Genomic DNA, 56,073 nt, shown 5'->3' with positions numbered 1-56,073 from the left:
TGGCCACGGCAAAGGCAGTGCGCCAGCGTGTGGGTCTGGGGCTCGATGCGATGCTGGCCGATTTCGAGCGCGCAACGGGCCCGTGGCATCTCGAGTGGCTTGCCGTCCCGGAGGCGTTCATCCTCGCTGCCGGCTGCCTCGCCCAGGCGAAGGACATGCTGGCAGGGCTGGAGGTGCATCCCGACCGGATGCGCGCGAATCTCGACCTTTCGCGCGGGCTGATCGTCGCCGAGGCGGTGATGATGGCGGCAGCCCCCGCGCTCGGGCGGCAGCGCGCGCACGACGTGGTGTACGCGGCCTGCCGCGCCGCACTCGCGCGCGACATCCCGCTCGCCGAGGCGTTGGCGGCGGTTCCGGAGGTCGTCGAGGCGCTCGGCGGGGCGGATGCCGTGGCGGCGCGGTGCGACCCGGCGAACTATCTTGGCCTCGCCCCGGCGATGGTGGACCGGCTTCTGGCCGGGCGGTAGCCGGACTGGGCATGCGACGGGCTTTCGCGTAGGATTGAGTTTTGATCAGACCCATCAAGTGATGGCGGCCACGTGTGCCACGGCTGAGGCGCAGCTGAGGGAGAGGCAGTCCGTGCCAATCATAATGCCGCCCGATGTACTTCCGGAATCAAAACGAGCACTCGGTGGCGTTGTGCACACCGTTGTGGCCGGCGTCACCGACGCGCGCATTTCTGCGCATAGGGTTGCGGGCGCTGCGAGTGAAGGCAGGCGGGCGATCCTGACCGTAGGCAAGGGAGGGCGTCATGCGCGCGTTCGTTGGCCGACAAGCGTCGAGCAACCGGACGTCCGGGTGCGGTGACAACAGTTGGACGCCCCGTTCACTCGGCGTGTCGCATTGGCCGCTGAGAGTGACCCAGCCTGGCGATGTGTTGGAGCAGGAGGCTGACCGCATCGCAGCGCGGGTTCTCGGCATGACGGGCTCTTCAGCGATCCCGCCAACACGACGCGGCAATGCGTCCCTAGCCTCCCAATCGAATTCGGCATGCGCCGAATGCTCGCGGGTTGCGCCGGTCCAGCGCGCAACCGGGATGGCCGGCGTCGAGATCGACCCCGACGCCGCCGGCGTCACCGACGTCGTCCGCGATTCGGGCAAGCCGCTGGACTGGTGCGCGCGTGCCTGGTTCGAGCCCCGGTTCGGCCATGACTTCAGCGGCGTGCGGGTCCACTCGAATGGGCCGGCGGCTGCATCCGCTTACGCAATGAACGCGCTGGCGTACACGGTCGGCAGGCACGTGGTGCTCGGAAGCGATGCACCCTCATTGGAGAGCCCGTCGGGCAGGCGGCTTCTGGCGCACGAGTTGGTGCACGTCGTGCAGCAGCGTAGCGGCCCAGATCTGTCCACGTCGACGGTGGATCGGGCGGGCAGCGATATCGTGGCGCGTCAAAAGAAGGGCAAGACGCCGCCCGACCAGGCGGAAAGCTGGTCGACACCGCACGCTGACGCCGACGTCATCGGGCAGGTGTTCTTCGCCACCAACAAGACGGACCTCACCGAAGACGACAAACGGGCGCTGAAACGCATCGCGGATGCGATTAATGCCTGGGAAGGTTCCCTGCTGCCTGCCGTCAAGCTTCTCTTCGAGGGTTATGCGGATCCTCGCAACACGAGCTACAAGGGCGGGAACTGCCAGCTCGCCTATGACCGGGCCGAATCGGCCGAGACCTACTTCCGAAGCAAGCTCACCGCAAAGGGAAAGGAGAATGTGATCCCGACGTCGAAGTCGAAATGTGTGGACAAGACTTTGGCGCACTATCCCGACCGCTACCAGCGTATGGTGCTGATCAAGCCCGACGGGCGCATTCCGCCCAGGCAGATGCGGAAACCCGCGAAATCGTGCAAGAGTGCAAAAGAGCGGTGCCGGACGATCCTCGGCGCCAACAGCACCCGGTTCACGGCAGTGGAAAAGCGGCACCTCACGCAGATCTTGAAGGACACCACGACGAAGGACGGTTTCCTGAACAGCCTTGATCCCGAGCTGATTAAGATCGCCCATGGACTGGGCGGAAAGATGACCGACCAGGAGGCCGCAGAATTCGTGAACCGCTTCAAAGTGTGCACCGACCTCATACACCATTCCTTCGCGGGCCCGGACGCCACCGACGAGGATGTCATCCAGGCACTGAAGGGGCTCCACGAGCGCATCGATGGCGCGCTGGATCATCTCGCGAAGGGCACCGCGAAGGACATGATCAGTGGGGCCGGCAATCAGCGCCGGGTGAAATTGAACGCCTATGTCACCCGCTCGAGGGGCGAGTCGGACAATATCTACTTCAAGTGGTAGCAGCAGGACGAACGGCGGAGAGGACAAGTGACCGCGCGTTGCGATCCGGCGAACGATCCCGGCCTCGCGCCTGCGATGGTGGACGGGGGTGCTGCCGGGGCGCGGCTGACGGGCGCATGCGGGTCTGGAGTGCGGCCCGCGGCAATGGCAGATTCGGCCCATGAGCGGCAGCGAACGGATCGCGCGGCTCCGCATCGAGCTCGCGGACATCGCCCCCAGCATCTGGCGGCGGGTCGAGGTGCCGCTCGGCCTCACCCTCAAGGGGCTTCACGACGTCGTCCAGGCCGCGATGGGCTGGCAGGACTACCACCTCTACGCGTTCCACGTCGGCGAGACGATCTACGACGACTCCGCGTCGTTCGGGTTCGACGGCCGCAGGACCCTGCGTGCGCGCGTCGCGAAACTGGCCTCGCTCGTCGATCGCGGGGTCACGCGCTTCACCTATGTCTGCGATTTCGGCGATGACTGGGAGCACCTGATCACGGTCGAGGCGGTGGAGGAGGGCGCACCGGGCGTCGCCTATCCGCGCCTCGTCGACGGGGCACGGCGCGGCCCGCCCGAGGATGTCGGCGGCCCGCCCGGCTACCTGGAGTTCCTCAAGGCCGCCACCAACCCCCGCCACCGGCGGCACAAGGAGGTCATCGCCTGGTACGGCGGTGCCTACGATCCCGACGACATCGGCGACCTCGCCGTGCGGGTCCGGATCGGGCAGATCGCGAAGCGCCGGCGCGCCGGCAAGCGCGCTCGTGCCGCAGCGGGCGGCCCGACCGGTCCCTGACCGGGAGGTGAGACGCTCCGCACTGGCCTTCCGCCCGGCTGCGTGCTAGGCGGCGGCGCATTCCCGGAAAAGGACCGCCGCCGATGCCCGAGAGCCCGATGCCGCACGCCGATTACGTTGTCCGCGACCTCGCCCTGGCCGACTGGGGCCGCAAGGAGATCGCGATCGCCGAGACCGAGATGCCCGGGCTGATGGCGATCCGCGCGGAGTTCGGTCCGACGCAGCCGCTCAAGGGCGCGCGCATCGCCGGCTGCCTGCACATGACGATCCAGACCGCGGTCCTGATCGAGACCCTGAGGGCGCTGGGCGCGGATGTACGCTGGTCGTCCTGCAACATCTTCTCGACCCAGGACCACGCCGCGGCCGCGATCGCCGCCGGCGGCACGCCGGTGTTCGCGGTGAAGGGCGAGACGCTCGCCGAGTACTGGGACTATGTGCGCCGCACGCTCACCTGGGGCGATGGCGGCACGCCCACCCTGCTGCTCGACGACGGCGGCGACATGACGTTGCTGGTCCATTACGGCCTGCGCGCCGAGCAAGGCGACACCGGATTCCTGGACAAGCCCGGGAACGAGGAGGAGGAGGTCTTCTTCGCCCTGATCAAGGACACGCTGAAGACCCGGCCCGGCTGGTTCGCCAAGCTCGCCGAGGCGATCCGCGGCGTCTCCGAGGAGACCACGACTGGCGTGCACCGCCTCTACCAGATGGAGAAGGAGGGGCGCCTGCTGTTCCCCGCCATCAACGTCAATGACAGCGTGACGAAGTCGAAGTTCGACAACCTCTATGGCTGCCGCGAGAGCCTGGTGGACGGCATCCGCCGCGGCACCGACGTGATGATGGCCGGCAAGGTGGCGATGGTCGCGGGGTTCGGCGATGTCGGCAAGGGCTCGGCCGCGTCCCTGCGCAACGCCGGCTGCCGCGTGATGGTGAGCGAGGTCGATCCGATCTGCGCGCTGCAGGCGGCGATGGAGGGCTACGAGGTCGTCACGATGGAGGACGCCGCGCCGCGCGCCGACATCTTCGTCACCGCCACCGGCAATGTCGACGTGATCACCGTCGACCACATGCGCGCGATGAAGGACCGGGCGATCGTCTGCAACATCGGCCACTTCGATTCCGAGATCCAGGTCGCGGCGCTGAAGAACTTCCGCTGGCACAACGTCAAGCCGCAGGTGGACGAGATCGAGTTCCCCGACGGCAAGCGGATCATTCTTCTTTCGGAAGGGCGGCTGGTGAACCTCGGCAACGCCACCGGCCATCCGTCCTTCGTGATGTCGTCGTCGTTCTCGAACCAGACGCTGGCGCAGATCGAGCTCTGGACCAATCCGGACAAGTACCAGAAGAAGGTCTATGTGCTGCCCAAGGCGCTCGACGAGAAGGTTGCCGCGCTGCATCTCGCCAAGCTTGGCGCGAGGCTGACCACGCTGAACGCGAAGCAGTCCGCCTATATCGGCGTAGCGCAGGCGGGGCCGTTCAAGCCCGAGACCTACCGCTACTGACATGACGCGCGTCGCGATCGTCACCGCCGCCGGGCGCGGCATCGGTGCGGCGATCGCGCGCCGCCTCGCCGCCGACGGCTACGCGCTCGGGCTGCTCTCGCCCGGCGAGGGGGTTGCGGCGCTGGCGCAGGAGCTCGGCGGGGTTGCGGTGCGCGGGTCGGTGACCGAGCCCGCCGACCTCGCCTGGCTGGTCGAGACGACGGTCGCCCGCTTCGGCCGGCTCGACGCGGCGGTGGTGAATGTCGGCCATCCGCCGAAGGGCCGGCTGCTCGACCTGACCGACGCGGACTGGTCCACCGGCTTCGCCATGACCTTCCTGCCGCTGGTGCGGATCGCGCGGTTGGTGACGCCGCATCTGCGTGCCGCTGGCGGCGGATCGGTGGTGGCGATCAGCTCCTACGCCGCCTTCGAGCCCGAGCCCGATTTTCCCATGAGCACCTTGCGCGCCGCGCTCTCCGCCTACCTGAAGCTCTATGCCGACGAGCACGCGGCCGAGGGCATCCGAATGAACGCAGTGCTGCCGGGCTTTACCGACTCGCTGCCGGAGAAGGAGGCGCGCAAGGCGCGCGTCCCGATGGGACGCTACGCGCGCGTCGAGGAGATCGCCGCCGCGGTCGCCTTCCTGCTCTCGCCGGACGCCTCCTACATCACCGGCCAGAGCCTGCGCGTCGACGGCGGCATCACGCGCTCGGTCTGACGTCGATGCAGGGAATCGCCGCCGGCACCGCGCTGTTCGCGACCGCGCTGCTCCTGGGCGGCATGGTGTTCTTCGCCTTCGTGGTCGCGCCGACCGTGTTCCGCGCGCTGGAGGCGAAGGCCGCAGGGGCGTTCCTGCGCCGGCTGTTTCCCGTCTACTACGTCTGGGGCACCGGAATGGCCGGCGCGGCCGCGATCGCACTCGTCCCGGTTGCGTGGGAGGCGGCGATTGTGCTGGCGACGGTGACCGCGGGCTTCGTGTTCGCGCACCAGGCGCTGATGCCACGCATCAACGCCTACCGCGATGCGGAACTGGCAGGGGATGCGAGCGCGAAGCGGCCTTTCACGCGACTGCATGCGCTGTCGGTGGCGATCAACCTCGCGCAGATGCTGCTGGTTGCGCTGGTGCTCGTGGGGTTCGCCGGCCGCGCCTGGTAGCCGCTTCCGCCCGGTCGGGGCTTCGGCTAAGTCTTGGCCCCAGGCGGGCAGCAAGCCCGCATCCGTCCTCAGGGAGGCAGATTCTCATGAAGCGTCGTATCCTTTTTGCTGCCGGCGCCGGCGCGGCGGCGACCACGCTCGCGACACCCGCGATCGCCCAGGGCCGTGTGCAGTGGCGCATGGTCACCTCCTGGCCGCGCGGGTTTCCCGGCCTCGGCGTCGGTGCCGAACGGATCGCGCGGCGCGTCGGCGAGATGTCGGGCGGACGGTTCACCATCCAGGTCTTCGCCGCCGGCCAGCTCGTCCCGCCGCTCGGCGTGTTCGATGCGGTGACGCAAGGCGGTGCGGAGATGATGCACAGCGCCGCATACTACTGGCAGAACCGGAACCGCGGGCTGAACTTCTTCACCGGCGTGCCGATGGGTATGACCTCGAAGGAGCTGCGCGCCTGGATCCGCAACATGGGCGGACAGGAGATCTGGGACGAAATCTACGCCCAGTTCAACCTGAAGGGCTTCATGGCGGCCGACACCGGCGTGCAGGGCGCCGGATGGTTCCGCAAGGAGATCAACACGGTCGCCGATGTACGCGGGCTCAAGTTCCGCACCCCGGGCCTCGGCGGCGAATGCTGGCGTCGGATCGGCGTAGCGGTGGTCAACCTCGGCGCGGGCGAGATCCTGCCCAACCTCCAGTCGGGTGCGCTCGACGCCGCGGAGTTCGTCGGTCCCGTCACGGACCTGGCGCTCGGCTTCCACCAGGCCGCGAAGTTCTACTACTGGCCATCGGTGATCGAGCCGGGCCTCGCCGCCGAGTGCTCGGTGGACAAGCGCAAATACGATGCGCTGCCGAACGACTTCAAGCGCATGATCGAGGTCGCGATCCAGGCCGACTACGATCAGGTCGCCGCGGATTTCGAGTCCCTGAACATTCCGGCGATGCAGCGGCTGGTGACCGAGTTCGGCGTGCAGGTGAAGATGCTGCCCGACGAGATCGCGATCGCGCTCGGCAGCGCCGCCGGCGAGGTGCTGAGCGAACTGCGCGACTCGGGCGATGCCTTGACCAAGAAGACGGTCGAGAGCTTCGTGAAGGCACGCGCTGCGCTGATGGAGCAGTCGGCGATCACCGATGATGCCTACGCGCGGATGCGCAGGCTGGACTACAAGTATCTTTGACGGAATGATCCGGGGGGCCATTGGCCCCCCGCGCCCCCTGCCCCGCGCCCCCTGCCCCGCGCCCCTTGCGAGTGCGTCGCGCCTCGTCGGGTGTGACACGGACGCATGACGGAGGGCGTATGGCGGCACCACCGTGGTTCCGCCATGGCTTCGGCTACCCCAGCGGCGGCGGCACCACCGGCGGCTCGGCCGTCAGTTCCAGGGCGCGGCTCATGACGTCGGCCCCGACCAGGTTCCAGGTCGTGATCCCGCCGACCATGATCACCTGCGTCAGCCCCTCGGCCAACTCCTCCACCGTGAGGCCGAGACGGACCGCGCGTTCCAGATGCCCGAGCGCGCCGTCGCGATTGCCTGCCAACGCATCGAGCAGCACGAACAGGAACTCCTTGGTCTTCAGATCAAGCGCCCCACCCTCGTCCTTGTCGCGCATCACCGCCGCGCGCATCAGAGCATAGCCGGCGAAGGTGGCCGGCGCGGCGGCGCGCAGCAGCTTGAACCGCTCCGGCACACGTCCGGAGGTGGCCGTGAAGTTTGCGGCGCCGACCGACGCCGCCTGCTCGATCAGGTCTTTCACAGGTTGGGTCCCGGGCGGCTTCCGCTGCCGCCGCACGCATCCGGGGTTGTCCCGGAATACGATACTGTGCGCCCGATCGAGACGCAGGGCCAGCAAGTAATGGTTGTGTTCCGGTGCAGCGCCTCGCGCGGTGGTCACATCGGCCGGGCGAACCGGACGAAGGACCGGGCGAGCTCGGCGTAGATCGCGCGCTTGAACGTGACGGCGAGCGCGGGAAGCTCCGCAAGATCGGCCCAGCGCCAGGCGTCGAACTCGGGATGCGGGTCGGCGTCCAGCCGGATATCGGCGTCGGTGCCGAGGAAGCGCAGCGCGAACCACTTCTGCCGCTGGCCGCGATAGCGCCCGCCCAGCGCGACGCCGAGCAGGCCGGGCGGCAGGTCGTAGATCAGCCAGCCTGGGTGTTCGCCAATGATCTCGGCGCGGTCGGTGCCGATCTCCTCGGCGAGCTCGCGCAGCACAGCGGCGCGCGGGTCCTCGCCCTCGTCCAACCCGCCCTGGGGGAGCTGCCAGCCACCGGGCACGCCCTCGGCATTCGGCAGATCGGCGCGGCGGCAGACCAGAACCCGACCGTCCGGTCCGAACAGCACGGCGCCGACGTTGGGACGGTAGGGCAGCGAAGCGGGGTCGGGGCTCAAGGCCGAGCGGCGCTGGCGCGGCGGACGACCACGGCGCTGACCGGGGCAAGCACGAGCCCCCGCGTGCCGACCTGAGGCGCCCAGACCGCAAGCCGGTCGAGCGAGAGCGGCGAGGGGCCCGAGATGCCGAGCGCGACCCCGCGTTCCTTGGCAAGTCGCTCGAGTTCGGCGAGTCGCGCCTCAATCTCGGCGCGCGCCGGGCGCTCGTCGATCACCAGATCGGCCGCGCGCGCGGGCACCGTACCCGGCGCGCGCTCGCCCGGCCGGGCCTCGACATAGAGCAGGCCGCGCCCGCGCTGTGTCTCCAGCACCGGGCGCATGGCCTCGGCCGAGGCGGAGACGCGCTCGCCGCGCAGCACCGCCGAGGCCGCGTTGGTCACGCCGACATAGCCCTGCGCGCGCGACAGCGCCCAGGCCAGCCGGGCCGCGTTCTCGGGCGGCGGCAGGCCGGTGAGCAGGGCCTGGGGTCCGGGATCGTTGAGCGGGAAGTTGGCCGGCTCCATCGGCAGGCCGATCAGCACCTCGTGGCCGGCCGCGCGAGCGGCGGCGAACTGCCGATCGAGGCGGAGGCCGTAGGGCGAGAAGGCGAGGCTGATCTCGCCCGGCAGCCGCTCGATCGCGGTCGTGGTCGCGCCCTCGCTGACGCCGAGTCCGACCACCAGCACGGCGATGCGGGGCCTGCGGTCGGCGTCGTCGAAGCGGCGGGCATAGACGCGCCAGGGCTGGCGTCCGTCCGGAGCGATCCAGGGCAGGGCGCCGTCCGGGCGGAGCTCGATCAGGGCAGGGTCGGGCTCGGCAATGCCGCCGGGACCGAGCTGGACGGCGCTGCCAGGGAGGCGCTCCGCCGGCGCTGCCGGCGACGCGGCCGGGGGAGGTGCGTCCGCGACCGCCGCAGTGGCGGGGGGTGCTGCGTCGGGGGCGGGCGGCACGGAGACCTGCGGCGGCGGCGCCGGTGCGGCAGCGATTCCGGCCTCCTCGGGCGGGGCGAACTCCAGCCAAGCGACCAGTGCGCCGCCGCCCACCAGCAGCACCAGCCAGAACGCGATCAGTGCCCGCCACGCGGGCGCGAGCCCGCCGCGATGCTCAGTCACGATCCGTCGTTCTCGTGCGATCCGCTCAGTTCGACGCCCGCCGCATCACCGAAAGCCCACGCACCAGCTCGATCGCGCGCTGCAACTGGTAGTCGCGCGCGAGGTCGCCGAACTGGATCGGCGGCTGGCCATCGGCGGGAGGCTTCGGCGGGCTGGCCGAGCCCTCAACGAAGCCGGGCGGCAGGGCCGGCGGCGTCACCGGCGAGGCGCGGGTCGCGCCGTTGCCGCCGTCGTTGCGCAGCGCCCGCGAGAGGTTGGCCTCGCGGTCGCGCGCCTCCGCCCGGGCCTCGCCGTCGTAGAGCTCGATCACCACGTCGGGCTCGATCCCGGTCGCCTGGATCGAGCGGCCCGAGGGCGTGTAGTAGCGCGCGGTGGTCAGCCGGATCGCACCGTTGCCGGGCAGCGGCATGACGGTCTGGACCGAGCCCTTGCCGAAGCTGCGCGTGCCGATCACCACCGCGCGGCGGTGGTCCTGAAGCGCGCCGGCGACGATCTCGCTGGCGGAGGCCGAACCGCCGTTGATCAGCACCACGATCGGCAACCCCGCCGCGATGTCGCCCGGCTTGGCGTTGTAGCGCTGTGCGTCCTCGGCCCGGCGCGCGCGGGTCGAGACGATCTCGCCCTGGTCGAGGAAGTCGTCCGAGACCGAGACCGCCTGGTCGAGTAGCCCGCCGGGGTTGTTGCGCATGTCGATGACGATGCCCTTGAGCCGCGCCCCGCCCTGCGCGCGGATCTGCTGCACCGCCCGGCGCAGCCCCTGGTCGGTCTGCTCGTTGAAGCTGGTGATGCGGATGTAGCCGACATCGTCCTCGAGCCGCGAGCGCACCGACTGGATGCGGATGATGTCGCGCACGATCGACATCTGCACCGGCTGGGTCTGGCCCTCGCGCCGGATCGTCAGCTTGATTTCGGTGCGCGGCGCCCCGCGCATCCGCTCGACCGCCTCGTTCAGCGTCAGCCCCTGCACGGACCGGCCGTCGATATGGGTGATCAGGTCGCCCGCCTTCACGCCGGCGCGGAACGCCGGGGTGTCGTCGATCGGGCTGATCACCTTGATGTAGCCGCTCTCCTGCGTGACCTCGATTCCAAGCCCGCCGAACTCGCCGCGCGTCTGCACCTGCATGTCACGGAAGGTGCGGGGGTTCATGTAGCCCGAATGCGGATCGAGGCTGGTGAGCATGCCGTTGATCGCGGCCTCCACCACCTCGCGGTCGTTCACCGGCTCGACGTACTCGGCGCGGATGCGCTCGAACACGTCGCCGAACAGGCTGAGCAGCCGGTAGGTGTCGGCCCGGCCGCTGTCCTGCGCCTGGGCGCCGAGACCCAGCCGGGTGCTGACCCAGTCGCCCACCGGGTGGTTCAGCGCCGCGCCCGCGCCGAAGGCGATGGCGGCGGCGAGCAGAGCCGAGCGGAATGAAACCTTCATCTGAGACCATCCGTTCCAGCGCGGGGTGCCGCGCGCGGGGCGCCCGCCCCGTGATCCACCGATCGTGTAAGGTATCGCCCCGGCTCGCCCGGGATCAAGGCGAGCAACGCTGCGGGGGTGCACACGAATGCGGCAGGGGCGGAAGGTCCGCCTGGCGGTCGGGTTGCCGCGCGATGGGGGTCACGTTGCGTCTCCATGCCTTTGGGGCTGACCGAGCTCAGTGCTGAAAGGCCAGGTTGGCCAGATGGTTGAGCGTCGTCGGAGCCGTTTGGTGTCGGCGGTTCAGCAGCGGCTGGCTGGGCGCCCTGTCGCTGGCTCGGATGGGTTTCGCGAACGCCTCCCGAACATCGCAGCGGCCTGTCTGGCGATGGGAACCTGCGGGGTGGTGCGTTCGTCGGTCCGCCGGATCGTCATGGTCTCCCGCACGGTGCTTGCGCCGCGGCTTGGCCGCCGGCGGTCAGGCCGTGGCGGGGGGCGGCCTGCGGTCGCGCGCCGCTTCAGCGTCGATCCGATCGCTCTTGCCGCGCTTGGCGAACGGCTTCACGGACTGCGCCGGGATCAACCGCACCCGATGGCCCAGCCGCGGCACCAGCCGCCCCCAGTGGTGCGACGCACCGCACGCCTCCAGGGCATCCAGGGCCGCGGGGCCGTCCAGACCAGTGTCGCGGCACGCCGCGATGGGAGCCCGAGCCGCCCACACCCCCGCACGACCTACGAGCGGTACGACCCGTTGATGTCGATGTAGCCGTGCGTCAGATCGCAGGTCCATACCGTGGCCCTGCCGCGGCCGAGGCCCAGATCGGCCTCGATCCGGATCTCGCGGCCCTTCATGTGCGCGACCACGGGGGTCTCGTCGTAGTCCGGCGCCACCTCGCCGTCCTTCGCCATCCACACCCCCCCGACCGCCACCGACAGACGGTCGCGATCGGCGGGTTCGCCCGCCTTGCCGACCGCCATCACGATCCGGCCCCAGTTCGCGTCCTCGCCAGCGATCGCCGTCTTCACCAGCGGCGAATTCGCGATCGACAGCCCGATCCGACGCGCCGACCGGCTCGTCACCGCTCCCGTCACGTCGATGCGGATCAGCTTCTGCGCCCCCTCGCCGTCGCGCACCACCGCGAGCGCCAGGTCCATCAACACCTCGTTCAGCGCGCGCGCGAAGTCGCGCAGCATCGCACCCCCCTGGGCCGGCACGCGCGGATGCTTCGCCGCCCCGGTCGCGAACACCAGCACCGTATCGCTGGTCGACGTGTCGGAATCGACCGTGGTGCGGTTGAAGCTGCCATCCACCCCCTTCGCCAGCAGCGTCTGCAACACCGCCGCCGGCACCCTCGCGTCGGTGGCAAGGAAGCACAGCATCGTCGCCATGTCGGGCGCGATCATGCCGCTGCCCTTGGCGATGCCGGCGATCGTCACCTCCGTCTCGCCGATCCGCGCCTTGCGCACCGAGCCCTTCGGGAAGGTGTCGGTGGTCATGATCGCGCGCGCCGCTGCCTCCCACGCGTCCTCGCAGAGCGCGCCGAACAGCCCCGGCAGGGCGCCGACCAGCCTCTCGGTCGGCAGGCGCTGGCCGATCACGCCCGTGGAGGCGAGGAACACCTCGCGCGGCTTGCACTGGGCAAGCTCCGCCATCGCCGACGCCGTCGCCGCGCAGGTCTCGCGCCCTGCCCGGCCCGTGAACACGTTCGAGTTGCCCGCCGTCACCACCAGCGCACGGGCCTTGCCCCCCTTGAGCGCCGCGCGGCACCAGTCGACCGGCGCGCCGGGGCAGCGGTTCCGCGTGAACACCCCCGCCACCGTCGTGCCGGGCGGGAACACCATCATCGTCACGTCCTCGCGGGCGACGTAGCGGATCTCGGCGCGGGCGGTGCCGAGACGCACCCCGGCAATCGGCGGAAACGACGGCAGCGGCACCGCGAGCGGCGAAATCGGATGGGCCATGGCCGGACCCTCAGCGCGGCGTCGCGGGAAGCGGCGAGCCGTCGAGCCCAAACCGCTCGATCCGCGACTGCCCGCGCAGCCGTTCCACCAGCGCCTCGGCCACTTCCTCCGAGGCGGTCCGCCGCAGCCCCGCCTCGGCCTCCTCGAAGCTCGGCCGCGGCTGCTCGCGCCGCTCCTCCACCTTCACCACGTGCCAGCCGAACTGGGTGCGCACGGGGTTCGGCCCGACCTGGCCGGGCTGGAGCGCGAAGGCGGCTTCGGCCAGTGCCTCGGGCATGTCCTCCTTCTTGAAGAAGCCCAGATCCCCGCCCTCGGCGGCTCCGGGACCGCGGCTCTTCTCTCGCGCGGTCGCGGCGAAATCGGCCCCGCCGGCAAGCGACGTGATGATCGTGTGCGCCTCGCTCTCGGTCTGCACGAGGATGTGACGCGCCCGGACCTCGGCCTCGGCCGGCTTGTCCGCGATCTCGCGCTGGTAGCGCGCGCGCAGGCTCTGTTCCGTCACCTTCTCGGCGATCTCGCGGCCGATCAGCGCCTGCTGGATCACCTGGTCCTCGATCCGCGCCATCTGCCGCCGCACCTCGGGCGTGTCCTGCAACCCGGCCTTGCGCGCAGCCTGGGTCACCACCGCCTCGGTGATCATCTGGTCGATCAGCAGCGGGAACAGGATCTGCGGTGGCATGCCGCGGAACTGCTCGGGCAGGCGCTGCGCCGCCTCGGCGACGTCCGAAAAGCGGATCTCGGCGCCGTCGACGCGCGCCACCACCGGGTCGCCGCCCGGCGCGACGGGCTGGAGCTGCGCCTCCGCGGGCAGCGGCGAGGCGAGCAGGGCCGTCGCCAGAAGCGCGGCGCGGATCGGAATGGCGGACATGCGGGCGATCCTTGACGCGGGCACGGCGGAAGCGCCGCCCGGGGACGCGATCATGGCGGAACACCCCCCAGCCCTCAAGCCAGCGCCCGGGGGCATGATTGACGGCCGGGCGGGGGCGCGCCTATCTGACATCTGGGACCCTGCCCCAGGTGGTGCCCCGGCGCTTGGCGCGCGGGGCGGCGGGTCGCCGGATCGCGCAGCCCGCGCCCTCACGACCACCGCAGGACAGTCGCATGCTCAATCGCCTCGCCCGCGTCTTTCTCGGCACCTCGAACGATCGCGCGCTCAAGGGCCTGAAGAAGCGCGTCCCTGCCATCACCGCGCTCGAGCCGAAGATGAAGGCGATGTCGGACGCCGAGCTGCGCGCCCAGACCGTGGCGTTCCGCGAGCGGCTGGCCAAGGGCGAGGCGCTGGACGATCTGCTGCCCGAGGCCTTCGCCACCGTGCGCGAGGCGGCCGTGCGGACCCTCGGCCAACGGCATTTCGACGTCCAGCTGATCGGCGGCATTGTCCTGCATGAGGGCAAGATCGCCGAGATGAAGACCGGCGAGGGCAAGACCCTGGTCGCCACCCTGCCCGCGTATCTGAACGCGCTCACCCAGAAGGGCGTGCACATCGTCACGGTGAACGACTACCTCGCCCGCCGCGACGCCGAGTGGATGGGCCAGATCTACGGCTTCCTCGGCCTGACCGTCGGCGTGATCGTGCATGGCCTCACCGACGACGAGCGCCGCGCGGCCTATGCCTGCGACATCACCTACGGCACCAACAACGAGTTCGGCTTCGACTACCTGCGCGACAACATGAAGTACCGGTTCGAGGACATGGTGCACCGGGACTTCAACTACGCGATCGTCGACGAGGTGGACTCCATCCTGATCGACGAGGCGCGCACGCCGCTGATCATCTCCGGCCCGGCCGACGACAGCTCGGAGCTCTACCGCCAGGTCGATGCCGTGGTCGCCGAGCTGGTGAAGGACACCGCGACCTACGAGAAGGAGGAGAAGTTCAAGACCGTCTCGCTGACCGAGATCGGCAACGAGCGGGTCGAGCAGATGCTGCGGGATGCGGGCATCCTGAAGGAGGGCAACCTCTACGACAGCGCGAACGTCACGATCGTGCATCACCTGACGCAGTCGGTGCGCGCGCACACGCTGTTCCGCCTCGACGTCGACTACGTGGTGCGCAAGGACCCGCGCGACGGCGTGGACAAGATCGTCATCATCGACGAGTTCACCGGCCGCATGATGGAGGGCCGCCGCTACTCCGACGGGCTGCACCAGGCGCTCGAGGCGAAGGAGCACGTGCCCGTCCAGCCCGAGAACCAGACGCTCGCCTCGATCACCTTCCAGAACTACTTCCGCCTCTATCCCAAGCTCGCCGGCATGACCGGCACGGCCGCGACCGAGGCCGACGAGTTCATGGAGATCTACAAGCTCGACGTGGTCGAGATCCCGACCAACGTGCCCGTGGCGCGCAAGGACAACGACGACGAGGTCTACAAGTCGGCGCGCGAGAAGTACGACGCGGTGATCGCGCTGATCAAGGAGTGCCGCGAGCGCAAGCAGCCGGTGCTGATGGGCACGACCTCGATCGAGAAGAGCGAGGCCGTGGCCGAACTGATGAAGCAGGCGGGCATTCCGCACTCCGTGCTGAACGCCCGCTTCCACGAGCAGGAGGCCTACATCATCGCCCAGGCCGGCGCGCCCGGCTCGGTGACGGTGGCGACCAACATGGCCGGTCGCGGCACCGACATCCAGCTCGGCGGCAATGCCGACATGCGCATCCGCCTCGAACTCGCCGGCATCGAGGACGAGGCCGAGCGGGCCGCCCGCACCCAGGCGATCCGCGACGAGGTCGCGGCCAATCGCGAGATCGTGAAGGTGGCCGGCGGGCTCTATGTCATCGGCACCGAGCGCCACGAGAGCCGGCGCATCGACAACCAGCTGCGCGGCCGCTCCGGCCGCCAGGGCGACCCGGGCGGATCGAAGTTCTTCCTCTCGCTCGAGGACGACCTGATGCGCATCTTCGGCTCCGACCGGATGGGCGGGATGCTGCAGAAGCTTGGTCTCAAGGAGGGCGAGGCGATCGTCCATCCCTGGATCAACAAGGCACTCGAGAAGGCGCAGAAGAAGGTCGAGGCCCGCAACTTCGACACCCGCAAGAACCTGCTCAAGTACGACAACGTGATGAACGACCAGCGCCGCGAGGTCTATGCCCAGCGCCGCGAGTTCATGAAGGCGAATGACGTCGCCGCGACCGTGGCCGAGATGCGTCACGAGGTGATCGCGGATGCGGTCGCCAAGCACATCCCCGAGCATGCGATGCCCGAGCAGTGGGACGCGGCCGGCTTGCGCGACGAGATCGTGCGCCTGTTCAACCTCGACCTGCCGGTGGATGACTGGGCCAAGGAGGAGGGCATCGACGAGGCCGATATCCGCGAGCGGATCGAGCGCGCCACCGACTCGCTGATGGCGAAGAAGACCGCGGATTTCGGCGCCGACCTGATGCGCCAGATCGAGAAGTCGGTGCTGCTCCAGATGCTCGACCAGGTGTGGAAGGAGCACCTGCTGACGCTCGATCATCTGCGTCAGGGCATTGGATTGCGCGCCTACGGCCAGCGCGACCCGCTGAACGAGTACAAGAACGAGGCGTTCAATCTGTTCAACGCGATGCTCCAGCATCTGCGCGAGCGGGTGACGTCGCTGATGGCGCGCGTCGAGCTCGCGCCGCCACCGCCGCCGGAGCCGGTGTACTTCACCAACGCGACAGGCGAGGGCGAGGCGATGGAGCCGGTCGAGGGCAATGGCGGCGGCACCGCGCTGCTGACGCGGCCGGCGCGCGGCAAGCAGACGCAGGTCGATGCCGGCGACCCCTCGACCTGGCATCACACGCCGCGCAACGCGCCGTGTCCCTGCGGGTCGGGAAAGAAGTACAAGCACTGCCACGGCAGGGCCTGACGAACGACGCGGAGGGCCGATGCTGCCGGGCCCCCTCGCCCTCCCCAGTCCCGCGACAGCCCCGCACACCCGACCGGCACGCCCGGCGCGCGGCCCGATCCCGATCACGCGGACACATCCGGTCGGGCACCGATGCGCTGGCGGACCTCCAGGCCCAGCGGGCCGACGAGCAGATCGGTGCCGCCTTGCTCGATGACGACCCGATATGCGTCGCGATCCCGCCCGGCTTCCGCGGCACGATCACCGGCCTGCCGGCGGACGACATCGTGCCGGCCGCGCGCTTCGCCGGCGACCGTGCGATCGGCATCGGCCTGGTCGGCACCGGGCTGATGTACAACACGCAATACGTCGGCGAGCGCGGCTGGGCGCTCGCGGGGCGCATGAACGGAGGCGACGAGCGATGACGGCGCAGCGGTGCGACGCGGCCGTCGTCGGCGGCGGGCTGGTCGGCGCGGCGATCGCGTGGGGACTGCTCCGCCGCGGCCTCTCGGTGGTGCTGCTCGACGAGGGCGATGTCGCGTTCCGCGCGAGCCGCGGCAACTTCGCGCTCGTGTGGGTGCAGGGCAAGGGCGACGGCCAGCCGGCCTATACGCGCTGGACGCGGCTTTCGGCGACGGAGTGGCCGGGGCTGCGCGATGCCCTGCGCGATGCGACCGGAATCGAGACCGAACTGCACCAGCCGGGCGGCGTGCATCTCTGCTTCACCGACGCGGAGATCGACGAGCGCCTCGCGCTGCTCGAGCGGCTGCGCATCGGCGCGGGCAATCACGGCTACGAGTACCGGCTGGTCCAGGGCCGCGAACTCGCCGACATGCTGCCGGGGATTGGCCCGAAGGTGGTCGGCGCAACCTGGACGCCCTATGACGGCCACGTCAATTCGCTGAAGCTCCTGCACGCGCTGCACCGTGCGTTCACCGAAGCGGGCGGGCGCTACCTGCCGAATGCGCGGCTCACCGGTGCGAGCGCCAAGCCGCACGACTTCCGGCTGAGCACGCAGGCGGGCGAGATCCTCGCCACGCGCGTGGTGCTGGCTGCCGGCCTCGGCAATCGCGACCTTGCGCCGCTGTTCGGGCTCTCGGCACCGGTGGCGCCGAACAAGGGCCAGGTGCTGGTGACCGAGCGCGCGCGCCGGGTCCTGCCGATGCCCACCACCTTCGTGCGCCAGACCGGCGAAGGCACGATCATGATGGGGGATTCGAAGGAGGACGCAGGCTTCGACGTCAGCCAGAGCCCCGACGTGATGGCGATGATCGCGGCGCGCGCGGTCGCCTCCTTTCCCTGGCTCGCGGAGCTGAACATCGTGCGCGCCTGGTCGGCGCTGCGCGTGATGTCGGCCGACGGGTTGCCGATCTACGCGCAGTCGCGCACCGCGCCCGGCGCCTTCGTCGCCAACTGCCACTCCGGCGTGACGCTCGCCGCGGCCCACGCCTTCGCCCTTGCCCCGATGATCGCCGAGGGAGCCCTCGATCCGATGCTCGCCCCCTTCACGCCCGCGCGCTTCGATGTTCCGGCTGCGGCCTGAGGCGCGCGCCACCGTGCGCGTGCGCGTGGAGGGGCGCGAGGTGGCGGTGCCCGAGGGCGCCTCGGCTGCGGCCGCGGTGCTCGCCGCCGGCCTGCCGGCGGTCCGCGAAACGCCCGTCACGGGGGCGAAGCGCCTGCCCTACTGCATGATGGGCGTGTGCTTCGACTGCCTCGCCGAGATCGACTCCGTGCCGAACCGCCAATCCTGCATGGTGGAGGTGCGCGAGGGCATGACGATCCGGCCGCAGCGCGGCGCGCGGGTCATCGAGACGGACGCAGAATGACGGAGGCAGTCGATCTCGCGGTGATCGGTGCCGGCCCTGCCGGCCTCGCCGCGGCACTGGAGGCAGACCGGCTCGGCCTCTCGGTCGCGCTGATCGACGAGCAGCCCGCGCCGGGCGGGCAGATCTGGCGCGGCATCGAGCGCGCGCAGGCGGCCGAGACGCTGGGCGAGGACTATCTCGCCGGCCGCGAGGACGCGGCCCGGCTGCGCGCGAGCCGCGTGCGCTCCCTGCCCGGAACGACGCTCTGGCATCTTGATCCGGACGGGGAACTCTCTCTGGCGCATGGCGGCCGCACCTCGCGACTCGATGCGAAGCGCGTCGTGCTCGCGACCGGCGCGATGGAGCGGCCCGTGCCGATCCCCGGCTGGACCCTGCCCGGCGTGATGACCGCCGGCGCGGCGCAGATCCTGCTCAAGACCGCCGCCGCGGTGCCGGTGGGGCCGACGGTGCTCGCCGGGCAGGGACCGCTGCTGTGGCTGATCGCGCAGCAGCTGATCGCGGCCGGCGCACCGCCAGCCGCCATCCTGGAGACGCGCCGCGCCGGCACCATCGGCACGGCGCTCGGCCACCTGCCGGGGCTCTGGCGCGGCCGCGCCTGGTTGCGGAAGGGGATCGCGATGATGCGCGCGGCCGCGCGCGCCGGCGTGCCCGTGATCCAGGGCGTGCGCGGGCTGCGCGCCGAGGGCAGCGAACGTCTCGAACGCGTCAGGTGGACCGGCGGCAGCCGCGACGTGGCCACGCTGCTGCTGCACGAGGGCGTCATCCCGAACGTGCAGGTCCCGCTCGCGCTCGGCCTCGTGCATGACTGGGACGAGGCGCAGCTCTGCTGGCGCCCGCGCATCGACGATTTCGGCGCGAGCTCGGCCGAGCGGATCGCGATCGCGGGCGACGGTGCCGGGATCGGCGGCTGGCAGGCCGCCCGCGCGCTCGGCCGGCTCGCGGCGCTCGATGCCGCGCACCGGCTCGGGCGGATCGACCGGGCGCGGCGTGATGCCGAGGCCGCCGCACCGCTTGCCGAGCGCGCGCGCGCGCTCGCGATCCGTCCGTTCCTCGATGCGCTCTACCGGCCTCCGCCGGAGGTGCTGACGCCCCCCGACGACACAACCATCGTCTGCCGCTGCGAGGAGGTGACGGCCGGCCAGGTGCGCCGGGCCGCGCGCCTTGGAGCCACTGGGCCGAACCAGGCGAAGGCGTATCTGCGGTGCGGCATGGGCGCGTGCCAGGGACGGCTCTGCGGCCCGACCGTCGCGGCGCTGATCGCGTGCGAGCGCGGGATTGCGGTAGCCGAGGCCGGCACCTACCGTCCGCGCGCTCCCTACAAGCCGCTCACCGTCGGGGAGCTTGCGCATGGCTGAGCGCATCGTCATCGTCGGCGCGGGCCCTGCTGGCCGCGCGGCCGCGGCGCTCTTGCCCGACGCGCGCCTTGTCGCCCGTCCCGACGCGACGGCGTGGCATGCCGAACCCGGTCGACTGTGGGTCCTGCACGCCGGACAGATCGATGCCGTGCCGTTCGACATCCTCGTCGTCGCGGCGCCGGTGCTCCATCTGTTGCTGGCGCTCGGCTGCCGGACACGCGCCTGGCGGCCGGTGGTCGATCCCCAGGGGCGCACCGGCGTTCCGGGTGTGTTCGCCGCCGGCGCGGTGCTCGGCGCCGCGACGGAGGACGAGGCCGTGCGTCACGGCCGGGTCGTTGCGCAGGCGATCCTCGGCCTCGCGGCGAAAGACGCCGTGACGGTCGGGCCCGTACCGGAACGCGTGAACGAGGACGACGTGCCGGCCGGCTCGCTCGGCGTCACGAAGGTCGAGCTGCGCGATGCGGGCGCGGTCGGCATCGCGACGGTGCTGCGGGACCGCACCGACGCGGAGCCGATCCCGTTCACCCCCGCCGTGCCGATCCCCTTCGCCGCCCTCGCCGCACGCGCCGGCGAACGGCCGCCGCCCCGTCCCCTCCAGACCGATCCGGCGCTCGCATGAGCCACGACGTCATCGTCATCGGCGGCGGGCTGCACGGGCTCTCGGCCGCGGTGCAGCTCGCGCGGCGCGGGCAGCGCGTGCTGGTGCTGGAAGCAGACCGGATCGCCGCCTACGCCTCCTCGGCCTCGGCGGGCGGGGTGCGCACGCTCGGGCGCGACTTTGCCGAGGTGCCGATCGCGCTCGCCGCACTCGAGATGTGGCGCGGCATCACGGGCCTGGTCGGCGACGATTGCGGCTACACCGAGGGCGGCCAGGTGAAGGTCGCCGAGACCGATGCCGAGTTCGCGCAGCTCGCCGCGCGCGTCCGCGCGATGCGCGCGCGCGGCTGGGCGCATGAGGAGCTGGTCGATCGCGACGAACTGCGGCACCTGCTGCCCGCGATCGCGCCGCATTGCGTCGGCGGGCTCGTGGTGCGCACCGACGGCTTCGCCACCCCCTACCGCACCGCGCTCGCCTTCCGCCGCGCGGCCGAGGCAGCGGGCGCGGTCGTGCGTGAGGGCGCGCACGTGATCGGGCTCGAGCGTTCGGCAGGGCTCTGGCACGTCGCGCTCGCGGACGGAACCCGCGATACCGCGCCGATCGTGGTGAACGCCGCCGGCGCCTGGGGGCCGCGGATCGCGCGCATGGCGGGCGAGATGATCCCGCTGCGGTTCTCGGCCTTCATGATGCTGCTGACCTCGCCGCTTCCGCCTTTCGTCACGCCGGTGGTGGGCGCGACCGGACGGCCGCTGTCGTTCAAGCAGCTCGCCTCCGGCCACGTCATGATCGGTGGCGGGCACAAGGGAGTGGGCGATCTCGACACCGGCCGGGTGGTGCTCGACATCGACCGCGCCGCCTACTCGGCGAAGACCGCGCTCGAGCTGTTCCCCGTGCTCGCCGGCAGCGAGCTCGTGCACATCTGGGCGGGGATCGAGGGCGTGGCGACGGACGACCTCCCGGTGATCGGCCCCGGCCGCAGCGAGGGCCTGGTGCACGCCTTCGGCTTCTCCGGCCACGGCTTCGCGATCGCCCCGGCGGTGGGCGCGATGGTGGCGCAGCTTGCGCTGGACGGGACGACCAACCTGCCGATCGCGCCGTTCCATCCGTTCCGCTTCAGGGCCGACGCCGCGCCGTGAGGCGGCAATCAGGGCCGGTCGTGCGCGCGGCCGCCCCGCCAGTCCCGGCTGTCAGTCGGCCGCCACGGCGCGGCCGGCGATCCTGACACCCATCTCGTCCAGCGTGTCGGCGAGCGCATCGAGCGCGCGGCCGATATCCTCCGGCGTGACCGTGCCGATGCAGGCGATGCGGAACGTGTTCGCCGCGGCCAGCCGGCCCGGGAAGATCACGAAGCCGCGCCGTTTCATCCCGGCATAGAGCGCCTGGAAGCTGTAGGCCGGGTCCTCCGGCTCGTGGAAGGTCGCGACGATCGGGGAGGCGTCCGCGTCGTCGAGCAGGGTGCGGAAGCCCATCTGGCGCATCCCGTCCACCAGCCGCCGCCAGCTCGCGCGGTAGCGCGCCTGGCGGCCCTCGATGCCGCCTTCCTCCTGGTGCTCGCGCAGCGCCTCGCCCATCGCCAGGATCAGGTGCGTCGCGGGCGTGAAGCGGAACATTCCCGTCCGCTCCATGTGCTGGTGCTGGTCCCAGAGATCGAGCGTCAGGCTCTGCGCGTTGCCCTTCGCCTCTTCGAGCGCGGAGCGCTTGGCGACGATCCAGGCGAGACCGGGCGGCGCCTGCAGCCCCTTGTTCGCCGAGGTGACCGCGGCGTCGAACACCAGCGCCCTGGCGTCCAGCATGAACGCGCCGAACGACGCGACCGCGTCGATCAGCAGCCCCTTGCCCATGCGCTTGCACAGGTCCGCGATCGCCTCGATCGGGTTGAGGATGCCAGTCGAGGTCTCGCAATGCACCACCATCACATGGGTGATCGCGGGATCGGCCTTCAGCCGGTCCTCGAACTCCGCGACGGTCGGCGGCGTGAAGGGAGCGGTGCGGAAGCTCGCCTGCGGCATGCCCAGCCGTCGCGCGACCTCCACGATGCGGTCGCCGTAGATGCCGTTGGTGTGGATCAGCAGCTTGCCGTTGCGCGGCACGAAGGTGCCGATCGCCGCCTCGACGCCCGAGGTGCCGCTGCCGACGATCGGGACGGCGGTGTGGCTGCGCTCGCCGTTGCAGAGCCCGACCAGGTAGCGCCGGCAGAAGGCGAGCTCGGCCAGCACGCGCTCGTCACCCGAGGCGTAGTCGTGCAGCATCACCTGCTTCACGCGCGCCGACAGCGTCACCGGGCCGGGCGTCAGCAGCAGCGGTTCGTCCGCGTGAGAAACATCCATCCCGTCGTCCTCGCCCACGTGAGCGGAAGGCGGGGCCGGCCGCGGCCCCGCCCGTCAGCGCGCTAGTTCGCGACGATGTTCGCCGCGCGCACCACCGGCTCCCACCGCGCCGCCTCGTCGCGGACCACCCGCGCGAACTCGGCCGGGGTGTTCGGGATCGCCTCCGCGTAGGCCTGCGCCATCCGCGCGATCACTGCCGGGTTGCGGCCGGCGGCGATGATCGCGGCGGCGAGCCGCTCGACGACCGGTGCCGGGGTTGCGCGCGGCGCGAACACGCCGCCCCAGGAGAACTCCTGGAAGTCCCTGATCCCCTCCTCGGTCATCGTCGGCACATCGGGGAAGAAGGGGCTGCGCGTGGCACCGCACACGGCAAGCGCGCGCACGGCACCAGCCTTGATCTGCGGGCCGATCGAGGGGGTCGAGTCGAAGGCCGTGTCGAGATTGCCCGCGATCAGGTCGGTCAGCGCCGCGGCACCGCCGCGATACGGCACGTGCACCATCTGCACGCCGGCACGGTACTGGAACATCTCGCCCATCAGGTGCAGCGTCGAGCCGTGCCCGCCCGAGCCGAAGGTGATCTTCCCCGGCTCCTTGCGCGCGGCCTCGAGCACATCCGCGACCCGGCGGAACCGGCTGTCGGCCTTCACCGCGATGACGTTGTCCACCTTGAACCAGTTGCTGATCGGCAGCAGGTCGGTCTGCGGGTCGAAGGCGAGGTTCGGATAGATCAGCTTGGAGCTCGACATCGCGCCGTTGCTGGTCAGCACCAGGGTGTAGCCGTCGGGGGCTGCGCGCACCGTCAGTTCCATGCCGATCGTGCCGCCCGCACCGGTGCGGTTCTCGACCACCACAGGCTGGCCGAGCGAGGTCGTCATCGCGTCGGCGAGGATGCGCCCCGGCACATCGGTGCCGCCGCCGGCCGCGAACGGAATGATCAGCCGGATCGGGCGCGTCGGAAACGCGGCCTGGCCATGCGCGGCCGATCCCGCCAGTGCGGCGCCGCCTGCGAGCAGCGCCGTGCGTCGTGTCAGCATCACCTGTCTCCCTTTGTCGTCCAGAGTGCCTCGGCTGCCGCGACGGCAGTCTCCCCGTAGTCGCGCACCGCGTTCGCGCGGCTTGTCTTTCCGTCGGCGATGTCCTCGGCGAGCGCGAGCGGGTCGCGCGCCGCCGGATCGCCGAGCCCGGCACCGCCGGGTGTCTCGACCCGCGCGGCCGCGCCCGTCCGCATCGGGATCGCCGTGATCCCCGCGCCGAGCGCCTGTGGCGGACCATCGGTCGGCAGGAACACCACCTCGGCCGGGCCGCCGTCGCGCCCGCCCTCCAGACCGGGCGCCACGGCGATGTGCCCGTCCGAGCGCGCGGTGAACAGCGTGTCGTCGGCGCGCGAGCGGATCTGGCGCAGGATCCCGAGGCCCCCGCGCCAGCGCCCGGCGCCGCCGCTGTCCTCGACCAGCGCGTACTGATCCACCAGCACGGGGTACTCGATCTCCATCGCCTCGGCCGGCAGGTTGGAGCTGTTCGTGACGTGCACGTGCGAGGCTTCCATGCCGTCCTGCCCGTGCATCGCGCCGATCCCGCCGCCGAGCGTCTCGATATAGACATAGGTGCCGCCGGGGCGCTGGCCCGACAGCACCATCGCGGGCACGGAGTCGTTGCTCGCGGCGAGCTTGCGCTCCGGCGGCGCCACCTGGTTCAGCGCGGCGATGATCGCGCCGGCCACGCGGTTCGCGGTGATCGCGCGCGTGCAGGTCGCGGCGGGGAAGCGCGGGTTGACGATCGTGCCCTCGGGCGCGGTGATCGCGATGCCGCCGAACAGCCCGCTGTTGGGCGGGATCTCCGGGTCGAGCATGGTCTTGACCGCATAGGCGCAGGTGGCTTCCAGGCCGCTCCGCGACAGGTTCAGCGCGCCGCGCGCCTGCGGGCCGGTGCCCTCGAAGTCGATCAGGATGTCCGAGCCGCGGATCGTCACCGCCACGCGGATCGGCAGCAGTTCGCTGCCCGCGACACCGTCGCCATCCATCCAGCGCTCGCCGCGACAGGTGCCGTCCGGCAGCGCGGCGATGCGCGCGCGCAGGCGCCGCCGCGTGTAGCGCAGCAGGTCCTCCACACTGCGCTCGACCGCCTCGATCCCCTCGGCCGCGACCAGCCGCGCGACCAGCTCCGCGCCGCGCTGGTTCACCGCCACCTGGACGCGGAGATCGAGCGCACGCTCCTCCGGCTCGCGCGTGTTGTGCGCGATCATGTTGAGCAGGTCCTCGTCGATCCGGTGCTCGCGCGTGAAGCGCATCACCGGGATGCGGATGCCCTCCTCGAAGATCGAGCGCGCGCTCTGCGACATCGAGCCCGGGTGCGGTCCGCCGACATCAGAGTGGTGGCCGACATTGGCGGCGAAGAAGCGCACGCGCCCGCCGTGGAAGATCGGCGTGACGATGGTGATGTCGGGCTGGTGCGTGCCGTGGGCGAGGAACACGTCGTTGCAGATGAACGCGTCGCCCTCCGCCATCGCGTCGACGGGATAGCGATCGAGCACCGAGACGACGCTGCCGAGCAGCGAGCCGAGATGCATCGGCATGTGCGCGGCCTGGGTGACGCAGCGCCCCTCCGCGTCGAGCAGGCCGACTGAGCAGTCCTTGCGCTCCTTGATGTTGGTCGAGAAGGAGGAGCGCACCAGCGCGTTGCCCATCTCCTCGGAGATCGACAGCAGCCGGTTGGCGAAGACCTCCATCGCGATCGGGTCCTCGGCGAGGCCGGAGGAGAGGTCGTCAGGCATGGGCGTCCTCCGTCGCCGCGTGGCGGCCGGCCACGGCGGTCGCGCTGCGCATCACCAGGTTGCCCTCGGCATCGAGGGTGGTCGATTGGCCGGGGGCGACGATCAGCGTGGCGCTCATCTCCTCGATGATCGCCGGGCCGTCCACCGTCAGCCCGATCGCGAGCCGGTCACGATCCAGCACGGGCGTGGCCAGCCAGCCCTCGCGGGCGCCGAAATAGACGCGCCGCTCGCCGAGCAGCGCATCGGCGATCGTGCCGCCCTCAGGCGGCGGCGTGGGGTGTCCGCGCGGCACCTGGCCGACCGCGGTGACCCGGCAGTTCACCAGTTCCACATCGCGGCCGGGAATGGCGTAGCCGTAGGCCTGCCGATGCGCCTCTGTGAACAGCGCCAGCACGGTCTCGATCGATGCGGCGGCATCGGTGAGCGCGACCGGAACCTCGTGGTTCTGGCCGCGATAGCGCAGGTCGAGTGCTGTGATGAAGCGCCGCCGCGCGGGCGGGATGCGCTCGCCGTCGAGCCAGGCCTCGGCGTCTGTGCGCATCGCGGCGAAGACCGCGCTGGCCTCCTGCCATCCTTCGGAATCGAGCGGGCGGATGCGGCTGCGCACGAAATCGAGTGACACGTCGGCCAGCAGGATGCCGCGCGCGCAGAGCGTGCCTGGCTCGCGCGGCACGACGATGGTCTGAATGCCGCACTCCGCCGCGACATCGGCCGCGTGCAGCGGTCCCGCGCCGCCATAGGCGAACAGCGCGAACCGCTCGGGCGCGAAGCCGCGCTCGGTGGTGACGGTACGGATCGCGCGGCCCATGTTCGCCACCGCCACGCGGATGATGCCGAGTGCGGCCTCCTCGAGCGGCAGGTCGAGCGGCCGCGCGACGCGCTCCTCGATCACCGCGCGCGCGGCCGCCGCATCGACCGTCATGCGTCCGCGCAGCAGCGCGACCGGATCGAGCCGGCCGAGCACGATGTTGGCATCCGTCAGCGTCGCCTCGGTGCCGCCGCGGCCATAGGCGGCCGGGCCGGGATCGGCGCCGACGCTGTGCGGACCGACCTTCAAGGCGCCCCCCTCGTCGATCCAGGCGACCGAGCCGCCGCCGGCGCCGATCACGTGGATGTCGATGCTGGGGACGCGCACCGGGTGGCCCGCGGCCGGGCGCGCGCCGGTCGCGACCGTGGCGCCGTCCACCACCACGGAGACGTCGGTCGAGGTGCCGCCGACATCGAAGGTGACGAGATCGCGGAACCCGGTCTCCTCGCCGATCACCGCCGAGCCCTTCACGCCGGCGGCAGGCCCCGAGAGGCAGGTGCGCACGGGCGCGACGCGCGCGGTCTCGACCGACATCAGCCCGCCATTGGAATGGATCGTGTAGGGTGCCACCGGCACGCCGACCCCGGCGACGCGGTCGAGCAGGCGCTCGAGATAGGTCGAGACGCGCGGCCCGACATAGGTGTTGAGCACCGTGGTCGAGAACCGGTCGAACTCGCGGAACTCCGGCGAGATCTCGCTCGAGAGCGAGATGTAGGCGTCGGGAAGGATGCGCGCGACGAGATCGCGCGCCGCCTGCTCGTGCTTCGGGTCGCGCCAGGCGTGGAGGAAGCAGATCGCCACCGCCTCCACGCACGCCTCCGCGAGTTTCCGCGCCAGCGTCTCGATCTCAGCCGGATCGAGCGGCGACAACACCGCGCCCTCGGCCGCCATCCGCTCAGACACTTCCAGCCGCCGCCGACGCGGCACCAGCGGCACCGGACGCTTGACGCGGTAGTCGTAGAGATGCGGGCGGGTCTGCCGGCCGATCTCCAGCACGTCCCGGAAGCCCTGCGTGGTCAGCATCCCCGTGCGCGAGCCCTTGCGCTCGATCACCATGTTGGTGGCGACGGTCGTGCCGTGGCCGAGAAACCCCACCTCGCTCGCCCGCCGGCCGATCAGGTCGAGCAGCTCGGCGATGCCGGTCGCGATCGCGCGCGAGGGGTCGTCGGGCGTCGAGGGCACCTTGTGGAAGGCGATGTGGCCGGTCGCATCGTCCACCACCGCGAGGTCGGTGAAGGTGCCGCCGACATCGACACCGATGCGGAGCGAGGAGGTCGCGGCAACGCTCATCGGCGATCGGCTCCGGACGGGCGAGAGGCGCACCGGGCGCCGCGCCGGGCCGTCCCTCCGACCGCTGCGTCCTGGCGGGCAGGATGGGGTGAACCCCTCGTGGTGTCGAATGCAATCTTTGCAGCATTTGTTGCATACTGTGCAACATGAGCATCGACCTCGAAGGGCTGCGCACCTTCATCGCGGTCGCGGAGGCCGGCGGGCTCACCGCGGCGACCGGACGGCTCGGGCGGACCGTTCCGGCGCTGTCGCGACGGATCGCCCGGCTCGAGGAGCAGCTTGGCGTGCGGCTGTTCGACCGCTCCACGCGCGACTTCCGGCTGACCCGCGCGGGCACCGCGCTGCTGGATTCCGGGCGGCGTGTGCTCGACGACCTGAGCGGTGCCATCGCGGTGATCCGCGAGCAGGAGGAGGCGACACGGCGCGAGATCACAATCGCCGCCTTCGGCACGATCTCGTATTTCCTGCTGCCGCGCACGATCCTTGCGTTCCAGGAGCGGTTTCCCGGCACGCGGATCCACATCCGAGAGCTCTCGTCGCCCGAGGTGATCGACGCGGTGGCGCGTCGCGCTGTTGACCTCGGCCTGGCAATCAAGGGCCCTTTGCCGCCAGGCGTGGTGTTCACGACGCTGCTGCGCGATCCGTTCGTGCTGGTCTGCACCGCGGCCTCGCGCTTCGCAGGGCGCCGGCGCGTTGCCTGGGCCGAGCTCGCCGGCGAGCGGCTGGTCGGTTTCAGTGCCGGCACGATCAACCGCGCCGTGCTCGACCGGGCGCTGCACGCGCGCGGCGTCCGCGTGCACTGGCACTACGAGGTGCAGCAATTGCCGACGGCGCTCGGCCTGATCGAGCAGGGGCTCGGCCTGCTCACCTTGCCGCTGAGCGCCCTCGCCGCCACCAAGGACCCGGCCCTTCAGGCGATCATGCTGACCAGGCCCGCGGTCGAGCGGGTGATCGGGCTGGTGCGCCGGCGCGACGAGCCGCGATCGGACGCCATCACGGCGTTCGTCGACAGTCTGATGCAGGTCGTCCGTGGCGAGCAGCCCGTCCCCGCACCGGCCGCGCCCGGCGCTCGTCCGGCCGGCCCGAAGCGGCTCCCGCACGCGGGGGCGTGAACAGCGCGACCAGGCGGCGCGGCGCCCCGCCTCCGATCCGAGAGGGTCCGACCTGGGGCCTGCCGCAATGCGCCGCCGCGAGGCGGTCTGCCGGCCGGGCCGTGACGCGATCCGGCCGATTCCGCGCAGCGTCAGCATGCGTCAGAAACAGCCGCATGAAATTGCCATACGATCGCACCTCATTACTCTGCTGTATCGTGAAGTTGTCCGGTCTGTTAAGATGTTCCTGCAAGTCAAGTGGGGGAATACAAATGCACGCATGTTCCAGATTCTGGCTTCGTCTACTGGCGCTTGTATTCATACTGGGCACCACAACGCAGGGTCCGTCACGCGCCGCCACGTCAACCTTCCTGGACGCTGCCGCCTGGCTCAGCGCCGTCGCCGGTTTGCCTGGGCACGGGCTCACGGCACTGCCCGCGGCACCGCTCGACCGGATGACGTTCTCGGATGCCCACGGACCCTGGACGCACGACAACCAGACCGTGAACTACCTCGACTCCGACGGCTCGCCGGCGACGTCCACCCGGACCGCGCTGTACCTCGGCGGCAACCCTCACCCGCAGTACTTCGCAGGGCCGGGGCCGTTTCCCGCCGCCGGGTCGTGGGAGGGCGGGTTCTTCATCCTGTTCGGCTGCTACACGGCCGTGCACCCCTGCATCGGGCTGCGGACGATCGAGATCGATCTCGGACAGGAGGTGCTCGGCTTCGGGGGGCTGCTCGACTACTACAAGGGATACATGGACTTCTCGCCCGGACCTGGTCTCGTGCCGATCCCGCTGCTCGCGGACGCCTACGCGGCGTCAGGCGGCGTCAGCCCTTCCGGCGCTCCGAGCGACAGGTTCTTCAACGACTTCTTCGGCGTCATCTTCGACCAGCCGACCAGCGTGATCCGCCTCGCATGGTGGGAGGACCAGCACATGGACGACACCTCGTCGGTCCGCTTCACCAGCACGTTCCTCGTGACCGCCATGCCCGTGCCGGAGCCCGGCGCCGTGGGCCTGTTGGCGGCCGCCCTGCTGGGGCTGATCACCATCCGCCGCGCGCCCCTTCCTGCCACGGCGCGACGGCGAGGCGGGTAACGGCGCGCCGCGGCGCCCGATGCGCCTGGGGAATGCCCAACACCCCGATCGTCGCCGCGGTCCGCTGCATTGGGGCGCTGCGCGCCCCCCTGGAAACACGAGTGGGGGACCACGCTGGTCCCCCACACCCCCTGCATCACCTACGCCCAGTCCTGACGCGGCCGCCAGCTACACTCCCCCATCGCGCCCGACAGGCCCCCCTTCAAACCGGGCGTAAAGCGATAAAGTCGTAAAGTGATAAAGCGCCGGCTCAGCCCAGCCGGTCACCCAGCTTCGCGAACGCGCGCGCCCGATGGCTGATCGCGTGCTTCGTCTCGGGGTCCATCTCGCCGAAGGTCTCGACATGGCCCTCGGGAACGAACATCGGGTCGTAGCCGAAGCCCTGCGACCCCCGCGGCGGCCACGTCCAGGTGCCGTCCACCCGCCCCTCGAAGGTCTCGACCTGCCCGTCGGGCCACGCGAGCGCAAGACAGCAGGTGAACCAGGCGACCTCGTCCTCGGGCTCGCCGATGCGAGCGCGGGTCAACGCCATCGCCACCCCATAGTCGCGCGTGCCGTCCGGAAGCCGGGCCCAGTCGGCGGTGTGCACGCCCGGCGCGCCATTCAGCGCAGCGACCGAGAAGCCGGAATCATCGGCGAGCGCCGGCAGCTCGGCCGCGCGCGCAGCCGCGAGCGCCTTGATCGTCGCGTTCTCGGCGAAGGTCGCGCCGGTCTCGTCCGGCTCGGGCAGGCCGAGCGCCGGCGCGCCCACCGCCTCGATCCCGAACGGCGCGAGCAGCGCGGCGATCTCGGCAAGCTTGCCCGCGTTGTGGCTCGCCACCACCAGCTTCTCGCCGCGCGCGAGCCGCCGCTCAGTCACCGAGCGCCTCCGCTTGCGCCTTGAACAGCGCCGCGCACCCGACCTTCGCCAGCGCCATCAGCGCATCCACCTCCTCCGGGCGCATCGGGCGCTTCTCGGCCGTCGCCTGCACCTCGACCAGCCCCCCGTCGGCGGTCAGCACGAAATTGCCGTCGGCCTCCGCCTCGCTGTCCTCGGCGTAGTCGAGATCGAGCACCGGCGTGCCCTTGAACAGGCCGCAGGAGACGGCCGCGACCTGGCTGCGCACGGGCGAGGTCGCCAGCACGCGGTTCTTCACCACCTTGCGGAAGGCGAGGCTGAGCGCGACCCAGGCGCCGGTGATCGCCGCCGTGCGCGTGCCGCCATCGGCCTGGATCACATCGCAGTCGAGCGTGACGGTCATCTCGCCCATCGCCTTGAGGTCGATCACCGAGCGCATGGAGCGGCCGATCAGGCGCTGGATCTCCTGGGTGCGGCCGGACTGCTTGCCCCGTGCAGCCTCGCGCTCGGTCCGCGTGTGGGTGGACCGTGGCAGCATGCCGTACTCGGCGGTGACCCAGCCCTGTCCGGAGTTGCGCAGGAACGGCGGCACGCGGCCCTCGACCGAGGCCGTGCACAGCACGTGGGTATGGCCGAACTTGACGAAACAGGAGCCCTCGGCGTGGCGGATCGGGTTGATCTGCAGGATCACGGGGCGAAGGGCATCGGGCGCGCGGCCGGACGGGCGCATGGGGTCTCCTGGGACACGAGAGCGAGCGCGGACCATAGCCCCGGCGCAGCAGCCGCGCGAGGGCGCGCGTTGACCGGGCCGTACCCCGTCCATACGTTGATCTCGGCAAAGGTCGTGACCCATGACAAAGGCTGCTGACGCCTCACCGCGCGCCGAGGAGCAGGGGCTGCCCGGACGCTCGGCGCTGATCCTGCGCGAGATCGTCGAGGCGTATGTCCAGACCGGCGAACCGGTGGGCTCCCGCACGCTCTCGCGCCGGCTGCCGGTCGCGCTCTCGCCGGCGACGATCCGCAACGTGATGGCTGATCTGGAGGAGTGCGGGCTGATCTTCGCCCCGCACACCTCAGCCGGCCGGCTGCCGACCGACCGGGGTCTCCGGCTGTTCGTGGACGGGCTCCTGGAGCGCGGCGCGTTGAGCGCCGAGGAGGAGGAGGCGATCGCGGCGCGCTGTACGGCGGAGGGCCGCTCGATCGAGGAGATGCTGGCCGAAGCCTCGGGCGTGCTTGCGGGGCTGAGCCAAGCGGCCGGGCTGGTGCTGGCGCCGAAGAGCGAGAGCCCGCTGCGCCATGTCGAGTTCGTGGCGCTCGGGCCCGGCCGCGTGCTCGCGGTGCTGGTGAGCGAGGACGGCACGGTCGAGAACCGCGTGATCGAAGCGCCGCAGGGCCTCCCGCCCTCGACCCTGGTCCAGGCCTCGAACTACGTGAATGCGCGGCTCGGCGGGCGCACGCTCGATGAGGTCCGGCGCGCGATCGAGGAGGAGATCGCGGCCCACCGTACAGAGCTCGACGCGCTCTCGTCCAAGGTGGTGGAGGCCGGGCTGGCGACCCGCTCGGGCGGGGTCTCTGGCGGGGCGCTGATCATCCGCGGCCAGGCGCGTCTGCTTGCCGATGTCACCGCGCTCGCGCAGCTCGACGCGATCCGCACCCTGTTCGAGCGGCTGGAGGCGAAGGAGACGCTGCTCCAGCTCCTGGAGCTCGCGCAGCAGTCCGACGGGGTGCAGATCTTCATCGGCGCCGAGAACCGGCTGTTCGAGACCGCCGGCGTGACCATGATCGTCTCGCCCTACCGCAACACGCGCGAGAAGGTGGTCGGCGCGATCGGCGTGATCGGGCCGACGCGCATCAACTACGGCCGGATCATCCCGGCGGTGGACTACACGGCGAAAGTGATCGGCCGGCTGCTCGGCTGAGCCGGCGCCCACATGCCGTGAGCCGCGTCACATCGCGCGGCAGACAACAAACGGAAACATGGCGGTGCAACCGTTCCAGCCGGTCGCGACAATCCGCGACCCGGAGGCCGCTCCCGCCGGCCCTCCGCGAAGGAGGAGAGACCCGCCGCCATGCTGCTTGATGCGTCGATCCCCGCCCGCCACCCGGCCGCGGTCGCCGGGTTCATCGCCGAGCTCTGGGGCACCCAGGCGGTGCCCTTGCCGCCCGTGCCCGGACGGTTCGTCGCCCTTGCCGGCGACGGCACCGGTGCGGGGATCGAGATCCACCCGATCGGCCTAGGCCAGGTGCGGAACTGGAACGGCACCGCTACCGGTCCCGTGCCGGCCGGCGCCGCGACCGCGACCCGGCTGGTGATCGGCACCGCGCTCGATGAATCGGAGGTCCACCTCGCGGCCGGGATGCGCGGCTGGCAGAGCCGCCCGGCGGTCCGGCGCGCCGAGGGTCGCGCGTGGGGAGTGATCGAGGTCTGGGTCGAGGAGCGGCTGCTGGTCGAGGCGCTGACCCCGGCGATGCAGAGGGCGTTCCGCGCCGCCCGCGCGGGTCTCGGCGCCGCGGACGAAACGATGGCCTCGGCGACCCGACACGTCCTGATGGTTGCTGCCTGATGGGGAGTCCTCGCGTCTACGACATCGGCTCGCACAGGGTCACGATCCTGCTCGATGCCGCCGCCACGGGCGGCGCGCTCGGCCTTGTCGAGATCGCCGTACCGCCCGGCAGCGGCCCCCTGCCGCATGTGCATGGGCGTGAGGATGAAACCTACCACGTGCTCTCGGGTGAGCTGGTGTTCACGGTCGACGGCGAGCGTCATGTCGTGCGCGCCGGCGAGACCGCGTTCGGCCCGCGCGGCATCCCGCACGAGTTCCACAACGAGGGAGCCGAGACCGCCCGGATCCTGGTGGCCCTGACGCCCGGCGGGTTCGAGGAGTACTTCGCCGAGTGCGGCACACCCTCGGCGCCGGACCGCCCACCTGCCCCGGCATCGCCCGACCTGCTGACCCGGCTCGTCGGCATCGCGCCGCGCTACGGCATCACCTTCGTCCCGCCGGCCCGTTGACCGGGGCGGGCGCGCGCATGGCAGTGCCGCGCGGGGCTTCCCTTCGCGGCGTGCGGGACCTAAGTCTGCCGCAGCATGCAGAACCCTGACGACACCACCCGGCCGGGCGAGATGCCCGGCGCCGACGAGCCCGTCGGCTCTCCCGAGTCGCTGATGGAAGAGGCCGCGAGCCGAATCCGTGCGCTCGAGGCCGAGGCCGCCGAGTACAAGGACAAGTGGCTGCGCGCCGAGGCCGAGACCCAGAACGCGCGTGCGCGCGCGCGTCGAGACGTCGAGGACGCGCGCAACTTCGCCGTCCAGCGCTTCGCGCGCGACGTGGTCGAGGTGATCGAGACGCTGGAGCGCGCGATCGCCAGCCTGCCGGCCCAGGCCGAGGACGAGCCGGCTGTGCTGGCCAAGATCCGCGAGGGGATCGAGGCGACCCAACGGATGTTCCTCGCCACCGTTGAACGCAACGGCGTGTCACGGGTCGAGGCGCAGGGTGCGAAGTTCGATCCCGAGCTGCATCAGGCGATGGCGGAGGCGCCGTCGCCCACCGTGCCCGCCGGCCACGTCGCCCAGGCCTGGACCCCCGGCTGGACGCTGAACGGGCGCCTGCTCAAGCCTGCGATGGTGGTGGTCTCGACAGGAGGCGCCCAGTCGGCGGCCGAGGAGCCGCCATCAGGCGGAACCGTCGATACCACGGCCTGAGGGCCCCTGCTCCGTTCGCTGCGGGCCTTGTCTCGCCCGGACCCGCTCAATACATGCACGAGGCGAGATGATCCGGTCGCCCGGGCCCGCAGGCGCGGGCGAACTGGATGATGTGCAGAACCCGTGATCCATCGGGGGACGCGACGGGCGCCGGCTCGGGCCCAAGTGTCCCGCCAGCAAAGGAAGACCCCATGAGCAAAGTGATCGGTATCGACCTCGGCACCACCAACTCCTGCGTGGCGGTGATGGAGGGCAAGGACGTCCGCGTGATCGAGAACGCGGAAGGTGCCCGCACCACGCCCTCGATGGTGGCCTTCGCCGACAGCGGCGAACGGCTGGTCGGCCAGTCGGCCAAGCGCCAGGCGGTGACCAACCCCACCAACACGCTCTACGCGATCAAGCGCCTTATCGGCCGGCGCTTCGACGACCCGGTGGTGGCGAAGGACGTGGGCCTCGTCCCGTACAAGATCATCCGTGCCGACAACGGTGATGCCTGGACTGAGGTGCGCGGCGAGCGCTACTCGCCGAGCCAGATCTCGGCCTTCATCCTCGGCAAGATGAAGGAGACCGCCGAGGCCTATCTCGGCGAGAAGGTGACCCAGGCGGTCATCACCGTGCCGGCCTACTTCAACGACAGCCAGCGCCAGGCGACCAAGGACGCCGGCCGGATCGCCGGGCTCGAAGTGCTGCGCATCATCAACGAGCCCACCGCGGCGGCGCTCGCCTACGGCATGGACAAGAAGAAGTCCGGCACGATCGCGGTCTACGACCTCGGCGGCGGGACCTTCGACATCTCGGTGCTCGAGATCGGCGACGGCGTGTTCGAGGTGAAGGCCACCAATGGCGACACGTTCTTGGGCGGCGAGGACTTCGACAAGCGGGTGATCGACTGGCTCGCAGACGAGTTCCGGCGCGACCAGGGCATCGACCTGCGCAACGACAAGCTTGCGCTGCAGCGGCTGAAGGAGGCCGCCGAGAAGGCGAAGATCGAGCTCTCCTCGTCCAAGGAGACCGAGGTCAACCTGCCCTTCATCACCGCCGACGCCTCGGGGCCCAAGCACCTGGTGATGAAGCTCAGCCGCGCCAAGCTCGAGTCGCTGGTCGACGACCTGATCAGCAAGACGCTCGAGCCCTGCCGCGCCGCCCTGAAGGACGCCGGCGTGACGGCGGGCGAGATCGACGAGGTGATCCTGGTCGGCGGCATGACGCGGATGCCGAAGATCATCGAGACGGTGAAGTCGTTCTTCGGCCGTGAGCCCGCGCGCAACGTCAACCCGGACGAGGTGGTCGCGGTGGGTGCCGCGATCCAGGGTGCCGTGCTGAAGGGCGAGGTGAAGGACGTCCTGCTGCTGGACGTCACCCCGCTCTCGCTCGGCATCGAGACGCTGGGCGGCGTGTTCACCCGGCTGATCGACCGCAACACCACGATCCCGACGCGCAAGAGCCAGATCTTCTCGACCGCGGACGACAACCAGACAGCCGTGACCATCAAGGTCTATCAGGGCGAGCGCGAGATGGCGGCCGACAACAAGGCGCTCGGCCAGTTCGACCTGGTCGGCATCCCGCCCGCGCCGCGCGGCGTGCCACAGATCGAGGTCACCTTCGATATCGACGCCAACGGCATCGTCTCGGTCTCGGCCAAGGACAAGGCGACCAACAAGGAGCAGCAGATCCGCATCCAGGCCTCGGGCGGGCTCTCCGAACAGGAGATCCAGCGCATGGTGAAGGAGGCTGAGGCGAACGCCGCGGCCGACAAGAAGCGCCGCGAGGCGGTCGAGGCGCGCAACCACGCCGAGGCGCTGATCCATCAGACCGAGAAGACGCTGAAGGAGAACGCCGAGAAGCTCGGCGCCGCACCCGAGAAGGCGGCGGTGGAGAGCGCGATCGCCGATCTCCGTGCGGTCAAGGACGGCGAGGAGGTCGACGCCATCAAGGCCAAGACCGATGCGCTGAGCCAGGCGGCGATGAAGCTCGGCGAGTTGCTCTATCGCCAGTCGCAGTCGACGCCGGGCGGCGACACCGGCGCCGGTCCGGGTGGCGACACCGGCGGCCCAGGTGCAGAGGAGCCGAAGGACGAGAAGGTCGTCGACGCCGATTTCGAGGACGTGGACGACAAGAAGAAGTCGGCCTGAGCGTGAGGCAAGGCTGCACTTTCTCCGTCGCTCGTGCGCGCGGAGACGGTGCGGCCGGCCGGCCGCCTTGGCGCTTGATGGGCTGACCCATGGCCAAACCCGACTACTACGCTTCGCTCGGCGTGGCGCGCGACGCCTCGCCCGAGGAGCTCAAGAAGGCCTATCGCAAGCTCGCGATGCAGTACCACCCGGACCGCAATCCGGGCGACAAGTCGGCCGAGGCGAAGTTCAAGGAGGTCAACGAGGCCTACGACGTGCTGCGCGACGCCGAGAAGCGCGCGGCCTATGACCGGTTCGGCCATGCCGCCTTCGAGCAGGGCGCGGGCGCGGGGCCCGGCGGGTTCGGCGGGTTCCAGGCAAGCGGGTCGTTCGCGGACATCTTCGACGAGATGTTCAGCGAGTTCATGGGCGGCGGTCGGCGCGGCGGCGCGGCCACAGGACGCGGCGCCGATCTGCGCGCCGCGATCGAGGTCACGCTTGAGGAGGCCTTCGCGGGCAAGAAGGCGTCCCTGCGCGTGCCGAGCTCGGTCGCCTGCGAGGCGTGCAACGGCACCGGCTCGGAAGGCAGCGCGGCGCCGACCACCTGCCCGTCCTGCGGCGGGCACGGCAAGATCCGCGCCCAGCAGGGCTTCTTCCTGATCGAGCGGACCTGCCCGACCTGCGGCGGCACCGGCAAGGCGGTGAAGGATCCCTGCAAGGTCTGCCGCGGCGCGGGCCGTGTGCAGCGTGATCGCACGCTGAACATCGACATCCCCGCCGGCGTCGAGGACGGGATGCGGCTCAGGATCGCCGGCGCCGGCGAAGCCGGGTTGCGCGGCGGCCCGGCGGGCGATCTGTTCGTCGACGTCGCGGTGCGCCCGCACGAGATCTTCCAGCGCGAGGGCTCGTCCATCTACTGCCGCGTGCCGCTGCGCATGACCGCGGCCGCGCTCGGCGGACAGATCGAGGTGCCGACGATCGATGGCGGACGGGCCAAGGTCTCGATCCCGTCCGGCACGCAGACCGGCGATCAGTTCCGCCTGCGCGGCAAGGGGATGAGCCAGCTCCGCTCGGCCGCGCGCGGCGACATGTTCATCCAGGTGGTGGTCGAGACGCCGGTGAACCTGTCGAAGCGCCAGCAGGAGCTGCTGCGCCAGTTCGAGGACGAAGCGGCCAAGGGCGAGGCGAAGTCGAGCCCCGAGAGCGAGGGCTTCTTTGCCAAGGTCGCGAGCTTCTTCGAAGGGCGGAACTGAGCGCGCCGGCCGCGCCGCCGGAAAGGCGCGGCAACATCCGGAAAGTCCCGGCGATGGCGGGCGGACGCGTCGTGGCGCATCCATGCGGCGATCCACGACCAGGACGACGCCCATGACGCTCCTTACGCCCACCCTCGCCGCACCAGCCGTCAGCCTGCGCGAACCGCGTCGCACTGACGCCGATGCCTCCGGCCGGATCGCCTACGAGGCGTTCCGCCGCATCAACACGGCGCACGGCTTCCGCCCCGACTTCCCCGATCCGGAGACCGCGATCGGCCTGCTCGCCGCGCTGATCGACGATCCTTCGGTGTTCGGCGTGGTGGCGGAAGCGGGCGGACGCGTCGTCGGCTCGAACTTCCTGCTCGAACGCGATCCCGTGCGCGGCGTCGGCCCGATCACGGTCGATCCGGCCGCCCAGGGGGCAGGCATCGGCCGGCGGCTGATGCAGGCCGTGCTCGACCGCGCAGGACCGGGCGCGCGCGTCCGCCTGGTGCAGGCCGCGTTCAACACCCGCTCGCTCGCGCTCTACGCCACGCTCGGCTTTAGGGCGAAGGAGCCGTTGATGCTGGTCGAAGGGCGCCCGGAGGCGGCCGTGCCGGCCGGCCTCCACGTCCGTCCGATGACCGGCGCAGACGTGCCGGCCGCAACGGCGCTCTGCACCGCCGTGCACGGCATCGCGCGCGCCGGCGAGCTCCGCGATGCGCTGCGCCGGTTCGCACCGCAGGCGGTCGAGCGCGACGGCCGGATCACCGGCTACCTGACCGAGCCCGGGCTGTGGCTGGTCAACCATGGCGTCGCCGAGACCGAAGCCGACATGACGGCGCTGCTCGCCGGTGCGGCGACCGCGGGCAGGACGCTCTCGCTGCTGCTGCCGATCCGCCAGGCGAGCCTGTTCCGCTGGTGCCTCGATGCGGGGATGCGCGTGGTGATGCCGATGACGCTGATGGCGATCGGCGACTACCAGGATCCCGCCGGAAGCTGGTTCCCTTCGGTGTTCTACTGATGGCCTGGCCCGCGCCGCATCGATCTGCGACGGTTGAGGTACAAGCGTTTGGTCATGACCCGAGCGAATCAACACAACCCGCGTCCCATCAGGCAGTCTTCCAGGGAGTCGAGGTCTATCAGAACAGGCTCGGCTGGAAGGCGCGTCGCTTCCGCGGCCCGGGCGTCGATTGCTTGACAAGGTCACTCCCGATCGCGCGCAGGAACGGCGAGGGCGGCAAGGATCGTGGTGCTCCTCTCCAGAGCCGCGCGGCCGCGCGCGTCAGCACCAGACGCTCCTTCGCGCGCGTCATCGCGACATAGAGCAGCCGCCGCTCCTCGTCCATGCGCTCCGGCGCGTCGCCCCAGGACAGCGGGACGATCCCATCCTCAAGGCCGACCACGAACACGACAGGGAACTCCAGACCTTTCGCCGCGTGCATGGTCAGCAGCGAGACGCGCTCGGCGCGCTTGTCGAAGAAGTCCGCCTCGGTGGAGAGGGCGACGAGCTCGCCGAGCCGCGCCGCATCCTCCGCACGCTCGGCGAGCGCGGTCAGCCAGCGTGTCGCTTCGGACAGCTCTGCGGGATGGATCTCCTCGTCGGATGCACGCACCTGGCTCGCTGCGCGAGCAATGCGTTCCGAGAGCGGCATGGACCCACTCTCGGCGCCGAGCCGCGCGAGCAGCGCGCGCACTGCGGGCACGCCAGCGATCGGCGCGGGCGTGCTCTTCTTGTACGGGATGCCCGCACGGTCGAACGCCTCGCGCAGCGCGGCGGACTGCGCGTCGGTGCGATACAGGACCGCGAAATCGGCGAAGCCGAGCCTGCCCGCGCTGCCCGTCGCGCTGCGCGCCGCCAGCATGTCGTGCCCGCCGAGCAGCTCCTCGATGGTGGCCGCGACGAACAGGGCCTCCGCGCGTTCGTCCTCGGCCGAATGCAGCACGATCGGCGCGCCGCCGTGCGGGGCATCCGACGTTATGCCGATCACCTGCGCGCTCGCGCTGACGATCGTGTCGCTCGAACGGTAGTTGCGGGTCAGGCGCACCGTGCGCGCGGCCGGGAAGTCGCGCAGGAACCGCTCGAAGCAGCCCGCATCCGCGCCGCGGAAGCCGTAGATCGCCTGGTTAGGATCGCCAATCACGCAGAGTCCCTCGCCGTCATCCGCGAGCAGGCACAGCAGCCGGTACTGCATCTCGTCGAGATCCTGGAACTCGTCGGCGACGATGTGGCGGAAACGATCGCGCCAGAACGCGGCGGCAGCAGCATCCGTCTCCAAAACCTGCACCGCGCGACCGATCAGGTCGTCGAAGTCGACCCAGCCCTGCGCGCGGCCAAGACGGTCGAGCACGCCAAGCGCCCCGCCCGCCTCGCCCGCACCGAGCACGCCGGTGCGCTTCAGCACCGAGACGTCGTGCAGCAGTCTGTGTGCGCGCGTCGAAGTGACGCCGAGCGCGCCTGCGAGCACGCTCGCGCGTTCCGCCTCATCGGCGATGCGGAACGCCTGCCCCAGCCCGACCGCCGCGCCATCGCGGCGCAGGATCGCGAGCCCGAGCGTGTGGAAGCTGTGCACCGCGCAGTCGCCCGCGCCGAGGGTGGCGAGCCGGGCCGCGAGTTCCTCGGTCGCGCGGCGGGTGAAGGTGACGGCGAGGCAGGATGCCGCCGGCACGCCACGCTCGCGCCCCAGATGCGCGAGGCGATGCGTCAGCATCCGCGTCTTGCCCGAGCCCGGCCCCGCGAGCACGAGCAGGGGTCCGTCGATCGTTGCCGCCGCGCGCGCCTGATCAGGATCGAGCCCGGCGAGCACGCCGCTGCGTCCCGACGGCGCCGACGCGGCGATCTCCGCCCAGGGCTCCAACTCCGGCGCGACCGGTGCCGTCCGCCGTTCCGGCCGCGCCCGCGCCCGCCGCGGCGCGTCGAACAGCAGCGCGCCCTTCACCGCGCGGTCGAGCTCCCCCTCCGCGAACAGCCGGATCACCCCGTATGCGCCGTCATATCCCGCCTCGCGGATCACATCGCCGCGCCGCAGCCGCGCCACGGCCTCGCCGAGCAGCGGATCGGCGCGCGCGATGTCCTCGACCGGCACCTCCTGCAACAGGGTGAGCTCGGGGCCGAGCGCGGCGGTCGCGCGGTCATAGGCGCGCGTCACCGCATGCGCCGCCACGCCGGTCGCGGTGATCTCCGCAAGCATCTCCGGCAGCGGCACGAGGCTTGCGACCTCCCCGGCGGTCGGCGGCGGCGCAGCCTCCGCGCGATCGGCCAGCATCGCGACGCGATGCGCGACACCGACGGTGACGCGCCCGCCGCAGACCGGGCAGAGCCCGCCGCGTGCGATCGTTTCGGCCGGGTCAAGCCGCACGCCGCAGGCACGGTGCCCATCCATGTGGTACTTGCCCTCCTCGGGGAAGAACTCGACCGTGCCCGCGTAGCCCTCGCCGGTCTCAAGCGCACGCCGGATCGCGAGGAAACCTGGCTCGCACGAGAAGCGGGTCGCCTCGCGGCCGAGCTTGCCCGGCGAGTGCGCATCCGAGTTGGAGGTGAGGCGGAACCGGTCCAGCAAGGAGACGCGCCAGTTCATCGCGGGATCGGAGGAGAGCCCGGTCTCGACGGCGAAGATGTGCGGCGCGAGATCGCCGTAACAGTCCTCGATCGAGTCGAAGCCGGACTGCGAGCCGAGGGCAGCGAACCACGGCGTCCAGACATGCGCCGGCACCAGATAGGCGTCCGGATGGACCGAGAGCGTGATCTCGAGCAGGTCGCGGGAGTCGAGGCCGAGAATCGGCCGCCCGTCGGAGGCGATGTTGCCGATCGCCGCGAGCCGGGCGGCAAGCCGATCCGCAGCCTCGAACTCGGGCAGGTAGATCAGGTGATGCACCTTCCGCGTCTTCGCCCCCTTCTTGTAGATGGTCGAGATCTCGGTCGAGAGCATGAAGCGCACCTCGCGCCGGCACGACGCCGGCAGGGTGCGGTGAGCGTGCGCCATGATGTCGGGGCGAAGCCGGAACAGGCCACTGCCGTCGGGCACGAGCTTCTGTTTGAGCTCGGCGAGCCAGCCGGGATGGACGCAGTCGCCCGTGCCCACCACCGCGATGCCCTTGCGGCAGGCCCACCAGGCAAGGTGCTCAAGGTCGAGGTCCCGACTGGTCGCTCGGGAGTGCTTCGAGTGCACATGCAGGTCGGCGTGCAACATGGCGCGAGCCTAGCGCGGCGCGCCGAGTCGATCAGCGCCGGATAGCGCCTAGGCGTCGCGCAGCCGAGCCGTCGCGAAGATGCGCTCGACCTCGGGCATCAGCCGGTCGTGATGCAACAGTCGCGTACCCTCGAACACGATCATCCAGAGCCGCCCGTCCCGCACCGTCGCGAGCGCGCTGCCCCGGCGGTCGATCTCGTCGCCGCCCGAATAGCTGAAGTCGAACCGGAATCCGGGCAAGCCCAGAAACGTCGCTGGCCGGATCGCGTCGATGACGACCGCCGGCGCGCGGCCGAGCCGGACGATGTTCGCGACGAAGAGATCGGCAATGTCGCCTTCCGCCATGCCCGCGCGGAACACCGGCAGCGGCTGCTCGCGATCGCTGCGGTCCGGCGGCAGCTTGCCGAGCGGCGCGCCGTCGGCGATTCCGCCGAAGAAGGTGAGCCGGTCGAGCTCCTCGCCGTCCGTTGTCCAGATCTCGACGCGGTCCGGCAGGGTGAGCGCGCGGTTGAACGCGGTCGAGCGGTTGAAGCTCTGCCCAGGCACGACAACGATCCCTTGGACCGTCTGCGGCGCGCCGGCAGGAGCCAGCGAGTACGCGGCGCAGGCCGTGACCAGCAGCGCGAGGGCAAGGATGACGAGGCGCGGCACCACTCAGGCTCCCAGATAGCTGCGCACCAGCGGGGCGTCCGGTGCATTCGGGACAAGATCGAGGTATCGGCGCAATGCGATGCCGGCAGCGTCGGCATCACCGTCCCGCCGGTGCAGCAGGCCGAGCCCGCGCCAGGCCTCCGGCGGGGCGTCGGGACGTGCGAGCGCGCGGCTGTACAGGGCGAGCGCAGTGTCCCGGTCGCCCCGCTCGTTCCTGATCCGCAGCACCTCGCCCCACGCCGTGTAGAGCAGCCCGTCCGCGAGACCTGCTGCCTCGGCCCGGGCGAAGACCACGAGTGAGCGCGCGGGCTGGCGCATCCTGACTTCGTCATCGAGCAGTGTCCGGCGCAATGGTGCGATCGCGCGGCTGAACCGCTCCGCCCCGCGCTCGCCCTTGTCACCACCCACCGCCTCGGCGCGTTCGCGCAGCGCCTGCTGCCGCTCCTCGGAGGTGGGGTGCGTCGCGGTGAGCGGGTCGCGGTACTGCACCCCTCCGGCCTCCCGTTCGGCGACGATATTTGCCCACACAGTCGACGCCTCAAGCGGCGCGAAGCCGGCGTCGACCATGGCGTCGAGCCCCAGTGCATCGGCGTCGCGCTCCTGCTCGCGCGTATAGGCGAACAGGGAGGCGATGGCGACGATCTGCGCGAGGCTGCCCACGGCTCCAAGCCCGACCATGCCGAGGCCGATGCTGAGGAACGCCATGACGTCCGACGTGTCGCGGACGTTGCGGAAGCGGTTGAGGGAGTGACGCTGGCGGTAATGCGCGAGTTCGTGCCCGATCACGGCCGCCAGCTGCGCCTCGTTGTGCACCCTGAGCAGCAGCCCGGACCAGACCTGCAGCATGCCGTTCGGTGCCATGCTGGCGTTGAACAGCGGGCTACGGACGACATAAACCCGAATGTCGCCGGCATACGCCGGGGCAAGGCGCTTGCAGAGCCCGCTGGCCAGCGCGTTCACCTCCGGCTCGGTGATCAGGGCACGCGAGCGGCGGAGCCTCTCCTCCTGGCGGTCCATCACCGCCCAGAGCCCGCCCTCGTCGGTCGCGGCGTCCGGGCGGGTGCCGGGTGAAGGCCGCTCGTCGCCCGGTCCCGCTGTCGTCACGCAGGCAGCCAGAAGCGGTGCGGAGACACAGCAGAGGCAGCCTGCCAGCACGTGCCGCCGCCGGGTCATGAGGGAAAGCCGGCGAGGAGGGTCCTGGCCGTCTCCGCAGCGGCTTGGGCAGTCCGGAGATCGCCCTCCTGCCGCTCGAGACGGTTGAACCAGACGATATCGCCATTCCTCAGATCGACGACCGATGCAAATCCCGCCTGCACACCGCCACTGACGCCGACACGAAACAGCACAAACGTCAGCATCTGCACCGCGGCACGGCCGGCGCTCGTGTAGCTGTCGCGGATTCTGACGAACAGGGCGTGATCGGCCCCCGTCGCGGCGCGGAGGGTGGCGACGCCGGGGCCGAGGCTCCAGTCAAACCGATCCCCCTTGGCCGGCAGGCGGTCATTCGGCAGATAGGAATGGCGCATCACCGCGTGGCCGACGGCGCCATGGAGGCGCTGGATCTGATCGAGTTCGGCGCGCGTCGACACTGAAAGGCGGGAATCGTCGAACCGATCAAAGCGCAGGCCGCGCTGCCTCTTCTCGGCCTCGAGTGCCGCGTCGAGGTTCCGCCGCGCCGCTTCCGTCCAGTCTGCTTTGGGCTCGAGCATGCCTCCGGCCGAGAGCTCGTAAAGCTCGACATCGAGCGGCATCAGCACGATCGTCGCGCCGGGCGTGAGGCGTTCGATTTTGGATCGGAACGTCGCCGGGACGCAGGCTGCAACGAGGAGCCCGCCGCCCACCAGGACCACGCGCCGCGACGGACCGCGCGGGTTTCGCTGGGAGAGGTTGGCGCATCGCGTCATGGACGTTCCGATCGAAAGCCCCGGCAGGACCCTCAACGACCTGGATCGCTGGATGTAGGCGACCATGTCGCGAGCCGGTTCGTCAATGCGTCAGGGATTGGCATAGCGCCTCAAAGGCTGAGCCGACGGCGGGAGGGACCCGAACCGGTCGCTGCTGAGGACGGCGCTTCAGGGGGTGTCGTGCTCCGGGGCCTGGCGCCAGGCGCCGGAGCGCGTCATCGCGATCACTGTGCCGTCGGCGCCGACCACGAACACGACCTCAAGCGAGCGCCAGCGCAGCCGCGCGCGGAGCCGCCCCGCATCCTCGCTCTCGCCGCGCTCCACCACGCTCAGGACGCGCCCCGCACGCAGCTCCACACGGAGCTCCTCCTCGGTGATCCCCAAGGCGGCGGCCATCTGCGTCGCCGTCAGCACCGGCGCCCCGCCCTCGAAGGCAACCCGCTCGCCGATCATGCCCGCACCGGGGCGAAGCCGAACTTGCCCTCGCCCTTCACCGCCGGATCGAGCGTCAGGCGATGCGCGACCGCGGGAAACGCACGGCTGCGGCAGTTCGGCCGGTCGCAGAGCGGGCAGGAGAGGCCGATCTCTGTGACCGCGCGTTCCAGATCGAGCCCGTCGGCATAGGCGATCCTGCCGGCGTGTGCGACGTCGCAGCCGAGCGCGATCACGTGCACCTCGGGCGGCTCAGGCCATGGCCCGGCCGGCCGGGCCAGCGCCTTGGCGAAGCAGAGGAAGGTCGCGCCGTCAGGCAACCGCGCGACCTGCACTTGCACGCGCCCGGGCGAGGCGAAGGCGAGGTGCGGCACCCAGCGTGGGCAGGAGCCGCCGAAGCGCGCGAACGGAAACCCGGCGGCGGCGTAGCGCTTGGTGACGTTGCCAGCGGCATCGGCGCGCAGGAACAGGAAGGCGATGCCTCGCGCGCCCTCGCGGTTCAGCGTCGAGAGCCGGTGCGCGGCCTGCTCGAACGAGACGCCGAAGCGTGCCGCCAGCGAATCGACGTCGTGGCGCAGGGTGCGCGAATCCGCCAGATAGGACTCGTAGGGCATCAGCAGCGCACCGGCCGCGTAGTTGAGCAGGCCCACACGCAGCAGCGCCTCAGCCTCCGGCGAGGACGGGTGCGCCTCGGCCACCTCCTGCTCGACCGCGTCCTGCGCCTCGACCAGCATGAGCTGGAACGCCATCTGGAACCCGCGGCTCTCGCGCGGCAGCAGATCGGAAAGGTGGAGCGTGCGCGCCTCCGCGTCGTAGCGCCGGAGCGCGCCGGCGAGGTCGCCGACCGCGATGCGCATCCGGTGCGTCCGACGCAGGCGCTCTGCGATCGCGTGGTTCATCTCGGCCGGCGGCGCAGCGCCGAGCTGTGCGTGGATCGCCGCGGCCGCAGCCTCGATGGCGGAGAAGTGGTTCTGGCGCGAGGCGAAGTGGTCGCGCGCCTCCTCGGTCGGCAGCAGGATGCGCCGCCCCGAGGGCAGGTTCAGCCCCGAGGCGTCCTCGCGCGCGGCGCGCCAGGCGCGGTAGAGCGCAAGGGTGGCGCGCGCGGCCGCCGGAGCCGCATGCACCAGGGCGGCGATCTCGCTCTCGGGCACTGCGTCGGCGCCGAGCAGCGGATCGGCGAAGGCCTCTCGCAGATGCGCCTCGGTCTGGCGCTCCTCCGCCCCGCCCAGCGCGGCGAGGTCGACCGCGAAAAGCTGGGCGAGCTTCAACAGGAGTGTGGCCGTCACGCCCCGCTGATCGTGCTCGATCAGGTTCAGGTAGCTCGCCGAGATGCCGAGGCTGGCCGCGAGCGCCTGCTGGGTCAGGCCCCGTTCGGTGCGCAGCCGCCGCACGGTGCGGCCGATCAGTGGTTTCCTGGCGATCTTGAGCCTCCTCGTCCGGACACGTTCGAGCGCTCGGATTTACTAACTTTACGACTTTGCGCCACTTTCCGCAAATATGAACACGCCTTCACTCATTTTATTGCGCGAATGCGCTTGGCTTTCGCAGGTGCAGTGTCAAGCATTCACTCAAGGCCACTCGGCCCGGAAGGCCTGCCAAGGAGCTCAACGCCCATGACGACGATGAACTACCCCTGCTGCTACGCCCCCCAGGGCGCGCCCGGCACCACCGAGTGGATGGCCGAGCGGTTCGCCGGCCTACGCCGCGACTACACGCCGGGCGAGGTTGAACGGCTCGCCGGCTCGGTGCGGATCCGCCACACGCTCGCCGAGATGGGGGCGCGCCGGCTCTGGCACCTGCTGCACGCCGAGCCCTACCTGAACACGCTCGGAGCGCTCACCGGTAACCAGGCGATGCAGCAGGTGAAGGCGGGGCTGAAGGCGATCTACCTCTCCGGCTGGCAGGTCGCAGCGGACGCGAACCTCGCCGGCGAGATGTATCCGGATCAGAGCCTCTATCCGGTGAACTCCGTCCCGGCAGTGGTCAAGCGGATCAACGGCGCGCTGCGCCGGGCGGATCAGATCGCGCGCATGGAGGGGCGGAACGACACCCACTGGTTCGCGCCCATCGTCGCCGATGCCGAGGCCGGGTTCGGCGGCCCGCTCAACGCCTTCGAGCTGATGAAGGCGATGATCGAGGCGGGTGCGGCCGGCGTGCATTTCGAGGACCAGCTCGCCTCCGAGAAGAAGTGCGGTCACATGGGCGGCAAGGTGCTGGTGCCGATCGAGACCCACATCCGCACGCTCACCGCCGCGCGGCTTGCCGCCGACGTGGAGGGGGTGCCGACCGTGCTGCTCTGCCGCACCGATGCGCAATCGGCGCAGCTCATCACCTCCGACATCGATGAGCGCGACCGGCCGTTCCTGTCCGGCGAGCGCACCGCCGAGGGGTTCTTCCGCATCAAGCCCGGTGTCGGCAACGAGTACGCGATCGCGCGCAGCCTCGCCTACGCGCCCTATGCCGACCTGCTCTGGTGGGAGACCTCCGAGCCGAACCTGGAGGAGGCACGTGCATTCGCGGACGCGATCCACCGCGCGTTCCCGGGCAAGCTGCTCGCGTACAACTGCTCGCCGAGCTTCAACTGGGCCAAGAAACTGCCGCCCGGGCAGATCGAGCGCTTCCAGCGCGAGCTGGGCGCGATGGGCTACAGGTTCCAGTTCGTCACCCTCGCCGGGTTCCACAGCCTGAACTACTCGATGTTCCGCCTCGCGCGCGGCTACCGCGAGCGCGGCATGGCAGCCTACAGCGAGCTCCAGCAGGCGGAGTTCGCCGCCGAGGCCGAGGGCTACACCGCCACGCGGCACCAGCGCGAGGTCGGCACCGGGTATTTCGACGCGGTCTCGATGGCGATCACCGCGGGGCGGTCAAGCACCACCGCGCTCGCGGGCTCGACCGAGGACGAGCAGTTCTTCGACGCGCACGGCACGCGGGCGGACCGCTCGCCTCACGCGATCGCCGCCGAATAGCCTTGCCGATCGCACCCGGGGCGCGGCGTACTGAACGCCGCGCCCTCGCGCCTCAGCGCAGCCGCGCCGCCACCTGCGCGGCCATCATGGACAGCGCCGCGTCGACCCCCTCGACGGCGCCATCGACGTCGGCCGCGAACTGCCCCTCGCCCGCCAATCGAGGCTCCGACGGGCCCGCGACCGGGATCGCGTCGAAGGGGCGCAGCGCGTTCATCACGAACCGGTCCTGGAACAGCACGCGGCCGCGCGGGTCCGCGAGCCGCACCGACACCGCCGCGAAGGGCACGAACGGACCTTCCGGCAAGTTGGCGACGAACCCATACTCGCTCACCACCGTGTCGAGAACGGCGTCGACTGCCACGGGCGGGTAGCGCGCAAGGAAGGCGAGATCGAACCGCGCGGACGGCACCTCCACGGGCCGGTATCCCGCTTCCATGAGCGCCAGTGTCAGATGCAGTGTCCACCGCTCCGCGGCGCGGTAGCCCCAAGCGCGCAGCGCCTCCGTGAGCCGCCGGTCACGCTCGCGCTCCAGCGCAGCGTCGACGAACCGCCCGATCGAGCCGAACGGCACGATGAGGGGAAGATTGGTCGGCGCGGCGGGCGTCGCGGCGACAGCGGGCGTGACGACGCCAATCGTGCCGAGCCGAGCCGCTCCGGCCCGGTCAAGCGCGACACGCGGCTCGCACGCAGCCAGCCCCGCGCCGCAGCAGAGCAGGACGGCGCGGCGGGACCATGCGCGCACCATCAGCCGAGCCGCGCGGGCACCTGCGCGATCGTCGCCTCGTCGGCGTTCGCGAAGGCGACGCGCAGGTGCCGCTCCTGGCCAGGGCCGAAGAACGGGCCCGGCAGCGTCATGAGCCCATGCTCGGCGCCCAGCCGTTCCGCCATCGTCAACGCGTCCGGCGCGCCCTCGGGCAGGCGGAGATAGGCGAAGTAGCCCCCGAGCGCATCGATGCGCCAGCCCGGAACCGCCGCGAGAGCGCGCTGGAACGCGGCCGCGCGCGCGGCCATGACGTCGCGGTTGCCCTCGCGCCAAGCGATCAGCGCAGGCACCGCCCAGGCGAGGGCCGCCTGCGACGCGCGCGGCGCGCAGATCTGCAGCGTGTCGAGCACCTTCAGCAGCTGCGTGCGGATGGCAGGCCCGGCGACGACCGCGCCGACACGATGGCCCGGCACGCAGTAGCTCTTGGAGAACGAGTAGAGATGCACCAGCCCATCGCGCCAGGCCGGGTCGCCGAACAGCGCGTGTGGCGGATCGTTGCCCGGCAGGAAGTCGCGATAGGTCTCGTCGAGCACGAGCACGATCCCACGCCTTCGGCCGAGCGCGGCGAAGGCGGCGATCGTCTCGGCCGGATAGACCGCGCCGGTCGGGTTGTTCGGCGTCACCAGCACCAGCGCGCGAACCCGGCCGTCCATCAGCGCGGCGGCGCGCTCGGGATCGGGGACGAACCCGTCCTCGGGCCGGCAGGGCAGCGGGATCGTCGTGATCCCCAGCATGGTCAGCGCCATGTGGTGGTTGAAGTACCACGGCGCCGGCAGCAGCACGGCCGAGCCCGGTCCGGCGATCGCCATCATGGTCATCACGAAGGCGAGGTTGCAGCCGGCGGTGATCACGACATCGGCGGCATCGAGCGGGTCGCGGTAGCGACGCGACAGATCTGCGGCGAGGGCGGCGCGCAGGGGTTCCTCCCCCTCGATCGGGCCGTAGCCGGCATTCGCGGTCCGCGCAGCCTCCTCGCCGAGCCGCGCCAGAAGGTTGGGATGCGGCGGATATCCGGGCACGGCCTGAGTGAGGTCGATCGCCGGGCCGGCCTCGCCGCGATAGACGGCAGCCCAGCCGCGCGCGGTCGGGATCGCCGGGGCGGCGGTCGCCAGGATGCTCGGCGGCAAGGACAAAGGCGTGATGCCGGCGGCGGTGTCGGGCATGGGACCAGACTCACACCGCGCGGGGCGGCCGTCCAGCCGCGTTGAACCGAGGTCCCGCGAGGTCTATCTCCCCCGCATGAGCACCCCCGTCCATGTCGTCGGCGCCGGCCTCGCGGGCAGCGAGGCCGCCTGGCAGATCGCCTCCACGGGCGTGCCCGTGGTGATGCACGAGATGCGGCCCGTGCGCATGACCGAGGCGCACCACACGGACGGCTTCGCGGAGCTCGTCTGCTCCAACTCGTTCCGCGCCGACGATCCGCTGTTCAACGCGGTTGGCCTCCTGCACGAGGAGATGCGCCGTGCGGGCTCGCTGATCCTGCGCGCGGGCGACGCCCATCGCCTGCCGGCCGGAGGCGCGCTCGCGGTCGATCGCGACGGCTTCTCGGCCGAGGTGACGCGCATGCTGGCGGTGCACCCGCTCGTCACCGTGGTGCGCGAGGAGGTGCCTGGCTTGCCGCCCGCCGACTGGGGCAGCGTGATCGTCGCCACCGGCCCGCTCACCGCGCCCGGGCTCGCCGAGGCCACCCGGCGCGCGACCGGCGAGGACGCGCTCGCCTTCTTCGACGCGATCGCGCCGATCGTGCATCGCGAGAGCATCGACATGTCGGTCGCGTGGATGCAGTCGCGCTACGACAAAGGAGGTGGGGCGGACTACATCAACTGCCCGCTCGACCGCACGCAGTACGAGGCGTTCATCACCGCGCTGCTCGCGTCGGAGAAGACCGCGTTCCACGTGTGGGAGACATCCACGCCCTATTTCGACGGCTGCCTGCCGATCGAGGTGATGGCGGAGCGCGGGCCCAACACGCTGCGCTGGGGGCCGATGAAGCCGGTCGGCCTGCGCGACCCGCGCACCGGACGGCGTCCCTGGGCGGTGGTGCAACTGCGCCAGGACAATGCGCTGGGCACGCTCTGGAACATGGTCGGGTTCCAGACCAAGCTGAAACACGCCGAGCAGGCGCGGGTGTTCCGCACCATTCCGGGCCTGGAGCGCGCCGAGTTCGCACGGCTCGGCGGACTGCACCGCAATACGTTCCTGAATTCGCCGCGTCTGCTCGATCCGCTGCTGCGGCTGAAGGCCGCGCCGCATGTGCGCTTCGCCGGACAGATCACCGGCGTCGAAGGCTACGTGGAGTCTGCGGCGATCGGCCTGCTCGCCGGCCGCTTCGCCGCCGCGGAGGCGCGCGGCGAGGCTCTCTCAGCGCCGCCGCCGGAGACTGCGCTCGGCGCGCTGCTCGCCCACATCACCGGCGGGGCGGAGGCCGAGACGTTCCAGCCCATGAACATCAATTTCGGCCTGTTTCCGCCGCTCGCCGAGGCGCCGAAGGGGCGCGAGCGCAAGCGCGCCTATTGCGAGCGCGCGTTGCGCGCGGCCGATGCGTGGCTCGGCCGGCCGCACACGCTGCCAGAGCCGCGCCAAGCCGCATAGCCGCCCCGCCCTGACCGCGCGCCGGCCTCCCTGGCCGGATCGCCCGCGCCCGCGCACACTGACGTCAATGACCTCCGGGGGGAAACGCGCCGACGGCGTGATCGGGCTTCTGCGCCTGCCCGACTACCGCCGTCTCTGGCTGCTCGGCGCGATCGCCAACGTCATGCGCTGGCTCGAACTGCTGGCGAGCGGACTCTACGTGCTCGACCTCACCGGCTCCGCCGGCATCGTCGCGCTGATGGCGGCGTCGCGCTCGCTGCCGCTGCTGCTGCTCGGACCCATCGCTGGCGCGATCGCCGAGGCGGTGGACCGGCGCCGGCTGCTCCAACTCGGGCTGCTCGCTACCCTGGCCAATGCGGTGGCGATGGCGCTGCTGGCCCGCGCTGGCGTGCTCAATCCGTGGCATATCGGCATCGGCAGCTTCGTCTCGGGCCTGCTGTGGTCCACCGAGCTCTCGACGCGGCGGCGCATGCTCGCCGAGTCCGCCGGCGTGGCGGCGATGCCGCGCGCGATCGCGCTCGACGCGATGACCAACGCGACCACGCGCATGCTGGGTCCCGTGTTCGGCGGCCTCGCCTACCAGACGCTCGGGCTCGCCGGCGCCTTCGCGGTCTCGGCCTGCGGCGCGCTGGTTGCGATCGTGCTGGCAGCGCGCGTCGGCGTGAGGCAGACCGTCCAGCCGTTCCGCCTGGGCACGGTGACGCGGGGCCTGGCCGAGGGGATCGCGCTCGCGCTCGCACATCCGGCCGTGCTCGGCGTGCTTGGCATCACCGTGTCGATGAACATGCTCGCGTTCTCGTATCTCGCGCTGATCGCGCCGATCGGGCGGGCGCTGTTCGACGCCTCGCCGCTCGAGGTCGGTATCCTCGCCGCCGCCGAGCCGGCCGGCGCCCTGATCGGCGGGCTGATGCTCGCCCGCTTCGGCGACCGCGTGGACGGGGCGCGCGCCTTCCTGTGCGGCTCGCTCGGCTTCCTCGCGGCGCTCGCAGCGATGCCGGCGATGCCACTGCTTGCGCTTGCGATCCTGCTGCTGGTCGTGGGCGGGATCGGCATCGCCGCGTTCGGAACCTTCCAGACCACGCTCGTGCTGACGGCAGTGCCGACCGAGGCGCGGTCGCGCATGCTGGGGCTGGTGACCATGGCGATCGGCACCGGGCCGATCGGCATGATGCTGTCCGGCGCGCTGGCCGAGCGGTTCGGCGCCGGGTTCGCTGTCTCGGCGCTCGCGCTGGCCGGGCTCGTGATCGTCGCGGTGGTCGGCCTGCTCTGGCTGCGCGGCCGGCGCGAATGACGCGTCAGGACGGCGGCGGGCCCGGATCGAACCGCGTCCAGCCCGGCACCTGCGCGGCGAGGTTCACCTCGCGCCACTTCGGATGGCGCGGCGGGCGCAGGAACTCGTCGAAGCGCCGGGTGAAGGCGTGTACGAAGCGCGAGACCTTCCGGTAGCGTTCCGTCCCTGGCTGCCACGCATAGACCGCCATCACCGCGCCGACCGCGATCGTCTCAACCTCGCCGCCCGCAGGGATCAGGTTCGGGTAGTCGGCCGACACCAGCGAGGACGGCAGGTAGGTCTCGAGCAGCGCGGGCGTGGCAGGGATCGGCACGAAGCGGAGCCCGCTGCCGGGCGCGATGCCGCTGAACAGCCGCGCAGGCTTGCCGGCCACATAGACCATCGCGCCGATCTCGCCGTTGCGCAGCTTGGTCAACGCGAGGTCCTGCGGGTCATGCGCGAGCTGCACCGGCACGCCGAGTGCTTCCATCACCAGCGACGACGTCATCGCCGTGCCGCTGCCGCGCACGTCGACATTGACGGTCGTGCCGGCGAGCTCCCGCACCGACGCGACGTCCGTCCGCGCGAGCAGGTGAATCTCCTCGTCGTAGAGCTTGGTGATGTACTGCACCAGCCGATCGATCCCGGGCAGCAGCTGCTCGCGGCGCGCGAAGGCCAGCACGTCGGACTGCACGATGCCGATGTCGATCCCGCGCAGCAGCACGATGTCACGCATGTTCTGGATCGAGCCGCGACCGAGCATCGCGACCACGCGCATCCGGTCGCCCTCGTCCAGCACATTCATCAGATCGGCGGCGATCCGGATGTAGGTTCCGTCCACCCCGCCGGCCATGATCCCGACCGTACCCTGATTGGCCTGCGCGGTGAGGCCGCTCAGGCGCTCCACCCAGCTGGTCTGGGCGACGGCCGGTGCGGCGGCGATCGTTGCGAGGGTGGATGCCAGCAGCGTCCGGCGCGGCAGGGTTCGGGACGTTTCGGTCACGGCGAGGCCTCCAGGGCTGCGATTCGGGCTTGGGCTTCCGCCACGCCCATGGCGCCGGCGCGGCGATACCAGGCGAGCGCGGCGGCACGGTCAGGCGGGATGCCGCGCGCGCCGAGGGCGTGCAGCACGCGCGGATCGTAGGTGCCCCCGGCATGAAGGGCGGCAAGGCCGCTGCCGCCATTCGCCGCGCGCTCGAAGAACCGCCGTGCGGCTGAGACGTCACCGATCCGCATCAAGTCCTCGCCGCGGCGCAGCAGCAACTCGATTGTCGCGGCCGGCAGGGGGGGTGAGACGGCTGCAGGCGCCTGCGGTGCCGACGCTGGTGGCGCGGGTGCCGGCACCGCAACGGGCGGGACTACGGGCGTTGGGGTCGGCGGGGTGACAGCGGCCGCGAGCGCGCGCTCAGCCGCCTCGAGCCTTGGCGCCTCGGGCTCCGCAAACGGCGCAATCGGCTCCGGCGGCAACTGCGCCGCCAGCACCTGCTCGGCCAGCTCCAGCCGCGGCGCCTCAGGCTCCGCAAACGGCGCGACCGGCTCCGGCGACAACTGCGCCGCCAGCACCTGCTCGGCCAGCTCCAACCGCGGCGCCTCAGGCTCCGCAAACGGCGCGACCGGCTCCGGCGGCGCCTCGGCCGCAGGGTCCGCCAGAGCCGCAACCTCCGCGCGGTCGGCCACCGGCGCCGGCGCAGTCGACGAGACCGGGACGACGGCCGGGCGCCCGGGCCTGCCCCGAAGCGCGAGGCGCGGGCTCCGCCCGGCTCTCGCCCGGGGCGGGCGCCGGCGCCGCGCCGGCCGACTGCGCCAGCGCCGGAGCGGCCGGTCCAGCGGTCGCGGCAAGCTGGACGCGCGGCGGCTCGGCAGCAGGGGCGGAGCTTTCGGGCGTACGCGGCTGGCCCAGCACGACCACCAGCGCGACTCCCGCGGCGATCGCGGCACCGCCGACCGCCATCCCGATCCGTCGCCCGCGCGAAGTACCTGACCGGGACACGGCGGCAGGCCCGGATGGCGCGTTCGCCGGCGCCGGGGTCACATCCGGCTTCGCCAACACGGCCGCGAGCGCGGCGAGTGGTGCCGCAGGGGCAACCGGCACGGCAGCGGGTTCCACCACGGGGCCGCCCCGTGGTGTGGCCCCGTCCGGCTCGCCGGATGGCGAGCCCACGGCCGCTACCGCGGGGCCGGGCGCACGCGTTGGTGCCTCCAGATCGTCCCCGCCCAACGCCTCCCGAAGCCCCTCGATCCAATCCGAATCGGCAGCGACCGTCAGCGGGTCCTGCCAGCTGAATGCTTCGGTCAGCACGATCGGCAGCTCGGGCAGGTCCTCGCGCCGCAGCCGGCGGTGGATGATGGGGATGTGGCCCGGGAAGCGCCTGGCAAACCCTGCCGCCGCAAGTCGCTGCTGCAACAGCTGTTCGGCCCCCGGGGTCCAGCGCGGCTCAAGTTCCATCAGGGCGAGGCCGAGCTCGCGATGGGCGAGCACGATCTCGAACGGCGTCCCGCCCGCGACCAGGCGGCAGCCGTCGATCACGCGCCAGCCGCCGCCGAGGTGGCGGCCGCGCATGCGCCGCTCGCCCTCACCCGTTCCGGTGTCGGGCGGCGGTACGGTGGCTCCGTCTCCAAGACCGCCGTGGGCCAACGCGCCACTCCAAGAATGCTGTCCCCGTCTTAGTATTGCGCGGAGGTTACACCAGGCCGTGTCCTTCCCGCCAGTACCGCACGCGCGAGGTGCGCTCGGTGCGATCCCGCAATCACCCTGCCCTCTTGGATCGTCGGCGCCGATGGACGGGATCGTCGCCGGCTCTTTGACCATTCCATCGAGCGCGCCGACATTGGACGGCAACAGCGGGCCAATCCCCGCGACGGAGGCTGACATGACCCCCATCGGACGCATCCACCACATTACCGCGATCGCCAGCGCGCCGGACCGCAACCTCGCCTTCTACGAGGGCGCGCTCGGATTGCGGATGATCAAGCAGACCGTCAACTTCGACGATCCGGGCGTGCATCATCTCTATTACGGCGACGAGACCGGCTCGCCGGGCACGATCCTGACCTTCTTCCCCTATGTCGGGGCGCGGGCCGGGCGGCACGGCACCGGCCAGGCGGAGGAGATCGCCTTCGCGATCCCGTCCGGCGCGCTCGGCTTCTGGCAGGAGCGGCTCGCGGGCCTCAGCCTCGCGGTCGAGGGGCCGTCGGAACGGTTCGGCGAGCGGCTGATCTCGTTCAAGGACCATGACGGTCTGATGCTGGAACTGGTCGAGGACGAGGCGGCCGCCGGTCTGCCCGGCTGGGCGGCGGAGGGCGTCCCGGCCGAGCACGCGATCCGCGGCTTCCGCGGTATCACGCTCTGGGTGGAGGACCCCGCCGGGACGGCGCGGGTGCTGACCGAGGTGCTCGGCTACGAGCCCGGCCCGATCGAGGGAACACGGCAGCGCTTCGTCCATCCGGGCGAGGGGCTGGGGCGGATCGTCGATCTGCGCGCGACCAGGGGGTTCTGGTCGGGCTCGATGGGTGCCGGCGTGGTCCACCACGTGGCGTTCCGCGCCGCCGACGATGCCACGCAGGCGGCGGCGACGGCGGTGCTGACGCCGCACGGCATCCGCGTCACCCCGCAGCAGGACCGGAACTACTTCCGCTCGACCTATTTCCGCGAGCCGGGCGGGGTGCTGTTCGAGATCGCGACCGACGATCCGGGCTTCGCGATCGACGAGCCTGTCGAGGCGCTGGGGTCGCGGCTGATGCTGCCGCCGCGCTATGAGCGGCACCGCGCGGCGATCGAGGCGAACCTGCCGAGGCTGCGCCCCGAGCGCACATACAACTGGTCAATCGCCTGGGGGTCAGAGCGATACTGGGCATCCGCCTGGGCATAGACCCGATACAAAAAGCCCCCCAAAACGTACTGGTTCACAT

49 protein-coding genes and 2 pseudogenes are annotated in these 56,073 nt (G+C 71.1%); 27 read left to right on the top strand and 24 right to left on the bottom strand.

The genetic code is table 11. The features are described 5' to 3' along the window. The 7 genes and pseudogenes from ACTIFU_RS00955 to ACTIFU_RS00925 all read left to right on the top strand — a co-directional run. Nucleotides 1-467, top strand: a pseudogene (locus ACTIFU_RS00955) (3-carboxy-cis,cis-muconate cycloisomerase); the annotation flags it as partial. Nucleotides 468-751: 284 nt separating this feature from the next. Continuing rightward, a complete protein-coding gene (locus ACTIFU_RS00950) occupies nt 752-2,290 on the top strand; it encodes an eCIS core domain-containing protein (RefSeq protein WP_439576398.1) in 1,539 nt (512 codons plus the stop codon). A 160-nt stretch (nt 2,291-2,450) separates the two neighbouring features. Then, nucleotides 2,451-3,068, top strand: coding sequence for a plasmid pRiA4b ORF-3 family protein (locus ACTIFU_RS00945; RefSeq protein ID WP_439576397.1), 618 nt, complete (start codon nt 2,451-2,453; stop codon nt 3,066-3,068). 98 nt (nt 3,069-3,166) lie between these two features. Continuing rightward, the gene (gene ahcY, locus ACTIFU_RS00940; RefSeq protein WP_439576400.1) at nt 3,167-4,567 is read left to right on the top strand and encodes an adenosylhomocysteinase; all 1,401 of its coding nucleotides are present in this window, start codon (nt 3,167-3,169) and stop codon (nt 4,565-4,567) included. Between the two features lies 1 nt (nt 4,568). Beyond that, nucleotides 4,569-5,264 (top strand): SDR family oxidoreductase, encoded by a 696-nt coding sequence (locus ACTIFU_RS00935; protein ID WP_439576396.1) that lies wholly within the window; start codon nt 4,569-4,571, stop codon nt 5,262-5,264. Between the two features lie 5 nt (nt 5,265-5,269). Next, nucleotides 5,270-5,701, top strand: a complete 432-nt coding sequence (locus ACTIFU_RS00930) for a DUF4149 domain-containing protein (protein ID WP_439576395.1) — start codon at nt 5,270-5,272, stop codon at nt 5,699-5,701. Between the two features lie 86 nt (nt 5,702-5,787). Continuing rightward, nucleotides 5,788-6,873 (top strand): TRAP transporter substrate-binding protein, encoded by a 1,086-nt coding sequence (locus tag ACTIFU_RS00925; protein WP_439576394.1) that lies wholly within the window; start codon nt 5,788-5,790, stop codon nt 6,871-6,873. A gap of 154 nt (nt 6,874-7,027) precedes the next feature. Here ACTIFU_RS00925 and ACTIFU_RS00920 read toward each other — a convergent pair whose 3' ends face one another. From ACTIFU_RS00920 to ACTIFU_RS00890, 7 genes and pseudogenes are all read right to left on the bottom strand, one after another. Further along, complete coding sequence (locus ACTIFU_RS00920; RefSeq protein WP_439576393.1) at nt 7,028-7,447, bottom strand: carboxymuconolactone decarboxylase family protein; 420 nt, start codon at nt 7,445-7,447, stop codon at nt 7,028-7,030. Between the two features lie 134 nt (nt 7,448-7,581). Continuing rightward, entirely contained in the window at nt 7,582-8,082 is a 501-nt protein-coding gene (locus ACTIFU_RS00915; RefSeq protein ID WP_439576392.1) for an RNA pyrophosphohydrolase, read from the bottom strand. Beyond that, nucleotides 8,079-9,173, bottom strand: coding sequence for a divergent polysaccharide deacetylase family protein (locus tag ACTIFU_RS00910; RefSeq protein ID WP_439576391.1), 1,095 nt, complete (start codon nt 9,171-9,173; stop codon nt 8,079-8,081). Before ACTIFU_RS00910 ends, ACTIFU_RS00915 begins: the two co-directional genes overlap by 4 nt. A 25-nt stretch (nt 9,174-9,198) precedes the next feature. Next, entirely contained in the window at nt 9,199-10,599 is a 1,401-nt protein-coding gene (locus ACTIFU_RS00905; protein WP_439576390.1) for a S41 family peptidase, read from the bottom strand. 469 nt (nt 10,600-11,068) lie between these two features. Then, nucleotides 11,069-11,230, bottom strand: a pseudogene (locus ACTIFU_RS00900) (IS110 family transposase); the annotation flags it as partial. An 80-nt stretch (nt 11,231-11,310) separates the two neighbouring features. Then, nucleotides 11,311-12,540: a bifunctional glutamate N-acetyltransferase/amino-acid acetyltransferase ArgJ gene (gene argJ, locus ACTIFU_RS00895; RefSeq protein WP_439576389.1), complete on the bottom strand. Its 1,230-nt coding sequence runs from the start codon at nt 12,538-12,540 to the stop codon at nt 11,311-11,313. A 10-nt stretch (nt 12,541-12,550) separates the two neighbouring features. After that, on the bottom strand, nt 12,551-13,408 hold the full coding sequence (locus ACTIFU_RS00890) for a peptidylprolyl isomerase (RefSeq protein ID WP_439576388.1): 858 nt from the start codon (nt 13,406-13,408) through the stop codon (nt 12,551-12,553). 233 nt (nt 13,409-13,641) lie between these two features. Here ACTIFU_RS00890 and secA point away from each other — a divergent pair, with 233 nt between their 5' ends. From secA to ACTIFU_RS00855, 7 genes are all read left to right on the top strand, one after another. Beyond that, nucleotides 13,642-16,368: a preprotein translocase subunit SecA gene (gene secA, locus ACTIFU_RS00885; protein WP_439576387.1), complete on the top strand. Its 2,727-nt coding sequence runs from the start codon at nt 13,642-13,644 to the stop codon at nt 16,366-16,368. A 185-nt stretch (nt 16,369-16,553) separates the two neighbouring features. Continuing rightward, entirely contained in the window at nt 16,554-16,772 is a 219-nt protein-coding gene (locus tag ACTIFU_RS00880) for a hypothetical protein (RefSeq protein WP_439576386.1), read from the top strand. Continuing rightward, the gene (locus tag ACTIFU_RS00875; protein ID WP_439576385.1) at nt 16,769-17,890 is read left to right on the top strand and encodes an NAD(P)/FAD-dependent oxidoreductase; all 1,122 of its coding nucleotides are present in this window, start codon (nt 16,769-16,771) and stop codon (nt 17,888-17,890) included. The genes ACTIFU_RS00880 and ACTIFU_RS00875 overlap by 4 nt, the downstream gene beginning before the upstream one ends. Next, the gene (locus ACTIFU_RS00870) at nt 17,871-18,173 is read left to right on the top strand and encodes a 2Fe-2S iron-sulfur cluster-binding protein (protein WP_439576384.1); all 303 of its coding nucleotides are present in this window, start codon (nt 17,871-17,873) and stop codon (nt 18,171-18,173) included. Before ACTIFU_RS00875 ends, ACTIFU_RS00870 begins: the two co-directional genes overlap by 20 nt. Continuing rightward, nucleotides 18,170-19,528 carry an FAD-dependent oxidoreductase gene (locus ACTIFU_RS00865; protein WP_439576383.1) on the top strand — a complete coding sequence of 453 codons (1,359 nt, stop codon included), beginning with the start codon at nt 18,170-18,172 and terminating at the stop codon, nt 19,526-19,528. The genes ACTIFU_RS00870 and ACTIFU_RS00865 overlap by 4 nt, the downstream gene beginning before the upstream one ends. After that, entirely contained in the window at nt 19,521-20,147 is a 627-nt protein-coding gene (locus tag ACTIFU_RS00860) for a hypothetical protein (protein ID WP_439576382.1), read from the top strand. The genes ACTIFU_RS00865 and ACTIFU_RS00860 overlap by 8 nt, the downstream gene beginning before the upstream one ends. Then, entirely contained in the window at nt 20,144-21,262 is a 1,119-nt protein-coding gene (locus tag ACTIFU_RS00855) for an NAD(P)/FAD-dependent oxidoreductase (RefSeq protein ID WP_439576381.1), read from the top strand. The genes ACTIFU_RS00860 and ACTIFU_RS00855 overlap by 4 nt, the downstream gene beginning before the upstream one ends. Before the next feature lie 51 nt (nt 21,263-21,313). Here ACTIFU_RS00855 and ACTIFU_RS00850 read toward each other — a convergent pair whose 3' ends face one another. The 4 genes from ACTIFU_RS00850 to ACTIFU_RS00835 form a co-directional block, all read right to left on the bottom strand. Beyond that, nucleotides 21,314-22,453, bottom strand: a complete 1,140-nt coding sequence (locus ACTIFU_RS00850) for a 2-aminoethylphosphonate--pyruvate transaminase (protein ID WP_439576380.1) — start codon at nt 22,451-22,453, stop codon at nt 21,314-21,316. Between the two features lie 62 nt (nt 22,454-22,515). Further along, nucleotides 22,516-23,487, bottom strand: coding sequence for a Bug family tripartite tricarboxylate transporter substrate binding protein (locus ACTIFU_RS00845; RefSeq protein WP_439576379.1), 972 nt, complete (start codon nt 23,485-23,487; stop codon nt 22,516-22,518). After that, on the bottom strand, nt 23,487-25,223 hold the full coding sequence (locus ACTIFU_RS00840; protein ID WP_439576378.1) for a hydantoinase B/oxoprolinase family protein: 1,737 nt from the start codon (nt 25,221-25,223) through the stop codon (nt 23,487-23,489). Before ACTIFU_RS00840 ends, ACTIFU_RS00845 begins: the two co-directional genes overlap by 1 nt. After that, nucleotides 25,216-27,321 (bottom strand): hydantoinase/oxoprolinase family protein, encoded by a 2,106-nt coding sequence (locus ACTIFU_RS00835; RefSeq protein ID WP_439576377.1) that lies wholly within the window; start codon nt 27,319-27,321, stop codon nt 25,216-25,218. Before ACTIFU_RS00835 ends, ACTIFU_RS00840 begins: the two co-directional genes overlap by 8 nt. Nucleotides 27,322-27,467: 146 nt before the next feature. On the opposite strand from ACTIFU_RS00835, the gene ACTIFU_RS00830 reads away from it, so the two are divergent. Both ACTIFU_RS00830 and ACTIFU_RS00825 read left to right on the top strand, forming a co-directional pair. Continuing rightward, on the top strand, nt 27,468-28,433 hold the full coding sequence (locus ACTIFU_RS00830; RefSeq protein ID WP_439576376.1) for a LysR family transcriptional regulator: 966 nt from the start codon (nt 27,468-27,470) through the stop codon (nt 28,431-28,433). Between the two features lie 434 nt (nt 28,434-28,867). Next, nucleotides 28,868-29,512 (top strand): PEP-CTERM sorting domain-containing protein, encoded by a 645-nt coding sequence (locus tag ACTIFU_RS00825; RefSeq protein WP_439576375.1) that lies wholly within the window; start codon nt 28,868-28,870, stop codon nt 29,510-29,512. A 250-nt stretch (nt 29,513-29,762) separates the two neighbouring features. Here ACTIFU_RS00825 and rdgB read toward each other — a convergent pair whose 3' ends face one another. Next, the gene (gene rdgB / locus ACTIFU_RS00820) at nt 29,763-30,371 is read right to left on the bottom strand and encodes an RdgB/HAM1 family non-canonical purine NTP pyrophosphatase (protein ID WP_439576374.1); all 609 of its coding nucleotides are present in this window, start codon (nt 30,369-30,371) and stop codon (nt 29,763-29,765) included. Beyond that, on the bottom strand, nt 30,364-31,080 hold the full coding sequence (gene rph / locus ACTIFU_RS00815; protein WP_439576373.1) for a ribonuclease PH: 717 nt from the start codon (nt 31,078-31,080) through the stop codon (nt 30,364-30,366). The genes rdgB and rph overlap by 8 nt, the downstream gene beginning before the upstream one ends. A 121-nt stretch (nt 31,081-31,201) precedes the next feature. On the opposite strand from rph, the gene hrcA reads away from it, so the two are divergent. The 7 genes from hrcA (at nt 31,202) to ACTIFU_RS00780 (ending at nt 38,420) form a co-directional block, all read left to right on the top strand. Beyond that, nucleotides 31,202-32,269, top strand: a complete 1,068-nt coding sequence (hrcA, locus tag ACTIFU_RS00810) for a heat-inducible transcriptional repressor HrcA (protein WP_439576372.1) — start codon at nt 31,202-31,204, stop codon at nt 32,267-32,269. Nucleotides 32,270-32,419: 150 nt separating this feature from the next. Beyond that, nucleotides 32,420-32,914, top strand: a complete 495-nt coding sequence (locus ACTIFU_RS00805) for a hypothetical protein (RefSeq protein ID WP_439576371.1) — start codon at nt 32,420-32,422, stop codon at nt 32,912-32,914. Next, nucleotides 32,914-33,363, top strand: a complete 450-nt coding sequence (locus tag ACTIFU_RS00800; RefSeq protein ID WP_439576370.1) for a cupin domain-containing protein — start codon at nt 32,914-32,916, stop codon at nt 33,361-33,363. Before ACTIFU_RS00805 ends, ACTIFU_RS00800 begins: the two co-directional genes overlap by 1 nt. A gap of 75 nt (nt 33,364-33,438) precedes the next feature. After that, nucleotides 33,439-34,053 carry a nucleotide exchange factor GrpE gene (locus tag ACTIFU_RS00795; protein ID WP_439576369.1) on the top strand — a complete coding sequence of 205 codons (615 nt, stop codon included), beginning with the start codon at nt 33,439-33,441 and terminating at the stop codon, nt 34,051-34,053. Nucleotides 34,054-34,244: 191 nt separating this feature from the next. Continuing rightward, a complete protein-coding gene (gene dnaK, locus ACTIFU_RS00790) occupies nt 34,245-36,185 on the top strand; it encodes a molecular chaperone DnaK (protein WP_439576368.1) in 1,941 nt (646 codons plus the stop codon). An 89-nt stretch (nt 36,186-36,274) separates the two neighbouring features. Beyond that, nucleotides 36,275-37,417 carry a molecular chaperone DnaJ gene (dnaJ, locus tag ACTIFU_RS00785; RefSeq protein ID WP_439576367.1) on the top strand — a complete coding sequence of 381 codons (1,143 nt, stop codon included), beginning with the start codon at nt 36,275-36,277 and terminating at the stop codon, nt 37,415-37,417. Nucleotides 37,418-37,529: 112 nt separating this feature from the next. Then, nucleotides 37,530-38,420, top strand: coding sequence for a GNAT family N-acetyltransferase (locus tag ACTIFU_RS00780; RefSeq protein WP_439576366.1), 891 nt, complete (start codon nt 37,530-37,532; stop codon nt 38,418-38,420). 118 nt (nt 38,421-38,538) lie between these two features. Here ACTIFU_RS00780 and ACTIFU_RS00775 read toward each other — a convergent pair whose 3' ends face one another. From ACTIFU_RS00775 to ACTIFU_RS00750, 6 genes are all read right to left on the bottom strand, one after another. Continuing rightward, nucleotides 38,539-41,586 (bottom strand): UvrD-helicase domain-containing protein, encoded by a 3,048-nt coding sequence (locus ACTIFU_RS00775; RefSeq protein WP_439576365.1) that lies wholly within the window; start codon nt 41,584-41,586, stop codon nt 38,539-38,541. 48 nt (nt 41,587-41,634) lie between these two features. Then, the gene (locus ACTIFU_RS00770) at nt 41,635-42,237 is read right to left on the bottom strand and encodes a hypothetical protein (RefSeq protein ID WP_439576364.1); all 603 of its coding nucleotides are present in this window, start codon (nt 42,235-42,237) and stop codon (nt 41,635-41,637) included. A 3-nt stretch (nt 42,238-42,240) separates the two neighbouring features. Further along, on the bottom strand, nt 42,241-43,341 hold the full coding sequence (locus ACTIFU_RS00765) for a M48 family metalloprotease (RefSeq protein ID WP_439576363.1): 1,101 nt from the start codon (nt 43,339-43,341) through the stop codon (nt 42,241-42,243). A 65-nt stretch (nt 43,342-43,406) separates the two neighbouring features. Continuing rightward, nucleotides 43,407-44,207, bottom strand: coding sequence for a hypothetical protein (locus ACTIFU_RS00760; RefSeq protein ID WP_439576362.1), 801 nt, complete (start codon nt 44,205-44,207; stop codon nt 43,407-43,409). 102 nt (nt 44,208-44,309) lie between these two features. Further along, nucleotides 44,310-44,594, bottom strand: a complete 285-nt coding sequence (locus tag ACTIFU_RS00755) for a DUF6522 family protein (RefSeq protein ID WP_439576361.1) — start codon at nt 44,592-44,594, stop codon at nt 44,310-44,312. Beyond that, nucleotides 44,591-45,964, bottom strand: a complete 1,374-nt coding sequence (locus tag ACTIFU_RS00750; protein ID WP_439576360.1) for a helix-turn-helix domain-containing protein — start codon at nt 45,962-45,964, stop codon at nt 44,591-44,593. The genes ACTIFU_RS00755 and ACTIFU_RS00750 overlap by 4 nt, the downstream gene beginning before the upstream one ends. 231 nt (nt 45,965-46,195) lie before the next feature. Here ACTIFU_RS00750 and aceA point away from each other — a divergent pair, with 231 nt between their 5' ends. Next, on the top strand, nt 46,196-47,539 hold the full coding sequence (aceA, locus tag ACTIFU_RS00745; RefSeq protein ID WP_439576399.1) for an isocitrate lyase: 1,344 nt from the start codon (nt 46,196-46,198) through the stop codon (nt 47,537-47,539). A 52-nt stretch (nt 47,540-47,591) separates the two neighbouring features. Here aceA and ACTIFU_RS00740 read toward each other — a convergent pair whose 3' ends face one another. Together ACTIFU_RS00740 and ACTIFU_RS00735 are read right to left on the bottom strand one after the other, a co-directional pair. After that, complete coding sequence (locus ACTIFU_RS00740; protein WP_439576359.1) at nt 47,592-48,284, bottom strand: hypothetical protein; 693 nt, start codon at nt 48,282-48,284, stop codon at nt 47,592-47,594. Beyond that, on the bottom strand, nt 48,284-49,465 hold the full coding sequence (locus tag ACTIFU_RS00735; RefSeq protein WP_439576358.1) for an aminotransferase: 1,182 nt from the start codon (nt 49,463-49,465) through the stop codon (nt 48,284-48,286). Before ACTIFU_RS00735 ends, ACTIFU_RS00740 begins: the two co-directional genes overlap by 1 nt. Nucleotides 49,466-49,541: 76 nt before the next feature. On the opposite strand from ACTIFU_RS00735, the gene trmFO reads away from it, so the two are divergent. Next, complete coding sequence (gene trmFO, locus ACTIFU_RS00730) at nt 49,542-50,894, top strand: methylenetetrahydrofolate--tRNA-(uracil(54)-C(5))-methyltransferase (FADH(2)-oxidizing) TrmFO (protein WP_439576357.1); 1,353 nt, start codon at nt 49,542-49,544, stop codon at nt 50,892-50,894. 97 nt (nt 50,895-50,991) lie between these two features. Next, entirely contained in the window at nt 50,992-52,185 is a 1,194-nt protein-coding gene (locus ACTIFU_RS00725; protein ID WP_439576356.1) for an MFS transporter, read from the top strand. Nucleotides 52,186-52,189: 4 nt separating this feature from the next. Here ACTIFU_RS00725 and ACTIFU_RS00720 read toward each other — a convergent pair whose 3' ends face one another. From ACTIFU_RS00720 to ACTIFU_RS00710, 3 genes are read right to left on the bottom strand one after another with little or no spacing between them, the layout of a single operon-like run. Next, the gene (locus ACTIFU_RS00720) at nt 52,190-53,167 is read right to left on the bottom strand and encodes a TAXI family TRAP transporter solute-binding subunit (RefSeq protein ID WP_439576355.1); all 978 of its coding nucleotides are present in this window, start codon (nt 53,165-53,167) and stop codon (nt 52,190-52,192) included. Beyond that, nucleotides 53,164-53,745 (bottom strand): hypothetical protein, encoded by a 582-nt coding sequence (locus ACTIFU_RS00715; RefSeq protein WP_439576354.1) that lies wholly within the window; start codon nt 53,743-53,745, stop codon nt 53,164-53,166. The genes ACTIFU_RS00720 and ACTIFU_RS00715 overlap by 4 nt, the downstream gene beginning before the upstream one ends. Before the next feature lie 10 nt (nt 53,746-53,755). Continuing rightward, a complete protein-coding gene (locus ACTIFU_RS00710; protein ID WP_439576353.1) occupies nt 53,756-54,724 on the bottom strand; it encodes a hypothetical protein in 969 nt (322 codons plus the stop codon). Nucleotides 54,725-55,034: 310 nt separating this feature from the next. On the opposite strand from ACTIFU_RS00710, the gene ACTIFU_RS00705 reads away from it, so the two are divergent. Further along, nucleotides 55,035-56,033, top strand: coding sequence for a ring-cleaving dioxygenase (locus ACTIFU_RS00705; RefSeq protein ID WP_439576352.1), 999 nt, complete (start codon nt 55,035-55,037; stop codon nt 56,031-56,033). The last annotated feature ends 40 nt before the right edge of the window (nt 56,034-56,073 follow it).

Origin of the sequence: Elioraea sp. (assembly GCF_051860475.1) — a bacterium.
Lineage (GTDB): Bacteria > Pseudomonadota > Alphaproteobacteria > Acetobacterales > Acetobacteraceae > Elioraea.
This window is presented reverse-complemented; position numbering and strand designations above follow the sequence as displayed.

Excerpts from the sequence above, each read along its gene's own strand:
- dnaK (WP_439576368.1), top strand. The coding sequence starts at position 34,245 with ATGAGCAAAGTGATCGGTATCGACCTCGGCACCACCAACTCCTGCGTG.
- ACTIFU_RS00935 (WP_439576396.1), top strand. The coding sequence starts at position 4,569 with ATGACGCGCGTCGCGATCGTCACCGCCGCCGGGCGCGGCATCGGTGCG.
- ACTIFU_RS00845 (WP_439576379.1), bottom strand. The coding sequence starts at position 23,487 with ATGCTGACACGACGCACGGCGCTGCTCGCAGGCGGCGCCGCACTGGCG.
- ACTIFU_RS00840 (WP_439576378.1), bottom strand. The coding sequence starts at position 25,223 with ATGCCTGACGACCTCTCCTCCGGCCTCGCCGAGGACCCGATCGCGATG.
- ACTIFU_RS00865 (WP_439576383.1), top strand. The coding sequence starts at position 18,170 with ATGACGGAGGCAGTCGATCTCGCGGTGATCGGTGCCGGCCCTGCCGGC.
- ACTIFU_RS00875 (WP_439576385.1), top strand. The coding sequence starts at position 16,769 with ATGACGGCGCAGCGGTGCGACGCGGCCGTCGTCGGCGGCGGGCTGGTC.
- trmFO (WP_439576357.1), top strand. The coding sequence starts at position 49,542 with ATGAGCACCCCCGTCCATGTCGTCGGCGCCGGCCTCGCGGGCAGCGAG.
- ACTIFU_RS00760 (WP_439576362.1), bottom strand. The coding sequence starts at position 44,207 with ATGGTCGCCTACATCCAGCGATCCAGGTCGTTGAGGGTCCTGCCGGGG.
- ACTIFU_RS00930 (WP_439576395.1), top strand. The coding sequence starts at position 5,270 with ATGCAGGGAATCGCCGCCGGCACCGCGCTGTTCGCGACCGCGCTGCTC.
- argJ (WP_439576389.1), bottom strand. The coding sequence starts at position 12,540 with ATGGCCCATCCGATTTCGCCGCTCGCGGTGCCGCTGCCGTCGTTTCCG.
- ACTIFU_RS00735 (WP_439576358.1), bottom strand. The coding sequence starts at position 49,465 with ATGCCCGACACCGCCGCCGGCATCACGCCTTTGTCCTTGCCGCCGAGC.
- aceA (WP_439576399.1), top strand. The coding sequence starts at position 46,196 with ATGAACTACCCCTGCTGCTACGCCCCCCAGGGCGCGCCCGGCACCACC.
- ACTIFU_RS00710 (WP_439576353.1), bottom strand. The coding sequence starts at position 54,724 with ATGCGCGGCCGCCACCTCGGCGGCGGCTGGCGCGTGATCGACGGCTGC.
- ACTIFU_RS00870 (WP_439576384.1), top strand. The coding sequence starts at position 17,871 with ATGTTCCGGCTGCGGCCTGAGGCGCGCGCCACCGTGCGCGTGCGCGTG.
- ACTIFU_RS00905 (WP_439576390.1), bottom strand. The coding sequence starts at position 10,599 with ATGAAGGTTTCATTCCGCTCGGCTCTGCTCGCCGCCGCCATCGCCTTC.
- hrcA (WP_439576372.1), top strand. The coding sequence starts at position 31,202 with ATGACAAAGGCTGCTGACGCCTCACCGCGCGCCGAGGAGCAGGGGCTG.
- ACTIFU_RS00850 (WP_439576380.1), bottom strand. The coding sequence starts at position 22,453 with ATGGATGTTTCTCACGCGGACGAACCGCTGCTGCTGACGCCCGGCCCG.
- ACTIFU_RS00950 (WP_439576398.1), top strand. The coding sequence starts at position 752 with ATGCGCGCGTTCGTTGGCCGACAAGCGTCGAGCAACCGGACGTCCGGG.
- ACTIFU_RS00805 (WP_439576371.1), top strand. The coding sequence starts at position 32,420 with ATGCTGCTTGATGCGTCGATCCCCGCCCGCCACCCGGCCGCGGTCGCC.
- ACTIFU_RS00775 (WP_439576365.1), bottom strand. The coding sequence starts at position 41,586 with ATGTTGCACGCCGACCTGCATGTGCACTCGAAGCACTCCCGAGCGACC.
- ACTIFU_RS00705 (WP_439576352.1), top strand. The coding sequence starts at position 55,035 with ATGACCCCCATCGGACGCATCCACCACATTACCGCGATCGCCAGCGCG.
- ACTIFU_RS00945 (WP_439576397.1), top strand. The coding sequence starts at position 2,451 with ATGAGCGGCAGCGAACGGATCGCGCGGCTCCGCATCGAGCTCGCGGAC.
- rph (WP_439576373.1), bottom strand. The coding sequence starts at position 31,080 with ATGCGCCCGTCCGGCCGCGCGCCCGATGCCCTTCGCCCCGTGATCCTG.
- ACTIFU_RS00925 (WP_439576394.1), top strand. The coding sequence starts at position 5,788 with ATGAAGCGTCGTATCCTTTTTGCTGCCGGCGCCGGCGCGGCGGCGACC.
- ACTIFU_RS00855 (WP_439576381.1), top strand. The coding sequence starts at position 20,144 with ATGAGCCACGACGTCATCGTCATCGGCGGCGGGCTGCACGGGCTCTCG.
- ACTIFU_RS00825 (WP_439576375.1), top strand. The coding sequence starts at position 28,868 with ATGACGTTCTCGGATGCCCACGGACCCTGGACGCACGACAACCAGACC.
- ACTIFU_RS00780 (WP_439576366.1), top strand. The coding sequence starts at position 37,530 with ATGACGCTCCTTACGCCCACCCTCGCCGCACCAGCCGTCAGCCTGCGC.
- ACTIFU_RS00860 (WP_439576382.1), top strand. The coding sequence starts at position 19,521 with ATGGCTGAGCGCATCGTCATCGTCGGCGCGGGCCCTGCTGGCCGCGCG.
- ACTIFU_RS00890 (WP_439576388.1), bottom strand. The coding sequence starts at position 13,408 with ATGTCCGCCATTCCGATCCGCGCCGCGCTTCTGGCGACGGCCCTGCTC.
- ACTIFU_RS00795 (WP_439576369.1), top strand. The coding sequence starts at position 33,439 with ATGCAGAACCCTGACGACACCACCCGGCCGGGCGAGATGCCCGGCGCC.
- ACTIFU_RS00835 (WP_439576377.1), bottom strand. The coding sequence starts at position 27,321 with ATGAGCGTTGCCGCGACCTCCTCGCTCCGCATCGGTGTCGATGTCGGC.
- dnaJ (WP_439576367.1), top strand. The coding sequence starts at position 36,275 with ATGGCCAAACCCGACTACTACGCTTCGCTCGGCGTGGCGCGCGACGCC.
- secA (WP_439576387.1), top strand. The coding sequence starts at position 13,642 with ATGCTCAATCGCCTCGCCCGCGTCTTTCTCGGCACCTCGAACGATCGC.
- ACTIFU_RS00800 (WP_439576370.1), top strand. The coding sequence starts at position 32,914 with ATGGGGAGTCCTCGCGTCTACGACATCGGCTCGCACAGGGTCACGATC.
- ahcY (WP_439576400.1), top strand. The coding sequence starts at position 3,167 with ATGCCGCACGCCGATTACGTTGTCCGCGACCTCGCCCTGGCCGACTGG.
- ACTIFU_RS00755 (WP_439576361.1), bottom strand. The coding sequence starts at position 44,594 with ATGATCGGCGAGCGGGTTGCCTTCGAGGGCGGGGCGCCGGTGCTGACG.
- ACTIFU_RS00740 (WP_439576359.1), bottom strand. The coding sequence starts at position 48,284 with ATGGTGCGCGCATGGTCCCGCCGCGCCGTCCTGCTCTGCTGCGGCGCG.
- ACTIFU_RS00830 (WP_439576376.1), top strand. The coding sequence starts at position 27,468 with ATGAGCATCGACCTCGAAGGGCTGCGCACCTTCATCGCGGTCGCGGAG.